General features: G+C 64.7%; 50 protein-coding genes and 1 pseudogene (2 of these 51 running past the window's edge). 17 read left to right on the plus strand and 34 right to left on the minus strand.

Annotation, left to right across the window (positions count from 1 at the left end):
• The 4 genes from DSM43276_RS21755 to DSM43276_RS21770 form a co-directional block, all read right to left on the minus strand.
• Positions 1–1,639: the 5' portion of a phosphoenolpyruvate carboxykinase (GTP) gene (locus DSM43276_RS21755; protein ID WP_078328584.1), read on the minus strand. It extends 182 nt beyond the left edge of the window; the window shows 1,639 of its 1,821 coding nt (coding positions 1–1,639); the start codon lies at positions 1,637–1,639; its stop codon lies beyond the left edge, outside the window.
• 209 nt (positions 1,640–1,848) lie between these two features.
• Positions 1,849–2,196 (minus strand): DUF6802 family protein, encoded by a 348-nt coding sequence (locus DSM43276_RS21760; protein ID WP_078328392.1) that lies wholly within the window; start codon positions 2,194–2,196, stop codon positions 1,849–1,851.
• Complete coding sequence (locus tag DSM43276_RS21765; protein WP_078328393.1) at positions 2,193–3,638, minus strand: hypothetical protein; 1,446 nt, start codon at positions 3,636–3,638, stop codon at positions 2,193–2,195. Before DSM43276_RS21765 ends, DSM43276_RS21760 begins: the two co-directional genes overlap by 4 nt.
• Complete coding sequence (locus DSM43276_RS21770; protein ID WP_136629146.1) at positions 3,635–4,720, minus strand: P-loop NTPase family protein; 1,086 nt, start codon at positions 4,718–4,720, stop codon at positions 3,635–3,637. Before DSM43276_RS21770 ends, DSM43276_RS21765 begins: the two co-directional genes overlap by 4 nt.
• A 142-nt stretch (positions 4,721–4,862) precedes the next feature.
• Here DSM43276_RS21770 and trmB point away from each other — a divergent pair, with 142 nt between their 5' ends.
• From trmB to mmpL3, 3 genes are read left to right on the plus strand one after another with little or no spacing between them, the layout of a single operon-like run.
• Complete coding sequence (gene trmB, locus DSM43276_RS21775) at positions 4,863–5,678, plus strand: tRNA (guanosine(46)-N7)-methyltransferase TrmB (RefSeq protein ID WP_234802967.1); 816 nt, start codon at positions 4,863–4,865, stop codon at positions 5,676–5,678.
• A gap of 2 nt (positions 5,679–5,680) precedes the next feature.
• Positions 5,681–6,358 carry an NYN domain-containing protein gene (locus tag DSM43276_RS21780; protein WP_412458636.1) on the plus strand — a complete coding sequence of 226 codons (678 nt, stop codon included), beginning with the start codon at positions 5,681–5,683 and terminating at the stop codon, positions 6,356–6,358.
• Between the two features lie 37 nt (positions 6,359–6,395).
• On the plus strand, positions 6,396–9,407 hold the full coding sequence (mmpL3, locus tag DSM43276_RS21785) for a trehalose monomycolate exporter MmpL3 (RefSeq protein ID WP_078328394.1): 3,012 nt from the start codon (positions 6,396–6,398) through the stop codon (positions 9,405–9,407).
• A 26-nt stretch (positions 9,408–9,433) separates the two neighbouring features.
• On the opposite strand, the gene DSM43276_RS21790 is transcribed toward mmpL3, so the two are convergent.
• From DSM43276_RS21790 to DSM43276_RS21855, 14 genes are all read right to left on the minus strand, one after another.
• Positions 9,434–11,323, minus strand: coding sequence for a DUF2339 domain-containing protein (locus DSM43276_RS21790; RefSeq protein ID WP_078328395.1), 1,890 nt, complete (start codon positions 11,321–11,323; stop codon positions 9,434–9,436).
• Positions 11,324–11,374: 51 nt separating this feature from the next.
• Complete coding sequence (locus tag DSM43276_RS21795; protein WP_078328396.1) at positions 11,375–12,031, minus strand: TetR/AcrR family transcriptional regulator; 657 nt, start codon at positions 12,029–12,031, stop codon at positions 11,375–11,377.
• Between the two features lie 26 nt (positions 12,032–12,057).
• Entirely contained in the window at positions 12,058–13,308 is a 1,251-nt protein-coding gene (locus DSM43276_RS21800) for an MlaD family protein (RefSeq protein ID WP_078328397.1), read from the minus strand.
• The gene (locus DSM43276_RS21805) at positions 13,305–14,507 is read right to left on the minus strand and encodes an MlaD family protein (protein WP_109555929.1); all 1,203 of its coding nucleotides are present in this window, start codon (positions 14,505–14,507) and stop codon (positions 13,305–13,307) included. Before DSM43276_RS21805 ends, DSM43276_RS21800 begins: the two co-directional genes overlap by 4 nt.
• A complete protein-coding gene (locus DSM43276_RS21810) occupies positions 14,507–15,634 on the minus strand; it encodes an MCE family protein (RefSeq protein ID WP_078328398.1) in 1,128 nt (375 codons plus the stop codon). The genes DSM43276_RS21805 and DSM43276_RS21810 overlap by 1 nt, the downstream gene beginning before the upstream one ends.
• Positions 15,631–16,677, minus strand: coding sequence for an MlaD family protein (locus DSM43276_RS21815; protein ID WP_078328399.1), 1,047 nt, complete (start codon positions 16,675–16,677; stop codon positions 15,631–15,633). The genes DSM43276_RS21810 and DSM43276_RS21815 overlap by 4 nt, the downstream gene beginning before the upstream one ends.
• Positions 16,670–17,728: an MlaD family protein gene (locus tag DSM43276_RS21820; protein WP_078328400.1), complete on the minus strand. Its 1,059-nt coding sequence runs from the start codon at positions 17,726–17,728 to the stop codon at positions 16,670–16,672. The genes DSM43276_RS21815 and DSM43276_RS21820 overlap by 8 nt, the downstream gene beginning before the upstream one ends.
• Positions 17,725–19,224 (minus strand): MlaD family protein, encoded by a 1,500-nt coding sequence (locus DSM43276_RS21825; RefSeq protein ID WP_078328401.1) that lies wholly within the window; start codon positions 19,222–19,224, stop codon positions 17,725–17,727. The genes DSM43276_RS21820 and DSM43276_RS21825 overlap by 4 nt, the downstream gene beginning before the upstream one ends.
• Complete coding sequence (locus tag DSM43276_RS21830; protein ID WP_078328402.1) at positions 19,225–20,082, minus strand: MlaE family ABC transporter permease; 858 nt, start codon at positions 20,080–20,082, stop codon at positions 19,225–19,227.
• A gap of 1 nt (position 20,083) precedes the next feature.
• Positions 20,084–20,941 (minus strand): MlaE family ABC transporter permease, encoded by an 858-nt coding sequence (locus DSM43276_RS21835; protein ID WP_078328403.1) that lies wholly within the window; start codon positions 20,939–20,941, stop codon positions 20,084–20,086.
• A 468-nt stretch (positions 20,942–21,409) separates the two neighbouring features.
• Entirely contained in the window at positions 21,410–22,042 is a 633-nt protein-coding gene (locus DSM43276_RS21840; protein WP_078328590.1) for a LuxR C-terminal-related transcriptional regulator, read from the minus strand.
• A 41-nt stretch (positions 22,043–22,083) separates the two neighbouring features.
• Positions 22,084–23,259, minus strand: coding sequence for a MacS family sensor histidine kinase (macS, locus tag DSM43276_RS21845; RefSeq protein ID WP_078328404.1), 1,176 nt, complete (start codon positions 23,257–23,259; stop codon positions 22,084–22,086).
• Between the two features lie 9 nt (positions 23,260–23,268).
• Positions 23,269–24,468, minus strand: coding sequence for an AI-2E family transporter (locus DSM43276_RS21850; RefSeq protein WP_078328405.1), 1,200 nt, complete (start codon positions 24,466–24,468; stop codon positions 23,269–23,271).
• Between the two features lie 54 nt (positions 24,469–24,522).
• Positions 24,523–25,401, minus strand: a complete 879-nt coding sequence (locus DSM43276_RS21855) for an alpha/beta fold hydrolase (RefSeq protein WP_078325893.1) — start codon at positions 25,399–25,401, stop codon at positions 24,523–24,525.
• A 142-nt stretch (positions 25,402–25,543) separates the two neighbouring features.
• On the opposite strand from DSM43276_RS21855, the gene DSM43276_RS21860 reads away from it, so the two are divergent.
• The 5 genes from DSM43276_RS21860 (at position 25,544) to DSM43276_RS23960 (ending at position 29,545) form a co-directional block, all read left to right on the plus strand.
• Positions 25,544–27,067, plus strand: a complete 1,524-nt coding sequence (locus tag DSM43276_RS21860; RefSeq protein WP_078328406.1) for an adenylate/guanylate cyclase domain-containing protein — start codon at positions 25,544–25,546, stop codon at positions 27,065–27,067.
• A gap of 72 nt (positions 27,068–27,139) precedes the next feature.
• On the plus strand, positions 27,140–28,315 hold the full coding sequence (locus tag DSM43276_RS21865) for a lysylphosphatidylglycerol synthase transmembrane domain-containing protein (protein WP_078328592.1): 1,176 nt from the start codon (positions 27,140–27,142) through the stop codon (positions 28,313–28,315).
• Positions 28,316–28,358: 43 nt separating this feature from the next.
• Entirely contained in the window at positions 28,359–28,910 is a 552-nt protein-coding gene (locus DSM43276_RS21870; RefSeq protein ID WP_078328407.1) for a YceI family protein, read from the plus strand.
• A gap of 30 nt (positions 28,911–28,940) precedes the next feature.
• Positions 28,941–29,342 (plus strand): DUF3054 domain-containing protein, encoded by a 402-nt coding sequence (locus DSM43276_RS21875; protein ID WP_078328408.1) that lies wholly within the window; start codon positions 28,941–28,943, stop codon positions 29,340–29,342.
• A 77-nt stretch (positions 29,343–29,419) separates the two neighbouring features.
• Positions 29,420–29,545 carry a hypothetical protein gene (locus tag DSM43276_RS23960; protein WP_267899784.1) on the plus strand — a complete coding sequence of 42 codons (126 nt, stop codon included), beginning with the start codon at positions 29,420–29,422 and terminating at the stop codon, positions 29,543–29,545.
• Positions 29,546–29,628: 83 nt separating this feature from the next.
• On the opposite strand, the gene DSM43276_RS21880 is transcribed toward DSM43276_RS23960, so the two are convergent.
• Entirely contained in the window at positions 29,629–30,375 is a 747-nt protein-coding gene (locus DSM43276_RS21880; protein WP_078328409.1) for a hemophore-related protein, read from the minus strand.
• A 353-nt stretch (positions 30,376–30,728) separates the two neighbouring features.
• Between DSM43276_RS21880 and DSM43276_RS21885 the strand changes: the two are divergent.
• Positions 30,729–32,594, plus strand: a pseudogene (locus tag DSM43276_RS21885) (MMPL family transporter); the annotation flags it as partial.
• A 79-nt stretch (positions 32,595–32,673) separates the two neighbouring features.
• Here DSM43276_RS21885 and DSM43276_RS21890 read toward each other — a convergent pair.
• From DSM43276_RS21890 to DSM43276_RS21905, 4 genes are all read right to left on the minus strand, one after another.
• Complete coding sequence (locus DSM43276_RS21890) at positions 32,674–33,684, minus strand: L,D-transpeptidase (protein WP_078328416.1); 1,011 nt, start codon at positions 33,682–33,684, stop codon at positions 32,674–32,676.
• A 226-nt stretch (positions 33,685–33,910) separates the two neighbouring features.
• On the minus strand, positions 33,911–35,071 hold the full coding sequence (locus tag DSM43276_RS21895; RefSeq protein ID WP_078325881.1) for an acyl-CoA dehydrogenase family protein: 1,161 nt from the start codon (positions 35,069–35,071) through the stop codon (positions 33,911–33,913).
• The gene (locus tag DSM43276_RS21900) at positions 35,068–37,029 is read right to left on the minus strand and encodes an acetyl/propionyl/methylcrotonyl-CoA carboxylase subunit alpha (protein WP_078328597.1); all 1,962 of its coding nucleotides are present in this window, start codon (positions 37,027–37,029) and stop codon (positions 35,068–35,070) included. Before DSM43276_RS21900 ends, DSM43276_RS21895 begins: the two co-directional genes overlap by 4 nt.
• A 4-nt stretch (positions 37,030–37,033) precedes the next feature.
• Positions 37,034–38,611 carry a carboxyl transferase domain-containing protein gene (locus DSM43276_RS21905; protein WP_078328417.1) on the minus strand — a complete coding sequence of 526 codons (1,578 nt, stop codon included), beginning with the start codon at positions 38,609–38,611 and terminating at the stop codon, positions 37,034–37,036.
• A 103-nt stretch (positions 38,612–38,714) separates the two neighbouring features.
• On the opposite strand from DSM43276_RS21905, the gene DSM43276_RS21910 reads away from it, so the two are divergent.
• Positions 38,715–39,317, plus strand: coding sequence for an SACE_7040 family transcriptional regulator (locus tag DSM43276_RS21910; protein WP_078328418.1), 603 nt, complete (start codon positions 38,715–38,717; stop codon positions 39,315–39,317).
• Here the strand turns inward: DSM43276_RS21910 and ricR are convergent.
• The 3 genes from ricR to DSM43276_RS21925 all read right to left on the minus strand — a co-directional run bounded on the left by ricR (position 39,314) and on the right by DSM43276_RS21925 (position 41,711).
• Positions 39,314–39,616: a copper-sensing transcriptional repressor RicR gene (ricR, locus tag DSM43276_RS21915; RefSeq protein ID WP_078293068.1), complete on the minus strand. Its 303-nt coding sequence runs from the start codon at positions 39,614–39,616 to the stop codon at positions 39,314–39,316. The two genes, DSM43276_RS21910 and ricR, sit on opposite strands and share 4 nt — an antisense overlap.
• Positions 39,617–39,621: 5 nt before the next feature.
• Complete coding sequence (locus tag DSM43276_RS21920) at positions 39,622–40,254, minus strand: DUF305 domain-containing protein (RefSeq protein ID WP_078325878.1); 633 nt, start codon at positions 40,252–40,254, stop codon at positions 39,622–39,624.
• A 74-nt stretch (positions 40,255–40,328) separates the two neighbouring features.
• Positions 40,329–41,711 (minus strand): WS/DGAT/MGAT family O-acyltransferase, encoded by a 1,383-nt coding sequence (locus tag DSM43276_RS21925; protein ID WP_078328419.1) that lies wholly within the window; start codon positions 41,709–41,711, stop codon positions 40,329–40,331.
• Between the two features lie 109 nt (positions 41,712–41,820).
• Here DSM43276_RS21925 and ilvD point away from each other — a divergent pair, with 109 nt between their 5' ends.
• Positions 41,821–43,524 (plus strand): dihydroxy-acid dehydratase, encoded by a 1,704-nt coding sequence (ilvD, locus tag DSM43276_RS21930; RefSeq protein ID WP_078328420.1) that lies wholly within the window; start codon positions 41,821–41,823, stop codon positions 43,522–43,524.
• Here the strand turns inward: ilvD and DSM43276_RS21935 are convergent.
• Positions 43,521–44,333, minus strand: coding sequence for an SDR family NAD(P)-dependent oxidoreductase (locus tag DSM43276_RS21935; RefSeq protein WP_078328421.1), 813 nt, complete (start codon positions 44,331–44,333; stop codon positions 43,521–43,523). The two genes, ilvD and DSM43276_RS21935, sit on opposite strands and share 4 nt — an antisense overlap.
• A gap of 50 nt (positions 44,334–44,383) precedes the next feature.
• Positions 44,384–45,109, minus strand: a complete 726-nt coding sequence (locus DSM43276_RS21940) for a TetR/AcrR family transcriptional regulator (RefSeq protein WP_109555932.1) — start codon at positions 45,107–45,109, stop codon at positions 44,384–44,386.
• A gap of 86 nt (positions 45,110–45,195) precedes the next feature.
• Here DSM43276_RS21940 and DSM43276_RS21945 point away from each other — a divergent pair, with 86 nt between their 5' ends.
• The gene (locus DSM43276_RS21945) at positions 45,196–46,914 is read left to right on the plus strand and encodes an aldehyde dehydrogenase family protein (protein WP_078328423.1); all 1,719 of its coding nucleotides are present in this window, start codon (positions 45,196–45,198) and stop codon (positions 46,912–46,914) included.
• A gap of 4 nt (positions 46,915–46,918) precedes the next feature.
• Here DSM43276_RS21945 and DSM43276_RS21950 read toward each other — a convergent pair whose 3' ends face one another.
• Entirely contained in the window at positions 46,919–47,365 is a 447-nt protein-coding gene (locus DSM43276_RS21950) for a hypothetical protein (RefSeq protein ID WP_078328424.1), read from the minus strand.
• 101 nt (positions 47,366–47,466) lie between these two features.
• Here DSM43276_RS21950 and DSM43276_RS21955 point away from each other — a divergent pair, with 101 nt between their 5' ends.
• The gene (locus tag DSM43276_RS21955; protein WP_078328425.1) at positions 47,467–48,111 is read left to right on the plus strand and encodes an O-methyltransferase; all 645 of its coding nucleotides are present in this window, start codon (positions 47,467–47,469) and stop codon (positions 48,109–48,111) included.
• Here DSM43276_RS21955 and DSM43276_RS21960 read toward each other — a convergent pair.
• Positions 48,108–48,647, minus strand: a complete 540-nt coding sequence (locus DSM43276_RS21960) for a TIGR04338 family metallohydrolase (protein WP_078328426.1) — start codon at positions 48,645–48,647, stop codon at positions 48,108–48,110. The genes DSM43276_RS21955 and DSM43276_RS21960 overlap by 4 nt on opposite strands.
• Complete coding sequence (locus DSM43276_RS21965; protein ID WP_078326114.1) at positions 48,644–49,396, minus strand: DUF2786 domain-containing protein; 753 nt, start codon at positions 49,394–49,396, stop codon at positions 48,644–48,646. The genes DSM43276_RS21960 and DSM43276_RS21965 overlap by 4 nt, the downstream gene beginning before the upstream one ends.
• Before the next feature lie 137 nt (positions 49,397–49,533).
• Here DSM43276_RS21965 and DSM43276_RS21970 point away from each other — a divergent pair, with 137 nt between their 5' ends.
• Positions 49,534–50,793, plus strand: coding sequence for an oxygenase MpaB family protein (locus tag DSM43276_RS21970; protein ID WP_234802963.1), 1,260 nt, complete (start codon positions 49,534–49,536; stop codon positions 50,791–50,793).
• A gap of 15 nt (positions 50,794–50,808) precedes the next feature.
• Here the strand turns inward: DSM43276_RS21970 and DSM43276_RS21975 are convergent, their stop codons facing one another.
• Positions 50,809–51,630 (minus strand): alpha/beta hydrolase, encoded by an 822-nt coding sequence (locus tag DSM43276_RS21975; RefSeq protein ID WP_078328601.1) that lies wholly within the window; start codon positions 51,628–51,630, stop codon positions 50,809–50,811.
• Positions 51,631–51,746: 116 nt separating this feature from the next.
• On the opposite strand from DSM43276_RS21975, the gene DSM43276_RS21980 reads away from it, so the two are divergent.
• Together DSM43276_RS21980 and DSM43276_RS21985 are read left to right on the plus strand one after the other, a co-directional pair.
• Positions 51,747–53,432, plus strand: a complete 1,686-nt coding sequence (locus tag DSM43276_RS21980) for a DUF3556 domain-containing protein (protein WP_078328427.1) — start codon at positions 51,747–51,749, stop codon at positions 53,430–53,432.
• Positions 53,433–53,472: 40 nt separating this feature from the next.
• Positions 53,473–54,447, plus strand: a complete 975-nt coding sequence (locus DSM43276_RS21985) for a sigma-70 family RNA polymerase sigma factor (RefSeq protein ID WP_078328428.1) — start codon at positions 53,473–53,475, stop codon at positions 54,445–54,447.
• Positions 54,448–54,503: 56 nt separating this feature from the next.
• Here DSM43276_RS21985 and DSM43276_RS21990 read toward each other — a convergent pair whose 3' ends face one another.
• Both DSM43276_RS21990 and DSM43276_RS21995 read right to left on the minus strand, forming a co-directional pair.
• Positions 54,504–55,988, minus strand: a complete 1,485-nt coding sequence (locus DSM43276_RS21990; RefSeq protein WP_078328429.1) for a M1 family metallopeptidase — start codon at positions 55,986–55,988, stop codon at positions 54,504–54,506.
• 74 nt (positions 55,989–56,062) lie between these two features.
• Complete coding sequence (locus tag DSM43276_RS21995; RefSeq protein WP_078328430.1) at positions 56,063–56,464, minus strand: VOC family protein; 402 nt, start codon at positions 56,462–56,464, stop codon at positions 56,063–56,065.
• A 133-nt stretch (positions 56,465–56,597) separates the two neighbouring features.
• Here DSM43276_RS21995 and DSM43276_RS22000 point away from each other — a divergent pair, with 133 nt between their 5' ends.
• Positions 56,598–57,671: the 5' portion of an acyl-CoA synthetase gene (locus DSM43276_RS22000; RefSeq protein ID WP_078328604.1), read on the plus strand. It continues 483 nt past the right edge of the window; only the first 1,074 of its 1,557 coding nucleotides appear in the window; its start codon is at positions 56,598–56,600; the stop codon falls past the right edge of the window.

A 57,671-nucleotide genomic window follows, 5' to 3' on the forward strand; every position in this document is an offset into this window, starting at 1 on the left:
CGACGCCCGGGACAGTGCCGATCGCGGTTGTACGACCGCTGCCCTGACCCTCCACCCGCTCGATGATCCACTTGAGCACGCGGCTGTTCTCGCCGAATCCTGGCCACAGGAACCGGCCGTCGCCGCCGCGACGGAACCAGTTGACGAAGAACACCTTGGGCAGCTTGGACTCGTCGGCCTGCTTGCCGACGTTGATCCAGTGGTTCAGGTAGTCGCCCACGTGGTAACCCATGAACGGCAGCATCGCCATCGGGTCGCGGCGCACGGTGCCCACCTTGCCCTCGGCGGCCGCCGTCTGCTCCGAACCCAGTGTGCCGCCAATGAACACACCGTGCTGCCAGTCACGGGCCTCGGTAACCAGCGGCACAGTCGTCTTGCGACGGCCACCGAACAGGATCGCCGAGATCGGGACACCCTGCGGGTCATCCCATTCGGGGGCGAGGGTTGGGCACTGCGACATCGGGGTGCAGTAGCGCGAATTCGGGTGCGCCGCTTTGGTCTCGGTCTCCCGCAGGATCCAGTCCTGACCCTTCCAGTCGATCAGGTGCTCCGGCTCGCCCTCCAGACCTTCCCACCACACATCGTTGTCGTCGGTACGAGCGACGTTGGTGAAGACGGTGTTGCCGGCCTCGATGGTCTTCATGGCGTTGGGGTTCGAGCTCCAGTTGGTGCCCGGCGCCACACCGAAGAAGCCGAACTCCGGGTTGACGGCGTACAGGCGGCCGTCCTTGCCGAAGCGCATCCAGGCGATGTCATCACCCAAAGTCTCTGCGCGCCATCCGGGAATGGTCGGCTGGATCATCGCGAGGTTTGTCTTACCGCAGGCCGACGGGAACGCCGCAGCCACGTAGTAGGCCTTGTTCTCCGGCGAGATGAGCTTGAGGATCAGCATGTGCTCGGCGAGCCAGCCCTCGTCGTGGGCCATCGCCGAAGCGATGCGCAGCGAGTAGCACTTCTTACCCAGCAACGCGTTGCCGCCGTAACCCGAACCGTAGGACCAGATTTCACGAGATTCGGGGAAGTGAGTAATGTACTTGGTGTCATTGCAGGGCCACGGCACATCTTCCTGGCCGGGCTCCAGGGGCGCACCGATCGAGTGCAGCGCCTTCACGAAGAATCCGTCATCGCCCAGCTTCTCCAGGGCGGCGGCACCCATGCGGGTCATCACGCGCATCGAGGCGACGACGTACTCCGAGTCAGTGAGCTCCACACCCAGCTTGGGGTCGTCAGCACCGAGCGGGCCCATGCAGAACGGCACCACCCACATGGTGCGTCCGCGCATGCTGCCACGGAAGAGCTCGGTCATGGTCGTGCGCATCTCGGCGGGGTCCACCCAGTTGTTGGTGGGACCGGCGTCCTCTTCACGCTCCGAGCAGATGTATGTCCGCGATTCCACCCGGGCGACGTCCGACGGGTCCGACAGAGCCAGGAATGAGTTCGGGTGCTTCTCGGAGTTGAGGCGCTGGAAGGTGCCCGCGTCCACCAGCTGCTGAGAAACTCGCTCGAATTCCTCATCGGAGCCGTCAGCGAACACGACTCGATCAGGTTGTGTCAGCTCAGCGACCTCGCGAACCCACGCGAGCAATCCCGCGTGTTTCGTCGGAGCGTTGTCAAGACCGGGAATGGTCGCTGCTGTCATCGAGAGCATCTCCTCGTTGATGCCGGGTGGGGTACGCAGTTGCCGCACCGGCGCTGGTCGGAAGCTAGATACAAACCTAGATATATGAGGTTAGCGCTGGTCCTGTTCAGCGTGAAACGGGGCCACTGACAGTCCGTCATAGGCCCCGTAGCAGCGGTCGAGGTCCCCACTCATCACATCAGGCCGACCACCGCCCGGACGGCGAAAGATCACTTACCGCCGACGCGGCCGTGCTCGATGAGCTCCCAGTGCGCGCCCGCACCCCGGGCCCAGGTCTCGTAGGTGCCGTCCGCCCCGAACGTAGTCACCTTGTCAGCGACGCCGTCCTCGTCGATATCGGAAACTATGGAGAGCCCATCAGGTTCATGAAGCGCAACGGTGTCGCCAATACCGTCGTGGTCGGTGTCGATGAGGTCCGTGCCCAGGTCCACCAGTCCGCCGTCGGTGGGCAGGTACATGTGGTGATCGACATGCAGGTCGGGGCTCAGGGCGTGCCCGGGTTCGGGCACTCCTTCTCCAGGCCCTCCAGGAAGCCCCTGGTCAAAACCTTCGATCATGAGAACTTATTGTCGCCGCTTCTGCCGATCGCGTCCAGCCGCTCGGTGACTTTCGTTAGCGCCTTGTGTACCAAGGGCAGGTCGCGGTTACGCAACGCCGTTGCCCGCGCGGTGTTCATGGCGGCCTCACGCAGCTCGGAGTCAATTTGCCCCACCCGGGCGGCCAACTTGTCGTTCTCGCGTTCGTCGATCTCGACCAGATCGGCATGGAGCCTGGTCTCCACCTCCAGCACCCGCGCGGCAACCCACTGCTCCAGGTACGCGCGCAGCTCTCCCATGGTGTCTCCCAACCACCGGTCCAACACCGTCCGGTCGTGCAAGAGCCCCCGCACCGCCACCAGCCACACTGCGATGCAGGCCCCGGCCACCAAACCCACCGCTAATCCCGCCGGCGCCATGCCCGGGCGCGCATATGCCACCAAGCGGGACACCGTCAACGCCGCACCCAGACCGAAGAACACCCCGAACAGCGCCATCATCCGGGTTTCCAGACGACGTGATCGCACCGAAGGATCGGACGCTTCAGGTGGCACTGGGCGATTCGCGCTGGGGCGCGGCGCCGCCCAGCGTTGCGTCACCTCGGCGGACACCTCGGCAAGGTGCTCTTCGGTGCCCTGCTCGACTTCGGCCACCACCTCGGCCACTCGGCGCCGCACCCGCTCACCGAAGCCGGCCACATCCCGGCGCTTCAGTTCGGCGATGTCCTCGCGCAGTTCACCCCCCACCGAACCGACCCGCTTGCGCGCGAAGTACAGCAGCGTCATGCGGGCCTGCGCGATGCGGTTGCGCAACGCCAAGGTCCGCTCGGACTTGCCCGAACGCGTGCGTCGCACTACTGCCTGCCGCTGATTGCGCAGCTCGTCGGCGCGCGCGCCTTCCCCCGCCTCCGGCGGCATGTTCAGCATTCCCTGCAGACGAGTTACCCAGGCACGCAGCCTGTTTCGCTCATCCAGGGCCGGTTCATCGCGAACCTTGCGCACCGCTTGCACCAGTTCATCGAGCCCCGGTGCGGCACCGCGCGTCGAGACCCCCAGCCAGGTGACACCGCTGAACCGGGAGTCATGCTGGGCCAGGATCTCCCGATTCCGGTTCATCACGTCACGCCAGGACAGGTGCACGTCGATCTTGGAGACCACCGCGACGAGGGCATCGGTATTGGCGGCCGCCAGCTGTATCAGGCCACAGTCCGACGGGGTCAACGGTGCGGTCCCGCTACATACGAAAACCACCGCCGCCGGCGCCTGCCCGTGCCGCAGGTCTTCCGGTTCGACGATGCGCACCCCCGAGGCGCGTGACGTCAGCTCGGCGGCCAGGGTGCTCGCGCCGGCCAGCCAACTGCCGGTCACCATCACGACGTCCTGCAGGTTCACCCCGAGCGGACCGAGCGCGGGGTCCACCGCCAGCACCAGCTCGTCGACCCGTTTATCTGTGGAGGTCGTCACGCCCGGCCTCCGGCCAGTCGCCACATCCGCAGCGATCCACGCGCGATATCCGTGCCCATCGAGGCGTAGGTGGCATTCACCGGGCCCGCCGCGAACCGCTGCCAGCGCTCGGCGCGGTAGCGATGATCCTCGGGATGATCGCTCAACTCCACGGGGATACCCGCCGCCGTGGCGGCGTCCACCGCACACCGCATCGCAGCCATCACCACATCGTCACTGGTCAGAAAGGCATCGATCTGCACCGGCAGGACACCTGTCACGCCAATCCTGCGGAGTTCGGCGAGCACAGTGCGCATCCGGCGGTACCAACCCTGGGCGATCGCGGCGCGAATGGCACTCACCACCGCATCCACACCCGATAGGTCGCACAACAGCGAGGCCAGTCCCGGGGCCGCCAACGTGGGAACCTGCCGGAGCGCCCCGATCGCGCACCCCATCGGGTACAGGTCCAGCTCATGCAGTAACCGCTGCCGCATCCGAACCGGCACCTCATGCGTACACGTGACGAACGCATCGACGGAACTGGTGTCCGCGGGGTTCTCGACCATCAGCTTGAGCGCCTCGACCATGCCCTCGTCGATATCGGCCAAGGGGACGTGCGCCGACAACGGCAATGTCGGCACTCGCGTCTCGATGCGGTACTGGGCGCAACGCTCCACGGCTGCGGTCCAGGGACCGCGGGCGGCGCCGGGATCGGTCAGATCCGCCTTGTTCAGAATCAGCACCTTGGGTGCGTTGGAGGCCTCCACAACCGCACGGTCCTCGGGTTTGAGTGCCTCTGCGAACACCACCACCTGGACATCCATGGCGTCGGCGTCCGCGGAGTCAGCAGGATCCTCGCCGGGGATGGGCACCTCGATGAGCGCGTGCCCCGGTCCGTCCTCGGCCGGCAGGGTGCGCCCCAACGCACCGATCACGCTGGTGACACCCACACCGGCACGGCCCCGGACGGTGACCCGCAGTGGATCCCCGGCTCGTACCGCCAGATCGTGAATGCGCTGGCCGCCGTGTACCTGGCGTACCTCAGGACGCGCCGCGAACCGGTCGAGCGTTCCCCGGAAGACCTCAAACCCCCGCGTCATCCCTTTTCCAGTCCCAATCTCATCGCTCGTACGGAAATGCTCACATTGTCACCTGATCCAGTGGAGGGTTCCACCCTGGTAGGCAACTGTTGAGTATCAAGTTGAGTATCAATATGCGCTGGGATTATGGGATCTGCCGCCCATAGGTGACCATGGGAAGATGCGTTGTGACGGCCAGGAGCGGGGCTGTGTCGCATCTGAAACAGCCACCGACGAGCTCCCAGGGATCGTCAGTGCCGATTCCACGGCCCATGCGGACGGGCCGAACCACCACCCGCGCCGCGTGTCCAGCTTCCGTTCACGCGGGTCGTCGCTGTCCGACGGCCAGCAGAAGGCCTGGGACAAGTCGTGGCTGACCTACGGCCGAGTCGCCCGGGAGACCGACGGCACCTGCCCACCGCTGAATCCTGCGGCATGGTTCGGACGCACCGCCCCCTTGATCCTCGAAATAGGCTGCGGTACAGGGACATCCACTGCCGCCATGGCGCTGGAAGAACCCCAGTTCAACGTGCTGGCGGTGGAGGTCTACCGCAAGGGCCTCGCCCAGCTCCTGTCGGCGATCGATCGCGAAGGTATCGACAACATCCGGCTGATCCGCGGGGATGCACTGGACGTGCTGGAGCACCTGTTGCCGTCGGGAACGCTGACCGCAGCACGGGTGTTCTTCCCCGATCCGTGGCCGAAGACCCGCCACCACAAGCGCCGGCTACTGCAACCGGGCACCGTGGCGCTGCTCTCGGACCGGCTCCGCCCGGGCGGCACCCTGCATGTGGCCACCGACCATGCGAATTACGCCGAACATATCGCCGAGGTCGGGGACAACGAATCCACCCTGCGGCGCCTTGAACTCGATGATCCCCGCATTCCGGTCTCCGTGAGCCGGCCCACCACTAAGTTCGAGGGGAAAGCGCACACGGTCGGCAGTGCGATCAACGACTTCGTCTGGGAGCGACTGTGAGCCTGGCCGAGGACCTGGAACGCCCCGATACGGTGGATGAATCGGATCACCGACGTCGGGTGTTGCGGGTACTGCTGGTGTGGGACGCACCAAACCTCGATATGGGCCTGGGCGCCATCATCGGCGGCCGCCCCTCCGCGGAGAACCGGCCGCGGTTCGACGCCCTGGGGCGTTGGCTGCTCGAACGCACTGCCGCGTACTCGGCGGATCATCCCCATTGCCTCGTCGAAGCCGAGGCAACCGTGTTTACCAACATCGCGCCGGGGAATGCCGAAGTGGTGCGCCCATGGGTCGAGGCGCTGCGCAACGTTGGGTTTGCGGTATTTGCCAAACCCAAGATCGACGAAGACAGCGACGTCGACGTCGACATGCTTGCTCATATCGAGCTGCGGTCCGAGGAAGGCCTGGCCGGGGTGCTCGTGGCCTCGGCGGATGGTCAGGCTTTCCGCGAACCGATGGAGAAAATCGCCGGTGACGGGGTGCCCGTCAGTGTGCTGGGATTTCGCGAACATGCGAGTTGGGCGCTAACCTCGGATACTCTGGAGTTCGTCGATCTCGAGGACATACCCGGAGTTTTCCCCCGAGCCTTGCCGCGGGTGGGTCTCGATTCGCTCCCCGACGAAGGCGCCTGGTTGCAGCCATTCCGACCCTTGTCGGCATTGCTTACGTCCAGGACATGAAAACTCAGCGCGTGAGAGACGCTAGTTAGGAGATTCTGTGTTCGCCTGGTGGGGCCGAATGGTGTACCGATATCGGTTCATCGTCGTCGCCGCGTTCGTCACGATCTGCCTGGGTTCCGGGCTGTTCGGGATAACGCTCGGCGACCACGTGACGCAGAGCGGTTTCTTCGCCGACAACAGCGAGTCCGTGAAGGCCTCCGTGATGGCCGACGACGCGCTGGGACGTGACCGAACCACCCACGTCGTCGCCGTCATCGCGGCCCCGGAGGGCAAGACCGTCGATGATCCTGACTTCCAGAAGAAGGTCACCGACCACTTCAACCAGCTTCAGAAGGACAACCCCAACGAGGTCTACGGCTGGGCCGGCTGGTTACGCGCCCCCACCAGCACAGACCCCACCGTCAAACGGATGGTGACCGACGACCGTAAGCACACCTTCGTCTCTGTCAGCCTCAACGGCGACGATGACGACACCATCCTCAACAACTACAAGGCCCTGTCGAATCCGGACAAGGACGACGACCCCGCGAAGAACAAGTTCCTACTCAACGGTGTCGATATCCAGCTGGCCGGCCTGCAGCCGGTCGCCAGCGAGCTGACCGGAACCATCGGCAAGGACCAGCAGCGCATGGAGGTCCTGTCGCTGCCTGTCATGGCCGTCGTGTTGTTCTTCGTCTTCGGTGGTGTGATCGCCGCCGGCCTACCCCTGATGGTGGGTGGTCTGACCATCGCCGGCGCACTCGGAATCATGCGTTTGATCACGCTGTTCGCGCCGGTGCACTTCTTCGCTCAGCCGGTGGTCACACTCATCGGCCTGGGCATCGCCATCGACTACTCGCTATTCATCGTCAGCCGTTTCCGCGAGGAAATCGCCGAGGGTTACGACACCGAAACTGCGGTCCGGCGCACCGTCATCACCTCGGGGCGCACCGTCATGTTCTCGGCGACCCTGATCGCGGCCGCCTTGATGCCGATGCTCATCGTGCCGCAGCAGTTCCTGAGGTCGCTGACGTACGCCGGTATCGCCTCGGTGCTGCTCGCCGCGATTCTGGCGGTCACCGTGCTGCCCGCGTGTCTGGGTGTTCTCGGGCGGCATGTCGACGCCCTGAGCATCAAGCGGTTCAGCCGCACCAAGTCACGCGAGGAGCTGGAGAACGGCTTCTGGGGACGCACCGTCGTCTTCGTGATGCAGCGACCGTTGATGTTCGCCGTGCCGATCGTCATCGTGATGCTGCTGCTGATCATCCCGCTGGGCAATCTCAAACTCGGCGGATTCAGTGAAAAGTACCTGCCACCAACGAATTCCGTTCGCATGGCACAAGAGGACTTCGACACACTCTTCCCCGGCTTCCGTACCGAGACCATCACCATCGTCACCAAGGGCGCGACCGACACGCAGCTCAATCAGATCCGGGCCGATGCGATGAAGGTTCCGGGGTTTGTCGAGCCCGGCGGGGACAAGACCCAGATGTGGCAGCGCCGTCAGTCGGTCAAGACCGATGGCGACGCCAGCGTCAAAGTCATCCAGAACGCCTTGATCAATCGCGACACCGCCGGGGCCAAGGTCAAAGAGCTGCGAGCGATGTCCGTCCCCAAGGGCGTCACGATGTATGTCGGCGGTACTCCCGCACTCGAGCAGGACTCGATCGACACCGTGTTCGACAAACTTCCGCTGGTGATCGTGATTCTGATCAGCGTCACCACCATCCTGATGTTCCTGGCGTTCGGCTCGCTGGTACTGCCCATCAAGGCGGCCGTCATGAGCGCCCTCGGCCTGGGCTCCACCATGGGCATCCTGACCTGGATATTCGTTGACGGCCACTTCTCCACATGGCTGAACTTCACCCCGACCCCGCTCACAGCGCCGGTCATCGTGCTGATCATCGTCGTCATCTACGGCCTGTCCAGCGACTACGAAGTGTTCTTGATGTCCCGCATGATCGAGGCGCGACATCAAGGGCTATCGACCACCGAGGCCGTACGCGTGGGTACCGCCAACACCGGGCGCATCATCACCGCAGCCGCGTTGATTCTGATCGTGGTGGCCGGCGGCTTCGCTTTCTCCGATCTGGTGATGATGAAATACCTGGCCTTCGGTCTCATCGCCGCACTGATCCTCGACGCCACCGTGGTCCGCATGCTGCTCATCCCGGCGGTCATGAAGCTGCTCGGCGACGACTGCTGGTGGGCACCGGCCTGGATGAAGCGTGTCCAGGTCAAACTCGGCCTCGGTGAAGTCACCCTCCCCGACGAGCGCAAGCGCCCGACCGGCCGCGAACAGGCCATCGCGGCGGCGACCTCTCCGGTCGGGTCCAACGCACGCACCACCAAGCTGGCGATCGCCTCCGAGCGCACCCGGTTGCCCTCGACACCCCCAGCGCGCCAACACGATCCGTCGGCGCCGGCCCGGCCCACGCCGACTCCTCCCGCTCCCCCGACCACACCGGTCAGCCTGGCGGGTAACACCGGAGGCGACGCGCCCGCGACGACGCGGATGTCGGTGCCCGGTAAGAACGTTGCTCCCACCGATGCGCCCACCACGCGCGTACCCGGTGGAAACCCCGCCGGCCCGGATGCTCCAACCACCCGCAGCAGCGTCGCCGGCACGCACCGCCCGGACCGCCGCAATGCCGATAGAGAGATCGAGTCGTGGCTCGGCGAGCTGCGCGGTCCCAAGCAGCCCGGCTCCGGACCGGCCGCCGAGTCGGGGGATGCGACCACCGCGATACCCATCTCCAAGCCTCCTCAGTCCACGCCACAACCGCCGCAGCCGAACCGTGCCAACAGCACTCCGGCTGAGGACGCGACGACGGCGATGCCGATCGCCACACCGGATGCCACGCGGCAGGGTCCACCCCGGGCTCCGCGTCCCCCGCAGCCCACTCCCCCCGCCGCTGATGCGACGGAGGCGTTACCGGCATCCGGACAGAGTCGTGATCAGAAGCGCACGCCAGAGCAACAGCAGGAAGCGGACGAGGCCACTCGCCGTAGCCGTGGCGGAAGTGTCAGCGCCCAGGATCTGCTGCGCCGTGAGGGACGCCGCATCTAGCGACGCCCCTGCCGCCGGCAGCTGGGTTACTTGACGGGCAACTCGGTGACGGATTGCTCGCCGCGCGTTGCGTATTCACGGGCGTACACCGTGCCGCCGGCGAGTAGCAGCAGGCCGGTGACGATGAACGCGCCGATTCGGGCGATGCCGTCGAGGGTGGCCAGGTCGAAGAGGAAGAGTTTCGCGACGGCCATCGCCGCTAGCACGAATCCCGTTCGGGTAACCCAGCTCTGGCCACGGTAACGCCGTAGGCCGGCGAGTAGCAGCGTCACGGAGACCGCCATCCAGGACACCGTCGCCAGTCCGTGACCCAGCAGGAATCCGTCGTTATCGCCGAGCAGCGCGGTACCGGAGAGCACAATCGCCGCCGTCCCCGCGTACAGCATCGACACCCCGGCCAGGACACCGCGCACCGGAGCGGACTGCGGGCTCGCCCAGCCAACCCGATGCATGGCCGCCATCACCATAGCGACCGCGGCGGCGCTCAGCACGCTCGCGACGATCAGCAGCGGACCGGCCGCATATACGGCGCTGGTCGAGTCGATGAGCAGTTTCGGGGGCACATACGCGACGTATGCCATGCCGCCCAGCGCGCCGAAGACCTGCCCGAGCACCAACGAAATACGTTCCCGTAGTTGGTATCCGACGGCGGAGAAAGTCAGCGCCAGCGCCAACAGCGCCACCGCGAGCAAGGCCCCCCTGGTGCCCTCCACCGAGGCCTGCAGCAAGGCCAGCCCTGCCACCGCGGCCATGGCGATGCGCGCGTGCGCCGGAAGACCACCCACCAGCAGCAGCACCGTCCCCATCACCGCGGCGATCCCGACGGGTACCAGCACGCCCAGCGGCCACACGGGGAAGAACAGGGCGCTGTAGAGACCAGGCACGCAGGCCATGGCAATCATCACCGATGCGGTGAGGTCGCCCTGGCCGGCATGGTCGCCGGTCAGCAGCCATAGCGACCCCACCAGGGTGACCAGCAGCGTCAGCACCGCCATGATGAGCAAGGCGTACGGCTGTCCCTCACCCGCGGTGGCGCGAATCGCCGCCAGCACCGTCAGGCTGACGCCCACAGTCCGGAAAGCGTGCAGCACAGGCCAGTTTCGGCCGATTTGAGCAGGCAGGCTCGCGATCAACAACACCAGCGCGAAGGCCGCAAGTTCGACGGTAAACCCATCGGTGAGGAACGGGGCCAGCAGCGTGATCGCGCCGACCACACCCGCCGCGAAAGGCTGAGAATTCCACTGCCGCGCCAGCACCAAGCCGGCGCCGGCAATGGCCAGCCCGAGGGCCAGTCCTGCCACCACCGGAATCTTGTCGTAGATCACCGTAAGAGCCAGCACATCGAAGAATGCGGCCGCGAATCCTGTTGCCGCAGTGGCAATACCGCCGATCCGGCCACCGGGCCTGGATTGCACCCGGACGCCCAGGCCAACCAGACCTGCGGCAAGGACGGCACCGGAGGCCAGGCGCGGTACCGGACCGAAGTACCCACTCTTGGCGGCCAGCACCAGAAGCATGACCACGCCGGCGAGTGTCACCACCGCACCTGCGAAGGCCATCGCCTTGCTGGCGAATCCTTCATGCGTCCAGAATGGCTCGTTTCGGGGAGGTATTGCGCCGGGGGCATTTGGCGCCTGAGCCAGCACCGGCATCCGGGTGGGCGGTACGGGGGCTGCCGCAGGCACGGGCACAGCCAGCGGCGGCGCACCCTGAGAACGTCGGTAGTCGTCCCAATACTGCTGCGCCTTAAGATATTCGGCCTGGGTCCATTCGACCATCCGGCCCCGCAGCGCATCGAGCTCGCCGCGCAGCGCACGCTCACGCCCGTCGAGTTGGTCCAGCGTCGCGGTCATCTGCTGCAACTGTGGGTCTGTCATGCCTCTCAGCGTGGCGTCTAAGGGATCCGAGGTGAACACGTAGACCTACCGCCGCACGTAGGGGTTTCTCACGGCACTAGGTAGGCCTACTCACCACTGCCCGTCCACACTGTCTGGCGCTTCGGACGCGACATGTCCTAGATACGCGGCGTACAGGGTTCGGGAGGCAAAGGATTCCTGCTCGCCCCACGGTAGATGTGGCCGCGTCACCAGCAATGAGGCCACCCCATGCGTGGTCGCCCATAACTGCAGGGCCGATTCCAGGGTATTGCCGGGCGGGAACCGCTCTTCGTCGACGAGTTCCTGCACGACACCTCGTAGGTGCAGAAATGCCGAGCTGCTGAGTATTTCGTCCGATTCGCTACCGATCCGTGGCGGGCCCGCAGTCGCAAGCCGGTACATCAGCGGGTTCTGCGCCGCGAACCGCACGTAGGCCAGGCCGAGTGCGCGCAGCCGCCCGAGCGCCGTGGAGATGTTGGACGTCGCCCGCTGCAGCGCCTCACCGAGCTGTTCGAAGTATCGTGAGCACAGCGCGTCCGCCAACTCGTCGGTGCTCGAGAAGTGCCGATAGAAGGACGGTGCCGTGATGCCCAGTGCACGCGTCAATTCACGGGCCGAAGGGGTGCGGGCCTCGCCGGACCTGAGAACGAGATCCATCGCGGTGTCGATGATCTGCTGCCGCAGCAGCCAACCCTGTCCCTTGGGCAGGCGCTGCCGTGGTGCGGTTGCGTTGTTCTCGTCACTCATGTGTCACTCCAACCGCATATCCCGGATCAGCGCGGGGGTTCTATCGGCAGTGTCGGCCCACCCTGTGGAGTAGGGACGGTGAACCTCCCCTTGGGAGTGGGATCGGTCCTCTTCCCCAGATCGGCGCCCGCCGGTGGGCCGGCAGTGTCGTCACCCGCGGGACGCGGCGCATTCTTCGCGCCACGAATCAACACCGCCGGATCATCGCTGACGCAATGGGTGTACAGGGGCGGCTCGGGGAAATCGGCCGTGGATGGCGGTACGCGCGGGGTGCCGTAGTCACAGGCGTATCGCGGATACAGGTCGGCGGTTGCCCACACACCGTTGTCGCGCATGGTGTCGGCAATCGCCCCGAATGTCGATCCGCGGTAATCGGGGAAGAACGCGTTGATGGCCGGTGTACGCACGTAGAGCATCTGCGAGGCAGAGGCCAGGCTGGCGAGCAGGGTGACCATGGTGTCGGAGTTGTCGGCGAACAAGCCGTCGACCGCACCCAGCGTCTTCGGGGTCTGATCCACCAGGGTGCGGTAGCCGTTCTGCATCGTGTTGACCCCCCGCAGGGTGCGACCCAGCGCATCGGAGGTGGCCTTGATGCCCGTGTTCTTGTCGGCCGCGAGGGTCAGCACCACCCGGCTGGTCTTGAGCAGGCTGGTGGTCTCCGGCAGCACCGAGTCCAAGGTGCTGAGGAGGAAGGTGCCGCCGTCGATGATGTCGGTGAGCTTGCGTGGTCCCTCCTTGCTCAGGCTCAGCTCCTTCTTGATCAGCTCGAGCTTCTTGGGGTCCACCTGCGCCAACAACCCGTCAGCATCGGCGAGTAGCTTCGCCAGCGTCATCGGAACCTGCACGCCCTCGGCAATCACACTGCCGTCCTTGAGGAATGGGCCTTGTTGGCCCGGTAGACCCTCGAAGTTGAGGTACTGCTCACCGGCGGCGGAGAGCCCGGTCACCCGAACCTTCACCGCAGCGGGGATGACGTACTTCGACTGGATTTCGGCGGTAGCCTCGACCCCCTGCTGAGTGATCTCCAGTGACCGCACCGTGCCGATCTTCACCCCCCGCAGCGCCACATCCTGACGGGGCAACAATCCCCCCGACTCCGGCAGTTTCACCGTGACCCGATAGGTGGATGCAAAGGGATTGGCCCGCAATGCACCTGCGAACAAATAGACCACCGCCACAATTAACGTCAACGCCAGCGCCAGCCCCGACAGCACTGCCTTCTGGCGATGACCGGTACGCACAGCACCGACCAGAACATTCGCCGCCGCATTGATCATCGCCCGGCCCCCGGGGCGGGTGCGGCCGGCGGGACGGTCTCGATGACACCGGGTTCGGTAGGGCTCGGACGCACCGGAACGTCCTGGCCATACGCGCCCTTACCCACGACGCGCTCCTGCAGTCGCCACAGCGTGTACTTGAGGGATCCCGCCAGCTGCGCCCAGTTGTAGCGCTTGGGCCCATGTATACCGATATCAGCGAGGGATCCCACGTCGGGTATCGAACCAAGAACCAGCTGATCGAGGCTCGCGCGCAGCGACAGTGAGTTTCCCGCAGTTGCCTTGATGGCAGTGGGCAGAATCCGGTTGAACGCGGCGAGACTCGTATCGGGATCCAGTGCCACGTCGTTCCACGCCTTAGAGACGGTGTTCGCATCGGCGATGATGCTGCGACCGCTGGTATCGGTACCTGCGATCGACGGGAACTTCTGCAGCTGACGTGTCGTATCCCCCACCGTCAGCAGGAGTTCGGTCAATTGCGCGGTGTTGGCGGCCAGGGTTTCGGTCGCCGGCCCCGCCGCCGTCACGATATCGGTGACGGTCTGATTCTTCACATCGATCCGGTCGGCCAATTGTGCCGTCTGCGTGAGGGCCTCAGAGATCTGCGCCGAGCGTGAATTCAGTGTGCCCAGTATCCGATTGGAGTCCGTGATCAAGTCGCCGAACGCCTGGCCCTGATCGCCGGTTGCCTTGCCGAAACCGTTGACAATATTGGTGAGGTTGCGCACCGCGCCGCCATTGGAGGCCAGCGCGGCCGAGCTTAGCACCGACTCCACCGTCGCGGCGGCGGTCGTCAACTCCAGGCCAATGGTGTCACCGTCCCCGAGCACGGGGCCGTCCGAGGGTGCCCCGACAGGCGGCCGAATCGAGACAAAAACATCACCTAGCGGTGTGGCCGAACGTAATTCGGCGGTGCTGCCCTTGGGCAGACGCACCCCGTCCAGGATGCGCAACGTCGTGATCGCGGTGTAGTTACTCACGTGCATCTCGTCCACCTGCCCCACATCGGCGCCGGCCAGTTTCACCTTGGCACTGTCGGGCAGATTCAGAACATTCAAGAACAGAGCGGTGAGGTGGTAGCCGCCGCTGCCGATGCCGGGAGCGGGTAACGGCAGGTCGCCCAGCCCATTGGTGGAGCATCCGCTGAGGATGGTGGCAGTCAGCAAGGCCGCCGATGTCAGTAACCCGGTACGCGCCACTACTTCTGCCCCATCGCCGCGAGTCCGTCCAGCACGTAGGTCAGCCCGAAGTCCGGCCCATAATCCTGCAGGGTTCCTGTGCCACAACCTAATTGGCGCAGACCCATCATGTTGCAGATTTCCTTGTCCATCTGGCTTTCGAACAGCAACCGATCCGTCATGAACCGGACACGCAGCCGCTTGTTGTCCTGGTCGACGACGTTGTACATGTTGTCCCAAGCCAGCGGTTGGACGTCGATCCACTCGGAGATCTCACGCTTGTTGTCGACCACGGCCTTCAGGGCGGTGTTGGCGTTGAGAATCGTTTGTTTGAGGTGACCGCGATTGGCCTCGACGACGTCGCCGGCTTGCCTGACCAGATCGTTGAACTTGCGCCCGGTATTCCCGGTACCCAACGACTCATCATCGAGAATCTGGCTCAGTTGACGGACGGTGGAGGCAAATTCACGCAGCCTGCCGTCATTGGCGGCCGCCGCGTCGAACAGGGAGCTCACATTCTTGATAATGGTGGTCATCTGCTCGCGAGTAGTCACGCCGCCCTCAGAGCTCAGCCGCAGCGCCCTGGATAGCTCGCCGAGCCCGGACTTAATCTTCTCGCCGTTACCATTGGCGACTCCGGCGGCAGAGTTGATGATGTCGGCCACGGGGCCCTTCCCCTTGCCATCTCCCTTGAGGGACAGCGAAAGCCGATCCAGCATGCCTAGCACCCGATCAAATTCCACCGGGGTCTTGGTGTGGTTCAACCCAATGGTGTCACCGTCGTTCAACGCCGGGCCGCCGCGGTAAGGCGGAGATAGCTCGACTTGGCGGTCGGTCAGGATCGACGTCGACAAGGTGACGGCCTGCACGTCGGCGGGCACTTTCACGTTCTTGTCCACGGTGAACTGCACGTCGACATAGCCCGACTGCGGAGTGATCTTGGTAATCTTCCCCACCGGCATACCAAGAACTGCAACCACATTGGACTCGTATAGACCGGAGGCACTGTCAAACTGAGCGGTCAGTGTGATGTGGTCCAACGTCGACTTCACGTAATACGCACCCACGCCGAGGACGGCCACGGCCAGCACAACCACTGTGCCGATCACGGATATCAGCCGACTTCTTCCATCGCCTTTGGCGCTCATTTGCAGTCCTTGAAGTACGGGATCATTCCGAATTGCTTGGCCCGCCCACTGATCGCACACATCCACGAGTCGACCAGCAGACCGTTCGTTAGGTTGATATCGATGGCGTTACCGGTGCCCGTCGAGTTGGCGATGCCGCGTATCAAGACCGGTGCAATCGGGTAGAGGCTGCGCAGCAGATCGTCGTGTTTACCCAGCATGTCCGAGAGCTCGTGCGCCGTCTTGAGCATCTCGTCGAGCTGCGGCCGGTCCTTGATGACAACCTTGCTGAGCTGCTCGACCAGGTTGGTGAATGCCTGCAGCATCGCGTGGAAAGTGTTGCGGCGCGAGACGATCTCACCGAGAAGGTCTTGTCCCTGGTTGACCAGCACGCCGATACCGGACTGCTGGCGGCGCAGCGTGTTGGTGACCTTTTCGGTGCTCTTGAGCAGGGTGCCGAGTTGGTCACGCCGCTCGGCGATCACCGAGGACAACGTCTGGATGTTCGCCATCGCCTGCGGAACAATGTCGGGCAGGCCCTGTAGCTGCTTGCCGAGCACGCTGAGCGACCGCGCGACGTTGTCGAAATCGACCTGGTCGAAGGTGTCGGTCGCCCCGACCAGCGCGGCCTGCAGGTCGTAGGGGACCTCGGTATGCGCGAGGTCAATTGTCTTGCCGGGCAGTATTCCTGTGCCCCTGGGCCGCAGGTCCAGATACCGGGAACCCAGGATGGTCGTCACCCGGATCGAGGCCTTGGTGTCCTTACCGAGCCTGATGTCGTCGCGGACGCTGAGCCCAGCCTCGACGTGATCGCCGACCAGCTTCATGCTCGTGATGTTCCCAACGGGGATACCCGCCACGGCAATCGGCTGGCCCGTGCGTAGCGACGCCGCCTGTGTGAACTCGGCGGTGTAGCTCGTATAGCCCAGACCCACCGCCTTGACCAGCAGCATGCCGCCGACGAGGGCCCCGATCACCGCGATGGCGATGAAGCCCAGCCAGGTCTTGTTATAGGTCTCGACCGGCCGATTCTTGATCCTCTGCCATCTGGATTGATCAGCCATTGGCCATGTTCCTGCATCGCGGGGTGTACTGGGCCACGTTTCCGGGTGTCGCCGCGTTGACGATGATCGGTATCACGTCGTTCAGGCCGGGGAAGAAGCCGGTGAGGTTCAGATCGCACATGTAGACGTTGATGAACGCTCCCTCGGAGTAGAAGCGCGACAGCCCTTTCAGCACAATCGGCAGGTTGTCCCCCAGGAACGCGTACTGCGGCTCGATACTCACCACGTGCTTGCCGAACCCCGGCTGGCGAGTGATGAGCTCGTCGAGCGACGGATAGACCTCCTCGGTGATCTTCGACAGACGTCGTGTGGTCTGGGCCAGCGACCCCACCGAGGACACCAATTCGGGGCGCCTGCGATCCAAGTCCGACACCATCTGCCGTGTCTGGGTGAGCATGGTGTCCAGCCCGTCGTTCTGCTGCGCGAGGTTGCCCGTCACGGCATTCAAGCTGGTAATCACGTTGCCCAACGCTTGATCGCGGCCGGCGAATGTCTTTGTCAACACCGAGGTTTGATTCACCAGGGTGACAATCGAGGCGTTGTCCCCTTGCAGGGACGCAATGACGCCCTTGGTCAGGTTATCGGCCTGCTCCGGAGACAGCGTGCTGAACAATGGCTCGTAGCCGTTGAGTAATGTCGTCACATCGAACGACGGGTCGGTGCGCTCCACCGGAATCGTCGCGCCCGCCGACAGAACATTGGTGTCACTGGATTTACCAAGCGACAGACCAAGATAACGCTGTCCGACGATATTCTGGTACGTCACCGATGCGACCGTGTTGCCGTACAACTTCTGGTCATTCTGGACCACAAAGTCCACTCGGGCCTGCTCGTTATCCACCAACTCGATCCTCTCGACCCGGCCCACCCGCACCCCGGCCATTCGCACGTCGTCACCATCGCGCAGGCCATAGACGTCGGTGAACACCGCCGAATACGCTGTGGTGCTGCCCGATACATCACGACGAAGCGTGGCGTACACCAACCAGCCCAGTGCCATGGCCACGGTCATGAAGACCACCAAGGCGATCAACGGTCCACGGAACTTCACCGCGGCACCTCCTTAGCGAACGACACCGCGCTGCCCCGAGCCACCGGCCCGAGAAGCAGTTGCGTAGCGGGAGTTGCGGGGCCACCGGCGATGACACCGAGGAGATCCCGTTCACGGTGGCTGCCAACGGGCCCGACGTTTCCGCCAAACGAGGCCGGCGCCGCGGGCGGCGGTTCTGCGTCACCGGGATCGGAGGTACCGGGCACGCGGGGCACCGGGGCGGGCTGCCACCACGGTAGCGACGGGTTGGGGTCGGCCAGGTTCGGGCCGCCCGGAGGGGCCACAATCGGCGGCGCCACTGCGACAAGGTTTCCGTTGGGGCCCACCACCGTTCCAGTCGGCGGCGCCACATCCGCAGGTGGCTTGTAGTTCTGCGGGAGCAGTGTCTCGGGAAGATCGGGACGCACCACCTGTTCGGGGGCGGTGAAGCAGCTTGGCCCCTTCACCTCCCCGTAACGCGGACAGTCGGCTCGGGTGTAGGTGTAACTGGGCGCCAGTGTCACGGCAATCGGCATGTTGGGGATATCCCGGTCTGCCATCCACATGTACTCAAACCAGTTACGGGACAGCTTGTTCATGTTGCGGAAAATCGGAACAAACTTGTCGGAATTCTTGGCGAAAACACCGATCGGCGGAGTGAGCCCGGTGGTGATGCCAATGAGCTGATCGGTGTGGTTGTCAAAGGCCTGCTTGGTGGTGCCCACGGTAGTCAGCCCAGCGTGAACCAGGCTCGTCAGTTGTTCGCGCTTCTCGGCAAGGGTCTGCATCGGCTGCACGGCCTGGTGCAGTGCATCCAGCAACTCGGGGGCAGTCTGTTGGAGACCTTCGGTGGCATCGAGAAGAGCCGATACCGTTGAGGGACCTGGGTCGGTGGCCACGATCGCGTTGAGCTCGGCGATGAGCCGGTTCAGCTGAGCGCCGCCGTTGAGCAGTTTGACCCTGCGGCTGTCGGTGGCCGCCCCCACTGCCGCCAAGATGCCCACCGAATTGTCCTCGCGGCCACGGCCGGTCGCATTGAGAACATCGCGCAACTTGCTGACCGTGGTCTGGAACAGCACCGTGGGCAGCTCCTGGTCCTCGGCGATGTGGGCGCCGCCGCGAATGGGGACACCGGGCCCCCGGTCGACCAGCTGCACCGAGGACACGGCGAACACATTGCTCGGCACCACGCGGGCGGTCGCGGTCACGGGGATTGATTTCGCGTACTGCGGTTTGAGGTTGATGTGCACGAAGTTCGGTTTGTTGCCCGTCGCCGGTGTCACGTCCTCGACCTCGCCGACGAGCACGCCCCGGTACTTCACATCCGACTTCTGCGGCAGGCCGTCACCGACATTCGTCAGATCGGCGACGACACGCACGTAATCATCAAGCTTGCCTGCGGATTTCAACAGCATGGCCCCGGTGAAGGCGACGATCGCCGCAAGGGTGACGACGGACGCCACCAGAAGCTGGTTGTCGGACGGGCCGCGCCCATCTACCTCGAAGGAATTCGGCATCTAACCACCCAGCCTGGCGCCGGCGTCGACGCTCCACAGCGCCATCGTCAGCAGCATGTTCACCATCACCACTACGGTGATGGCGGCGCGCATGGCATGTCCGGCAGCAATTCCCACGCCCTCGGGGCCGCCGCTGGCGTAGAAGCCGTAATAGCACTGGACCGTCGAGGCGATCCACACGAAGACCACTGTCTTGATGATCGAGTACACGATGTCGATACCGCTGACCCCAATGCCGAAGTAGTGCAGGTAGGACCCCACCGAGCCGCCACTGAGGATGCCCACCATGACTTGACAGGACAGGTAGCTGATCGCCAGGCAGGCCAGATACAGCGGGATCACCGCGATGATCGCCGCCATCAGCCGGGTGGTCACCAAGAATGGGATCGGCCTAATAGCAACCGAATCCATGGCGTCGATCTCCTCGGCGATCCGCATTGACCCCAGTTGCGCGGTGAATCGGCAGCCCGCCTGCATCGCGAATGCCAGGGAGGCCATGATCGGCGCCAGCTCTCGAGTGCTGGCCAACGAGCTGATGATGCCGGTGGCGGGCCCGAGTCCGAGAAGGTCCAGGAAGTTGTACGACTCGATGGCGACAAGAGCTCCGGCGGTGACCCCCAGCACCAAGGCCACTCCAGCAGTTCCACCACCTACCACCAATGAGCCATTGCCCCAGGCGATATCGGACAGGTGCCGCAGAAATTCCTTGGGGTACTGCCGCAGCACCACTGGAATACCGGCAAGCGCACGGAAGAAGAAGGCCACCATATGACCGAACCGCGTCAGTGGCCGGCGAATTCTGTTGTACGCACGTATGAATGGCCGGCGTCCTGGCGCCAGATAACTGGAGACGGTCACGTCACAGCCCCGTCCGCGGGAACATCATGATGTACAGCTGGCTGATGGCGACATTGACGACCATCAACAACAAGATCGATTCGACCACCGCGGCGTTCACGGAGTTCGCGACACCGATGGGACCACCCTTGGTGGACAAGCCCTTCTGACACGACACGACTGCCACGATGGCCCCGTAGATGATCGCCTTCAAGACTGCCAACACCATGTCGCCGGGCGTGGCGAAGGAGGCGAAGGTCGACACGAAACTTCCGGGTGCACCGCCCTGCCAGTAGACGTTGAACAGGTAGGCGCCAAGAAATCCGACGAAGCACACCACACACGTCAGCGCCACGGCGATCATGATGGCCGCCGCGAATCGGGGCACCACGAGTCGCCGGATCACCGAGACGCCCATGACCTCCATGGCGTCGGTCTCCTCGCGCATGGTGCGCGAGCCGAGGTCGGCGGTGATCGCCGAGCCCACCGCCGACGCCATCAACACCGCGGCCACCAACGATGCGGCCTGCCGGATGATCGCGATACCGCTGGCCGCTCCGGCCAACGAGGTGGCACCCACTTGGCCTGCCAACAAAGCGAATTGGATCGACAGCGTGACACCGATGGGCAGCGTCACCAGGATGACCGGCACCACGGCCGTCGAGGCCTGAAAGGCGCCCTGCCGGACAAACTCCTGCCACTGGAACTGGCCGGCGAACAGGTCGATGAAGAACCACTGAATGGTGCGGACGCCGAGCATGAACTGCTCACCGACCGTGCTGAGGGATTCGAGCGGGTGGCGCTTGACGTAGCCGGTGGCCCAGTCCTGGATCGCCGCGACACCGTCTTCGGTCGCGACCTTTCCATCAACTGCGGTCATGACGTAACCGGATACAGCGCACAACGCATTCCAGACTCCTCATTGATTCCGGTATTCGCTGGCGCGCCGTGGGCTGCGATGCCAGTGAGCGTTGACGATAAATGATCAATCGTTAATTGAATAGTCGGTCATATCCTAAATCACACCGATCGGTATACTGTGCCCTGGATCACAGTTCTGCGTCATGCATATCCGGATGCGCCCTGGAAGGCCGGAAGTAGTGGATCGAATTACATTGGTGAAAAACATTTTTCGCATAACGTGACAATCTGAGCGCCCGCTCGCGAATCCGGTCGATGAGCGGATCACCCGTGGCTGACCGCTGGCGGTGCGCAATGTTGGTCATTGCTTTTTGAGCCATAAGCGCGGGTCCAAGAGCCGCACTGATCGCCAGCGCTGATCTATCGATGTTTGCTGAGAGGATGCGTCACCGGCGTTTCCGGCGAGGGGACAGAGAGCCGGAAGGCCCTATTCGTCCAAGCCGTGTTCGATGGCGTACCGCGTCAGTTCCACCCGGTTACCCAGCTGGAGCTTGCGCAGCGTGGACTGCACATGGTTCTCGACGGTGCGGTGGCTCAGCGAGAGCCGCGTGGCGATCTGCTTGGCGCTCAATCCCTTGGCCACCAGCCGCAGTACCTCGGTTTCCCGTTCGGAGAGCCGAGGCGTGTCGTCGGTGTCCGCCGCCGGAGCACTGGACATACGCCGAAACTCCCCGAGCACCAGCCCGGCCAGACCCGGCGTGAACACGGCCTGCCCCTTGGCTGTTGCCTTCACCGCGTCGATCAGCTCGGCGGCGGACGCACTCTTGACCAGGTACCCCGTGGCTCCGGCCTTCACCGCTTCCAGCACATCCTGGCGTTCGGCGGAGGCGGACAACACCAAGATGTGGCTACCCGGGGACACCGCCAGCACCGCTGCGGTGGCTTGTGCACCATCGCCGTCGGTCAACTGCATATCCATCAGCACCACAGCGGGTTTCACCGTCGCGGCGATCCGGCCGGACGAAGCGACACCGTCGGCAGTGGCCACGACGCGCAGCCCCGCCGCCTGCAGGTCGCGGGCAACCCCATCGCGCCACATCGGATGGTCATCGACCACCATCACCGAAATCTGCTCGTTGTCAGTGCTTTCCGGACTGTCGGTCACACCCCCACCTCCTGAGACTTGGGCACCGTAATCTCCCATTCGGTGCCCGCGCCCGGCGCTGTCTCCAGCAGGACGGCCCCGCCGAGGTCGGCCACCCGCCCCAGAATCGACCGGGACACACCCATCCGCCCCTCACGCTCGGCCTGATCCAGCCTGCCGTCGGCGATGCCACTGCCGTCATCGCGCACCGTCACGACCACCGAGTCCTCCAGATCTTCGATGAGCACGTAGGCGTGCGCCTCCTTCCCGGCGTGCAATGCCACGTTGGACAGTGCGCTGCGCACCACGGCGGCCAGCTCACTGGCCATGTGCTGACCGATGAGCACCGGTGAGCCCGGCGCGGACACCGAGACGGCGGTACTGGCCTGTGTGCGCAGGAGCGGGCGCAGGTCGACCAATTCGTCATCGGCGAGCATCGTCTGGGTAGCACCCGAAATCAGCTCCCGCAGTGCCACTTCCTGTTCACCGGCGATGGCGGCCAGTTCTGCGGTCGGGCCACCGATCTCGGTGCCCCGCCGCTTCACGTACGACAACACCTGAAGCACCCCATCATGCACTTGGCGCGCGAGTCGTTCACGTTCGATCGCCGCCGCGGCCGCACGTTCCGCGCGCCGCAGTTCATGGAAGGTGCGTTTCGCGGTGGTCGATGCGGCGCCGATCGCGAGTCCTACCACCACCAACGCCGGCATCGTGGCGTCGAGCCACAGCGCGCTGACGGGTAGCCCGCGCGCCGCGATACTGATCGCGGCGAGGACGAATCCGGATATGACACCGGCGAGCTGCCCGCGCAACAAGCCCATGGAGACCACGGCGTTGGCCACCCACAGCGTGGTCGGCAGCGTCTGATGACCGCTGTACCACTGCACATCAACGACCAGCCGCCCGGCGAGCATCAGCGCGATCACGATCACCTGATCGCATAACACCACCTGCCAACGCCGGAACCAGTTGCGCGACAGAGCAACTGCCGCAAACCCGGTCCATATCGCCATGCCGGCATACAGTGCCCAGCTCAACGCTTGCCGATCGTAGTGGGTGTAGGACGCCAACTGTGAGGCCAGCAGCGCGTATCCAAAACTCGCCAATCGGAACACCTGCGCGGCACGCCACAGCGATGCCGTCGGATCGTTACCGCTCACCCAGCGTGGGACGGTTCCGTTTCCGGATGCCATGTGAATTCGTCAGTCCTTGGGTGGGGCCGGGCCCAATTCCGGCACTCCGTTGCCCGGACCGGCACCGACCGCCGGGGGGCCATTGGCCGGCACCATCTCCGGGTCGAAGATCTCGGCTTCCTCTTCTCCCTCAACCAGGTACGGATCGTCGGAATCCGCCGGCTCGATGAGGGCGCGGATGGCGGTATTGAGCACCGCGACCGTCGGCACCGCCAACAGCGCGCCGATGATTCCGCCCAGCACGCCGCCGGCGGCGATGGACAGCACCACGGCCAGCGCGTGGATCTGCACCGCATGGCCCATGATGAGCGGTTGCAGCACATGGCCCTCCACCTGCATCACCACAATGACGATGACCAAGATCATCGCGGCAGTGAAGGCTCCCTTGGTGATGAGCGCGATGAACACCGCCACAAACCCGGAGATCGCCGCACCGATAATGGGGATAAACGCTCCCAGGAACACCAGCGAGGCCAGGGGAAGCGCCAGCGGCACACTGAAAGCCGCGAGGCCCACCCCGATACCGATGGCGTCGACCAGTGCCACAGCCACGGTGGCACGCACGTAGCCGATCAGCGAACCGAAGCCCAGGGCACCGGCGCGACGCACACGTGGCCGCACCGACGTCGGGAAGATCCGGGTGACGAACTCCCAGATCTCCTTTCCGCTGTACAGGAAGAAGATGATGGTGAACAACGTCAGGACGGCGCCGGTGAGGATCTCGGTGACCGTGGTGGCCGTGGCCAGCGCCCCGCTGGTGACCCTGCCCTGGTTGTCCTTGATGGTATTGACCAGCGCGTCGCCGGCCTTACTGATCTGCTCCTCGCTGATGTGGAACCGGCTGTGAATCGCCCAGTTTTTGAGTGACTCAATGCTGTTGGTCAGCTGAGCCGAGAGGTCTGGCAGACCCTTGATGAACTGGTCCACCACGAAGGTCAGGATCCCGCCGACCGCGGCGGTACCGGTCAGCAGAACCACGACAACCGCCAACGAGCGCGGAACCTTATGCCGCTGAAGGTAATTGACTGTCGGAACCAACAGTGCAGAACCCATCAGGGCGAGCAGCAGCGGGATGGTGATCGTGTTGAGATGCCAGAACAACCACAAGAATGTGATCCCGAAGGCGAGCAACACCAGCAGGCGCCAAGCCCACGCCGCCCCCTTGCGCACATACGGATGAACCGACTCAGCAGCGTCAGTGTGCGTCATGCGCTGAGCCTAACGGCGATGAGCCGCTTGCGCGAAGAGCTTCACAATCGGCAACTATCCCTTCGGCGCGGGCTCGGCCAGCACCTCGGTCAGCCACTTCACGACAAGCTCTGGCTGCTCGTCGACGATGAAGTGACCGCAATTGGGCACCTCCGTGATGTTCAAGTCGTCGGCGTGGTCCGTGAAGCCATCGAGCAGCGACGGATGCACGGCCACATCGTCGAGCCCGAACAGCACCCGTACCGGCATCGCGAGTTTCTGATCGTCATAGGGGCCGCGCGCAAGCTTGGCGAATTCCTTGCCGACCATCGACCGGTAGATCTTGGATCCCGCGACCCGACGGTCGCGATCACGGAAACAGCCGCGGAAGAAGTCCACCGAGTCCTTGGGCATTCCACTGCGGCGGATGAACCACCACAGGGTCGGCGACAGGTGCGATAGCGGCCCGACCACCGGGGCTCCCACCACGAGCTGGTAGGCCAGCTTGTGGGCGTGTCTGGCAACGCGGCCCGGCTCCTGCCATACCGGCGGGATGTTGAGGATGGCCAGCCGCCGGATCCGCGAGGGCGCCTTCAGGGCCACCAGCTGCGCAGTCCAGCCGCCCCAGTCGTGTCCGACCAGGTCGAAGGATTCGAGCCCCAGCGCATCGGCCGCGGCCAGTACATCGGAGGCGAACTGCTCCTTCTCATACCCTGTCGCAGCGACCTCACTCCAGCCCGCGCCACGCAGATCCATGGCGTGCACCCGGTATCCGGCATCGGCGAGGGCGGGAATGACCTTGTGCCACATCCACCAGTTCTCGGGCCAGCCGTGCAAGAGCACCACGGGGCGTCCATCCTGCGGTCCGGCAACGGCAACGTGGATCTTCACGTCCCCAGCCTGTACGTACTGGTGGTCCACTCCTTCGAGGACCGGCATGCTGCGCTGCGTCATGGACCGAACCCTACCGCGCAGTAGGTTCCGTGGCACGACCGCAGCCGCCACATACGCATCCGCAATACCTGCACGAACTGGCATGCTTCGTCATAGCGGATAAAGAAGAGTACAAGTGAAGTAGACCGATCGGAATACCTAGGTGATGGAACGGCTGCGCGAATGGTTTCGGGCCATGCATGTGCTGGGCCCCCGGTGGACCGTGTTCGTAGCGTCGATGGTCGGCATCAACTCCGCGACTCTGCTGCTGCTGTTCTACTTCCTGCGCCACTGGATGCCCTTCAAACAGCCACCCCATGACTGGGTCTTCGAGAACGGCCCGCCCTTGTTCTGGGCGCTCTTCGGCCTCATGGTGGTGACGAGTGTGGGATGGGCCCTGCACATGGAGCATCGCCTCGCCCGCTGGTACTGCCGGGGCGGGCCACCGACGGCCCTGGAGTTGCGCACCGCATTAACCGCGCCCCTGCAACAGTCGCTGGTCCACCTCGGTGGGTGGGCCATTGGTGCGGCCGTCTTCATCGCGATAGGCGCCGCCCACGACTCCAAATGGACCCTGGCCACCATCATCGGCTGCCTGCAATCCGCGACGGGCAGCTTCGGTCTGACCTATCTGCTCGGTGAACGCATCCTGCGACCAATAGCGGCCAAGGCATTGAGCGCCAGTGAGTTCCACGGCCGTTTCGCACCCTCGGTGTTCGTGCGGGTCCGGCTCAGCTGGTGGATCGGCACCCTGGCACCGGCGATCGGGATCATCGCCCTGTGCGGCATGGCCCTCTGGAAGCCCGATGATTTGACCTCGACGCGCGGGCTTGCCCTCACCGTCCTCCTCATTGTCTCGACCACTCTGGTCGCCAGCTATGGGCTCGCGCTGCTTACGGCCGGGCAGCTGGCCGACCCGGTGCGTCAGCTGCGCTCGGCCATCACCGATGTGGCGCAAGGCAACTTCGAGGCGCGCGTCGATGTCTACGACGGCAGCGAGCTGGGTGTCCTACAGGCCGGGTTCAACCGGATGATGCAAGTCGGCGAGGAACGCCGTCAGCTGCGCGAGCTGTTCGGTAAACACGTGGGCGCCGACGTGGCCAGCCAGGCACTTCAGCTGGGCACCAACCTTGGCGGCGAAAACCGTTATGTCGCAGTCTTCTTCGTCGACATGATCGGGTCGACCTCAATGGCCGCCGATCGCGCCCCCGAGGAAGTGCTGACGATTCTCAACGACTTCTTCCGCATCGTGGTGGAGGTCGTCGACAGCCGCGGAGGCTTCGTCAACAAATTCGTCGGCGACGAGGCGCTGTCAGTCTTCGGCGCGCCGCTGCATCGCCCGGATGCCACCACGGCATGCCTGGCCGCCGCGCGTGAGCTACGCGACCGGCTCAACGAGGATTTCCCGCATCCGTTCGAGTTCGCGATCGGGGTGTCGGCGGGCCTTGCCGTCGCCGGGAACGTCGGAGCACCCGAACGCTACGAATACTCGGTGATCGGTGACCCGGTGAACGAGGCATCGCGACTTACCGAGCTGGCGAAACACCGTCCCAGCCGACTCCTCGCATCCACCAATGCGCTGTATTTCGCCGATCCTGATGAGCAAAAACACTGGGATCACGGCGACTCTGTGCTGCTCCGGGGCCGCACCAGGGCGACACACCTAGCGTGGCCTGCGGGAACCTGAAAGAAGTGGCCCGCCCGCGCCGTTACTGTGGTGCCCGTGCCCGATGACCCAGACCGTATCGTCGGCGGCAATATGCCGCCTGAGCGAAGCGGCCCTGGCTCCTGTCCCGACGACCCCGAGGCAGACACCGCGCCACAACCCGTCATCAAGCAGCGGGGAAAGTACTGGTGGTTACGGTGGGCAATTTTCGTTGTATTCGCGATCGTGCTGGCGGTGGAAATCCGGTACATCTCACCGCAGCTGGCAGCGGCCTGGCGCAGCCTGAAGACCGCCAACCTGTGGTGGGTGCTGGCGGCAGTCTTGGCCGCCATGGCGTCGATGCACAGCTTCGCGCAGATCCAACGGACGCTGCTGCGTTCCGCCGGCGTGAAGATACGTCAATGGCGCTCCGAGGCCGCCTTCTACGCCGGGAATGCGTTGAGCACCACCTTGCCCGGCGGCCCGGTGCTGTCGGCCACCTTTATCTATCGACAGCAGCGACTATGGGGTGCAACCCCGGTGGTCGCGTCCTGGCAGTTGGTGATGTCCGGGGTACTGCAGGCGGTGGGGTTGGCGATCCTCGGCCTCGGCGGAGCATTCCTCTTGGGTGCCAAGACCAACCCGTTCTCGCTGATCTTCAGCATCGGTGGATTGTTGGCCATTCTGGTCCTGGCGCAGGCGGTGGCGTCCCGGCCGGAGATGCTCGACGGCATCGGCGTACGGGTCCTGCGCTGGGTCAATGATCTGCGCGCCAAGCCTCCGATGATGGGGGTCGCCCGCTGGCGCGAGATCCTCAAACAGATGGAAGCGGTGACGCTGACCCGCCGTGCCCTCGGCGAGGCGTTCGGATGGTCGCTGTTCAACTGGATCGCCGATGTGGCCTGCCTGGCCTTCGCCGCCTACGCCGTGGGGAGTCGACCTTCCCTGGTCGGCGTCATGGTCGCCTATGCCGCGGCCCGTGCCGCCGGCTCGCTTCCGCTCATGCCCGGTGGACTGCTGGTGGTCGAGGCCTTTCTGGTTCCCGGCCTGGTGTCCTCGGGGATGACGTTGCCCGACGCGATCTCCGCGATGCTCATCTACCGCGTCGTGAGCTGGATCTTCATCTCGGCGATCGGCTGGGTCATCTTCTTCTTCCTCTTCCGCGACGAGAGCCAGATCGACCCCGACGCCACCCCGAACTCAACCAAAGAGCCCGGACCCGACGCCAACGCTCGGTCCGAAGATTCTCCACAAAATTCTTCCGATCCACCGGAACAAAGCGGACCATAGTCCGGTTGGCATGAATGTCTCACCCCAACTTTGAGGAGCATTCATGACCACCACCGCACCCGTTCTCGCCGCCGGAACCTGGACCATCGACCCGGTTCACTCGGATATCACCTTCTCCGTACGCCATCTGGGCGTCTCGAAGGTTCGCGGCTCGTTTACCGACTTCAGCGGTGAAATCACCGTCGCCGAAGACGGCACGCCCTCGGTTTCGGCCACCATCGACGTGGCCTCCGTCAGCACCCGCAACGACCAGCGCGACGGCCACCTGCGCTCGGCCGACTTCTTCGACACCGAGAACCACCCCACCGCCACCTACCGGTCCACCTCGGTCCGTGCCCATCCAGAAGCCGGCGGAAACGACTACATCGTCGACGGCGAACTGACCCTGCACGGTGTCACCGAGCCGGTCTCGCTGAACCTCTCCCTGGAGGGCGTCGGAGCCGGAGCACAGGGTGGCGCTGTCGCCGGTTTTGAGGCCAGTGCTGAGATCAACCGCGGTGACTTCGGCGTCACCGGCGGTGCCGGACTGGTCGGCGAGAAGGTCACGCTGACCTTCAACATCGAGGCCGGTCACCCGGAGGCACCCTCCAACTGATCGCCGCGCGGCACCCGCTACGGTCGGGGAATGCCCAGCGTGCAACAGAATTCGTCACCTCAGGCGCCGGTGATGTCCGTACTGCTCTCACTCGTACTGGATGTCATCGGCGTCTTGGTCTTCTGCACCATCGGCCGCCGCAGCCATGCCGAGGGCATCACACTGGCCGGTGTATGGGAGACGGCATGGCCGTTCCTGTCCGGGGCCGGTATCGGCTGGCTGTTGAGCCGGGGATGGTCGCGCCCGACGTCGGTGACCCGCACCGGGATTGCGGTGTGGGTCTGCACCGTGCTGTTCGGGATGATCCTGCGCCGACTGAGCAACCAGGGTGTGGCGTTCAGCTTTGTCATCGTCGCGTCGGTGGTGACCGCGTTGTTCCTGCTCGGGTGGCGGGGCATCGCGAGCCGGCTGATCAGCACGCCCAATAGCTAGTCAAGAAGTACCGGACCGCCGTCAGGATCTCGTCAACACGCTTGGATACTCGCCCCGAGCCCGCGCAAGCTGGCTGCATGGAAGGTTTCGCCGCCGTGCTGGTGCCCCTCGCCGGTTATGCCGCGGTACTGCTCTCAGTGCGGTACCTCAACCGTCACGACGATGTCGCGCCGGCGGCAGGCTCAGAGGCCCTAACTCGCTAGTCCCACAACGCCGAGTGTGCGGATTCTGGTGAAATCTGGATCGATCTCACCGAAATCCGCACACTCGATATGCGTAGGTGCCGCTAGACGCGCGGGCCGGGCGCGGGACCCGTGCCCACCGGTCCGGCAGGAGCCGGCGCGGTGACGGCGGGGGCTGGGCCGGGCACTGGTCCGGGTCCCTGCGGGAAGGTGGCCGCCGGTGCCTGGTTCTGAATAGCGGACTGCACGGCCGGGTTCTGCACGAGGGCCTGGGCTGCCGGGTTCTGCGCCACCTGCTGGGCGGCCGGGTTCTGTGACAACGCGGTCAGCAGTGCCGGGTTCACACCCATCGCCGCGGGGTTCAATCCGCCACCGTTGACGACCTGTGCCAGATCCAGCGGCAGACCGCACTTGGTGCGCAGGTCATTCAGCGGTGCGGCGATGCCACCGAGTGAACCGGCCACATCGGGCCGCGACACCAGGTAACTCTGCGTCTTGGCGGCGATCTGGTCCTGCGGGGCCGCCTTGATCTCGGTGAAGGCCGCATCGACGTCCGGATGCTGCTCCAGGTAACCCGCCGCGTTCTGGACCACGTTGCCGACGGTCTTGGTCATCTTGCTGGCCTGGCATCCGTCCGGTGTGGGTGTGGCCGGAGTCACCGTTGCCGCAGCGGGTGCGGCGGCGTTTGGGGCGGGTGCCGGCGCGGCGGGAGCCGCTGGAGCCGGGGCGGGAGTCGGGGGGACTGGTTCGGCCGCGGCAATCGGTGCCAAGGCGCTCATCGCGAGCCCGCCAGCGAGAACACCTGCGCTCAGCAAGCCGTAGGCCGTGCGCCGCGAGGTTGTGGCTGACATGACATTCCTCCTACTTGGTTGGGGGATTACAGCCAAGGTATCGAAATTCAGCGCCATTTCGAAACACGGACGCGCGTAGTCACCAGAAGGTTACCGAGTCTTTATCGTCGGCCAGATTCTGAATTTCACGATCCTATTTTTCGTCCACCACAACGTTGCCAGGGAGCCTGAAAGGCACGTCCAGCCACCACTGGTTTTTCGCCAAGGCAGGCTGTTAGTAAACGTGTCATCGCAGGTTGCCGGGATATATGTAGACAGGGGGCACGGTTGGTCGCGTTGCTGTAGCATCACGACCACGCCACAGGAGACTGCGTGCGTCACACCGAACGACAGGACCCCTCGTGCAGTCAGTCATGATGCGCACCAGCGACTACCTTCGCAGGTATCGATGGTTAACGGTCGCTGTCTGGCTGATTCTTATTGTCGCTGCGGTGGGTCTGGTCGCCTGCCGCGGCGAAAAACTCACCGGCGGTGGTTTCGAGGTCGCCGGATCGCAGTCACTGACGGTGCACGACGCGATGGAGACCGGATTCCGCGATCACGGAGCTTCTCCCCTGGCCCTGGTCGCCGCGCCGCGACCCGATGCGACCGTCGCCGATATGACGGCCGCCGTCGATTACCTCAAGCAGGTGGCGGCGCAGATCCCCCAGGTTTCGGTCGAGCCCATTCCCCCGCAGCTCACTCCGCAACCGGACCGCCCGTTCGTCGTCACCCTGCGCATCGGGTTCGACAACACCGGCGCGACCGATATCGCCAAGGACCTTCGCAAGAAGATAGGTGTGCACGGGGGTGAGCCCGGGCAGATCGCTGGCGGTCGCGTGTCCCTGTATGTCATAGGCCAAGGCGCGCTGGGTGCCGCGATGACCGAACAGATCGCCGGCGACATCAAACAGGCCGAGAAGTGGAACATCCCGGTCATCCTCATTGTGCTGATCGCCGCGTTCGGCTCCCTCGCCGCGGCCTCCCTGCCCTTGCTCCTGGGCCTGTGCACGGTGGCGCTGAGCGTTGCGCTCGTGCTCGCGCTGTCCAACATCACCACTATTTCGGTGTTCGCCCTGCCGACGGTGACCATGATCGGCCTCGCCGTCGCGGTGGACTACTCCCTATTCATCCTCATGCGCTACCGCGAGGAACTGAACTCCGGGAAGAACAGACAAGAGGCCATCGCCGGGGCCATGGCCACCTCGGGCCTCACCGTCACGTTCTCCGGCCTGACGGTGATCGCCGCCCTCGCCGGTATCTACCTGATCGGCACCCCCGCGCTGGCGTCGATGGCCTCCGGCGCCATCATCGTCGTCGCCATCGCCGTCCTCACCTCCACCACACTGATGCCCGCACTGCTCGCCATCTTCGGCAAGGCCGCGGCCAAGCAGTCCCGGCTTTTGCGCGTGTCACCGCTGCGTAAGCATTCAATTCCATTCTGGCGCAAGTGGACCCAGGAGGTTATGCGCAGGCCATGGCTCTCCGCGCTGGGCGCCACGATATTCCTGCTCGCGCTCGCCGCGCCGAGCCTGCAGATGCAGGTCTCCAATAGCATGCTGCGCCAATTCGATTCGTCCCATGAGATCCGTCGGGGCATCGACGCTGCGGCCGTCGCCATGGGACCGGGTGCACTCGGACCGGTCCAAATACTGCTCACCTTCGACGGCGAAACCAATGGCACAGCCAACGCCGACAACCCCGCCCACGCACAAGCCCTCGAGACCGCCAGGGAAACGATTGCGCAGGCCCCCAACATCGCGCGGGTCTCGGATCCGGTCTTCTCCACGGGCGGGCATGACGCGCTGATCTCGGCCGTGCTGTCGGTGGACCCCGAAGCGACTGCCGCACGCGAGACCGTGAGCTGGCTCCGCGTGAATGTGCCCGATGCGCTCAAGGATTCGGGGGCCGATATCAATGTCGGCGGGCCGACGGCCTTGCTGTTCGACTACGACAACAGAGTCGAACACTCCCTGTTGGGCGTATTCGCGTTCGTCTGTGTACTCGCATTCGTGATGCTGCTGGCCACGCTGCGCTCACCGGTGCTGGCGCTCAAGGGTGTGGTGATGACGGTGCTCTCGGTAGCCGCCGCCTACGGCAGTCTGGTGATCGTCTTCCAGTGGGGATGGCTGGAATTCCTGGGCTTCCATAAGGCCAATATCGACAGCAGCATCCCACCGTTGGCTCTCGCACTGACCTTCGGTCTCACCATGGATTACGAGATTTTCCTGCTGGCGCGTGCGCATCTGGTCCTGACCTTCCGCGACGAGAAAGCCCCCGGCCATTGGTCGGGGGCTTTCTCGTATTACGTCGGAGAATCTAGAAGCGCTGCCAGTCGTCGTAACCGTCGTAGTCCTTGTACGGACCACCGGGCGAGTTCTTCACGATCACCGGGTCACCGGGGTGCGACTGGTTGAAGTACCAGGTGGCGTTGTCGGTGCTCAGGTTGATGCAGCCGTGGCTGGTGTCCTGCTTACCTTGCGCACCCACCGACCACGGCGCCGCGTGGACAAAGATGCCGGAGTTGGAGATGCGGGTAGCCCAGAACACGTCGAGCTTGTAGCCCTCCGCTGAATTGACCGGCACCCCGTAGGTGGACGAGTCCATCACCATCTTCTGGAACTTCTCGCTGACGTAGTACGTGCCGTTCTTGGTCTCATGCTTCTTGTCGTGCTTACCCATCGACATGGGCATGGTGCGTTCCACGACCCCGTTCCGGGTCACCGTCATCGTGTACGTCGCATCGTCGACCGTCGACACGAAGGCGTCACCGACCTTGAAGCTCCACTTGGTGCCACCCGCATTCACGTTCACATCAGTGTTCGCGGGCCAGAACTGCGTGGGCTTCCAGCGCAGCTGCTGATCGGTGTACCAGTAGAAATATCCCGGCACAGACTTCGACGTGGTGATCTTGACGGCGGCCTCGGCGGCCTTCTTGTCCGTGACCGGCGCGGCGAAGACGATCGTTACCGGCTGGGCCACGCCGACAACGTCACCGTTGTTGGGCGAGTTCTTCAGCAACCCCACCGGCAGCGGCGGCACATCGCCCGTCGGAGGCGCACCCGGAGGCGGTGTGGTCGGCGCCGGAGGCGGCGGAACCTCACCAGGAGGCGGTGCATCGGGCGCAGGCGGCGGTGGCGGCAGTTCCCACGGCAGCGGCGGGGGTGGCGGAAGCTCACCGGGAGGCGGCGGGGGCGCCGGTTCTTGGATGCCCGGATCGCCGGGATCACCCGGTTCTGCGAGGGCAGGAACCACCCCGGCACCCAGCAGTCCCGCGACACAGACACCGCTGACAAGGGCGCGCCGGAACCAACGAGTTAAGACAAGCATGCTCACTCCTGTAGACACGACACATCCAGTGTGTCATAGGGTTCGTCGCCACCAGGCAACACGATGTATCACCTGCCCAAGAAAACGACTCTTGACCAGGTCTTATCGCCGTTGATTAGAAAAGGTCACATTCATAACCCCGTGGGGGTACCTGACGTGACACAACACGCCGGGTGGCTGATGGGGATGCCCAGGTCACCCGCCCAGCTAAGTGCTTCTGAGGAGTTTACCGGCTCAGAGCCCGGGCGATGAGCATCAGCTGCACCTCACTCGTTCCTTCGCCGATCTCCAGGATCTTGCTGTCGCGATACTGGCGGGCGACCGGAGTCTCATTCATGAATCCCGCTCCCCCGAAGATCTGGGTGGCATCACGGGCATTGTCCATGGCCGCTTCACTGGCGATCAGCTTGGCGATCGAGGCCTCGGTCTTGAACGGCTTGCCCGCCAGCAGCAGCGCGGCGGCGTGGTAGTAAGCCAGGCGGGCCGCGTGTGCGCGGGCCTGCATCCGGGCGATCTTGAACGAGACCGACTGGTAGTCGATGATCGCGCTGCCGAAAGCAGGGCGGCTGCGTGCGTAGCGCAGGCTTTCGTCCACGCACCCCTGTGCGGCACCGGCTGCCAGCGCCGCGATGGCGATTCGCCCCTCATCGAGAATGCGCAGAAATCCCGCGTATCCACGGCCACGTTCACCCAGCAGGTTTTCGTGGGGCACCCGCACGTCGTCGAAGCTCAGGGGGTGCGTGTCCGAGGCATGCCAGCCGACCTTGTCGTATCCCGGTTCGACGGTGAATCCCGGTGTGCCAGCGGGTACGTGAATGACGGAGATCTCCGGCGATCCGTCCGCGGAACGTCCGGTCACTGCCGCGACGCCCACCACCGCCGTGATATCCGTCCCGGAGTTGGTGATGAATGCCTTGGAGCCATTGATAATCCAGCTGCCGTTGTCCTCGACCGCCCGGGTGCGAATCGATCCGGGGATGTCGGTGCCACCTCCGGGTTCGGTCAAACCGAAGGCCGCCAACGATTGTCCCGAGGCCAGTTCAGGAAGCCACCGCTGCTTCTGCTCTTCGCTGCCAAATCGGTAGATCGGCATGGCGCCCAGCGATACGGCTGCCTCAAGGGTGACGGCCACACTCTGATCCACCCGCGCCAGTTCCTCCAGCGCCAGGCATAGCGCGAAATAGTCGCCGCCCATGCCGCCGTACTCCTCGGGGAAGGGCAGGCCGAACAGTCCCATCTCACCCATCTGCGCCACTACCGCATAGGGAAAGGTCTTCGTGGCGTCGTGGTGTGCCGCAACCGGTGCCACCACCGAGTTCGCGAATTCTTCAACGGTTTTGCGCAGCGATTCGTACTCGTCGGGCAGCTCCGCGGTGCTGAATGTCATGCTCTTCCCTCCTCGGGGTCGACAGTCGGATGGATGGTGGCCAGGAGTTGGTCGACCGCCACCTGGTCGCCGACAGCCACCGACACGGCGACCGTTCCGGCTACCGGTGCGCGCAAGGTGTGTTCCATCTTCATGGCCTCCACCACCACCACCGGGGCATCGCGTTCGACGACGGCGCCCGTACTCACCGACACCACCCGGACCACCCCGGGCATGGAGCTACGGATCTCTCCGTCCTCGTCCTCACCGTCGTGGTGCCGCAGCCGTGGTTCGGGTGCGATATCGGCGTGCCAGGTCCCGTCCTGGGTGGCGATCCACGCCGCCGCGCCGGTCCGTGCCGCGTCTGCGCGATACAGCTGGCCGGCGAACTCGACGCTCACGTGTCCTGTCATGCAATGAGCCCTGGCCGCCGCCCGATCGCCGTCTCCGATGCAGACATCGGCCACCGGGTCACCCCAGAGCCGGACCAGTTCGGCCGACTCCCCGATCCGTAGCCGGTGCGAACGCGGCGCGTGTTCACCGATACGCCACCCGGACTTGCTATTCCACAGTGTTCCGGGGCCGGATTCGTCGTCCAACAAGGCCGCCGCGGCCACCCACACCCAGGGCGGTGCGACGGGAGGGTGGTATCCGGACGCGATCTTGTCGAGCAGCGCCGTATCGATATCTCCGGAGAGCACCACAGGGTTCGTCACGAGCGCACGCAAGAAGTCGATGTTGGTACCCACGCCGAGTATCCGAGTCTCGGCCAGAGCCTGGTCGGCTTGGGCCAGCGCGGTGTCGCGGTCGGCCGCGTGCACGATGACCTTGGCGAGCATCGGGTCGAACCGGGAACCCACCACCGACCCCGTCGCCAATGCCGTATCCGTCCGTGCGCTGCCCGAAAAGCGCGCCAGTGCAACCGTTCCGCCGGTCGGCAGGAACTCACGGGCTGGGTCCTCGGCATACACCCGCGCCTCGATGGCGTGGCCGGTCAGCGAGATCTGTTCTTGCGTCAACGGGAGCGGTTGTCCGGCCGCGACCAGGATCTGCCACTGCACCAGGTCAATCCCGGTCACCATCTCGGTGACCGGATGTTCGACCTGAAGCCGGGTGTTCATCTCCATGAAGTAGTAGGACTCGGGGGTATCGCCGTCCAGGATGAACTCCACCGTGCCGGCACCGAAATATCCGACGCTGCGGGCGATCTGGCATGCGGTCTGCCCCATCGCGGCACGCAGCTCCGGGGTCAGCAGCGGTGACGGTGCCTCCTCGATCACCTTCTGGTGACGGCGTTGCAGGCTGCATTCACGCTCGCCCAGGTGCACCACATTGCCGTGGGTGTCCCCGAAGACCTGAACCTCGATATGCCGGGGGCGGGCAAGGTAACGCTCGACCAGCAAGGTGTCGTCGCCGAAGATCGCCGTCGCCTCGCGCCGGGACGCGACCAGCGCATCGGGTACCTGGCTCAGATCGTGCACCACCCGCATGCCCTTGCCGCCGCCACCCGCGGAGGGCTTGATGATCAGCGGGGTCCCGATCTTCTCCGCCGTGACGACCAGCTCGGCATCCGAGAGTGCGCCCACGCTGCCCGGCACGACCGGCTCGCCGGCCGCGGCAACCGTGTCCTTGGCCCTGATCTTGTCGCCCATCGCGTCCATGGCCTCGGCAGGCGGTCCGATGAAGACGATGCCCGCCGACTGACATGCGCGGACGAAATCGGCGTTTTCCGAGACGAATCCATACCCAGGGTGAATGGCGTCGGCACCGGTCTGTTTGGCAGCGCTGATAATCGCGTCGATATCGAGATAACCCGAGGAATCCGCGCCAAGGCGCACGGCGGCGTCGCAGGCACCGAGGTGATCGGTGTCTGCGTCGGTGTAGATCGCGATGGAGCGAATTCCCATGGCCCGCAGTGTTGATGCGATGCGGACCGCGATCTCGCCGCGATTGGCAATTAAGACACTGTGTACTGACATCACGTCACATCCTGAAGACGCCGTAGGAAACCGGTTCAAGCGGCGCGTTGGCGCAAATTCCCAGCGCCAATCCGAGCACCGTTCGGGTGTCGGCGGGGTCGATGACCCCGTCGTCCCATAGGCGTGCCGTCGAGTAGTACGGATTGCCCTGTCGTTCATACTGTTCACGGATTGGCGCCTTGAACGCTTCCTGCTCGTCCTCGGTGAACTCCTTGCCCGATGCCGCGCCCTGATCAGCGCGCACCGTGGCAAGTACCGAGGCGGCCTGTTCGCCGCCCATTACCGAGATGCGGGCGTTCGGCCACATCCAGAGGAATCGAGGCGAGTACGCCCGCCCACACATCGAGTAATTGCCGGCCCCGTAGGAGCCACCGATCACCACAGTCAGCTTGGGCACCCGCGCACACGCCACGGCGGTGACCATCTTTGCCCCGTGTTTGGCGATGCCGCCGGCCTCGTAGTCGCGGCCCACCATGAACCCGGAGATGTTCTGCAGGAACACCAGCGGGATACGTCGCTGGTCGCACAGCTCGATGAAATGGGCTGCCTTCATCGCACTTTCGGCGAACAACACGCCGTTGTTCGCGATGATTCCGACCGGATGCCCATGCAGCCGCGCGGTGCCCGTTACCACCGACTTTCCGTACTCCGCCTTGAACTCGGTGAAGGTGCCGCCATCGATCAACCTGACGATCACCTCGTGCACGTCGTACGGAATGCGCGGATCGGTGGGCACCACGTCATACAGCGTGCCCGGATCCCGTTCCGGGGCAATCGTTTCCACAACCGGCCACGGCGCCTCTACCCTGGGCGCCAGCGTGGACACGATGCGGCGAACAATCCGCAGAGCATCCTTGTCGTCAGAGGCCAGGTGGTCGGTCACCCCCGAGGTACGCGAGTGCAGGTCACCGCCGCCGAGCTCCTCGGCGGTCACCACCTCGCCCGTGGCAGCCTTCACCAGCGGCGGACCGCCTAGGAAGATCGTGCCCTGCTTGCGCACGATGACGGCCTCATCACTCATCGCCGGCACATACGCACCGCCTGCGGTGCAACTGCCCAGCACCGCGGCGATTTGCGGAATTCCCTTGGCGCTCATAGTGGCCTGGTTGTAAAAGATCCGGCCGAAGTGCTCGCGGTCCGGGAACACCTCGTCCTGCTTCGGCAGGAAGGCACCACCGGAGTCGACCAAATAGATACAGGGCAGCCGGTTCTGCAGCGCGACTTCCTGTGCGCGCAAATGCTTCTTGACCGTCATTGGGTAATAGGTGCCACCCTTGACCGTCGCGTCATTGGCCGCGATAACGCATTCGCGCCCCGACACACGACCAATACCGGCGATCATGCTCGCCCCGGGAGCGTCGTCGTCGTACATACCGTTGGCCGCCAGCGCCGATAGTTCCAGGAACGGGCTGCCCGGATCGAGCAGCGCCTCGACACGGTCACGCGGCAGGAGCTTGCCCCGGTCCACATGCCGCTGTCGGGACTGTTCGGTGCCGCCGAGCGCCGCGCGTGCGAGCCGCTCGCGCAGCTCGGAGACGAGCCGGGAGTGCTCAGCCCTGTTCTGCTCACCCACCAGAGTCATACCCAGCTCCGAAGTCTTGAAATTTCAGTTAATGAAGATTAACTTGTTTTAAGATAATCTTCATTAACTGATTTGTCTAGACCGAACCGCCCGAGAAGGTTTGATGACCAACCTGATGCCCGAGTCGGCAACTCCGAACAAGCGCGAACGCGCCAAGGCGGATCGCCGGGATCAGCTGCTGACTGCCGCGGCCCGGCTACTGGCCATGCGCGGATACGCACGAGTGCGATTGGAAGATCTCGGCTCGGCCGTCGGGATCAGCGGCCCAGCGATCTACCGGCACTTCCCGAACAAGGAAGCGCTGCTCGTGGACCTGCTCACCGATATCAGCCGCCGACTTCTGGAAGGTGGGACGGCCGTCATGGAAGGGGCGGCAACGGCACCTCAAGCGCTATCGGGTCTCATCGATTTCCACCTCGACTTCGCGCTCAGCGAGAGCGATCTCATCCGGGTACAAGATCGCGACCTCGACTCGCTACCGGAGAGCGCGCGTCGTCAGGTACGCCAATATCAGCGCCGCTACGTTGAAGCCTGGGTACAGCTGCTCTGCCAAGTCGATCCCGACCTCGACGAATCGGACGCTCGGATCAAGGCACACGCCGCCTTTGGTCTGCTGAACTCCACGCCCTACAGCGCCGGTCGATCAGCGCCCGCGCAGACGCGGGCCGTGTTGCGGCAGATGGTGGTCGCCGCGCTGGGTTCCTAGCTGCGTACCAGCCGGGCGATCGCCGCTGAGGCCTCTGCCAGCTTCTCCTCGGCGTCGGCACCGCCGTCGGCAACGGCATTGGAGACGCAATGACCCAGGTGCTCGTCGAGTAGTCCGAGTGCAACCGACCGCAACGCGCTCTGCGCGGCGCTGATCTGAGTCAGCACGTCGATGCAGTACTTGTCCTCATCGATCATCTTGGCGATACCCCGCACCTGGCCCTCGATGCGCAGGAGCCGCTTGGCGTAGTCATCCTTTTTCAGCGAGTAGCCGTGTCCGGTCGAAGTCTTGGTGGTCATGTTCATTATCCCTTGAGAAGGCCTTGCATCGTGTCGATCTCAGGCTGCTGATTATCGATGATCTGTTGCGCCAACTGCTTTGCCGAAGGGTACTGGCCGCCGGAGAGTTCCGCATTCGACATGGCGACGGCGCCCTGGTGGTGAGCGATCATCGATTGCAGCCACAGCTGGTCGAAGACCTCGCCGTTGAGAGTCTTCATCCGGTCCAACACCGGCGTGTCCACCATGCCAGGCATATGCCCCGCGGGGTCATGCCCCTCGGGCATGAGGGGCTGCCCCCAGTTCTTGAGCCACTCGGTGAAGGTGTCGATCTCGGGCTGCTGCGCGGTCTCAATGTTATTCGCCAGCTCCAGTACCGCCGGGTTGGCGGTGCGCCCCTCTGTCAACTTGGACATCTCGACGGCCTGCTGGTGATGCATGATCATCTGCTGAGCGAACGTCACATCGGCGTCGTTGTGATCGGACGCCGGAGCCGTCGCGGGGTTGGTATCGAGCGTCGTCGTCATCCCCGACATTCCGGAATGACCCGAATGGTCGGACTTCGTCTCATCTCCCTTTTTGTCCGAGCTACACGCTGACAGAATCAGCACCGCGGCAGCAGCGCCGGCAAGGATCGCAGTCCGAGTTCGGTTTCGCATGCCACCATGGTAGCTCAGATACCCCCGTAGGGTACAAGGTTCTCACGGGGTATACCCCTCGCGGGTACGGCGCCCTAGGCGACCGACTCCTCCAGCTGCGTCAATGCTTCCTCCAGATGAGTGAGGATGCGCTGCAGATGCGGCACACTCGTGCGGCATCCGGTCAGCCCAAAATGCATCGAAGGCCCACTGCTGGTGCAGGTGATGTTCAATGCCACGCCGTCGATCGGGATGGACACCGGATAACACCCGTCCATCTCGAACCCGTTCCAGAACATGTCGGTACGCGGACCCGGCACGTTAGAAATGATCACGTTGAACGCAGGTGCGGCTCGATCAGCCAGCCCCGGTACCGCGCTGCTGATCACGGGGGCGCCGTTGAGCGCACCGACCAACATCCGCTGCAGCGGCGTCATCTCCGAGAGCACCGACTTGGCGGCCTGCACCGAGTCCCGGATCGCACTGAACCTCTCCAACGGATCGGGCTTGTCCGTCGCCAGGTTGGCCAGCAGCGCGGTGATCGAGTTCCCCGCGTTCTGGTCCCCCTCCGCCCGGATCGACACCGGACACATGGCGATGAGCGGTTTGGCGGGAAGCGCGTTCTGTTCCTCCAGATACGTGCGCAACGCACCCGAACACATGGCCAGCACCACGTCGTTCACAGTGCCGCCCAGCGCTTTGCCAGCCTCCTTGATCCTCGCCATCGACCAGGTTTGCGCCGCGAATCGCCGCGCGCCTCCTATCGAGACATTCAGCATCGTGTGCGGTGCCGACAGCGGCCTGACAAGCTGCGGGTCCGACAGCGCGTGGCGTCCGTACTTCAGCAGACCGGGCGGAATGGACACAACCTGTCTCACCGCGCCGGCCGCGCCCCTGACCAGATCCAACGCCGAGGTGTTCGTGGTGCTCACGATGCTGCTCTTGGCGCGCCGCTTGGCCGGGGCCCACACGGCCTGGCAATCGCGCGCATCGGGATCGTCCGACAGCGAGCGCATCATCATCCGCAGCGCGCCGACACCGTCGATCACCGCGTGGTGCATCTTGGTGTACACGGCCAAGCGTCCGTCTGAAAGCCCTTCCACCACATGCATTTCCCATAATGGGCGGTGCCTGTCCAGCGGGGAGCTGTGCCAGCGGGAGGTGACGGTCAACAGTTCACGCACCCGGGCCGGGCGGGGAAGTGCCGAGCGGCGCACGTGGTACTCCCAGTCGACCTCGTCGTCGATGATCCAGGTGAGGTTGCCCATCACGGCCAGCGGTTGCCCGGGGCGCTTGCGGAAGTCCGACGACACCTCAGTGGTGGACATCAGTTGTTCGTAGAACACCTCGGCGTAGTCCGGACCCACGTCAGCAGGCGGTTTGAACAGTTGAAGACCGCCGACGTGGAACGGATGCTCTCGCGTCTCGCCGATGAGGAACATCGAGTCGCTGACCGGCATAAAGGGCATGGCGGCCATGCTGCCACTTTGCTCGACTTCCGGAGGCGGAATCCGCGGCGATGAGCCGCTGGGGCGAAGAGCGAATCCCCTTTGACCGGCTAAGTAGCCGCCGGGGATACTAAGGCGCATGTCAGCCCACGACGCACCCGATATCAAGCCGCGTAGTCGCGACGTCACCGATGGTCTGGAGAAGACCGCCGCCCGTGGAATGCTGCGCGCGGTAGGCATGGGTGACGACGACTGGGTCAAGCCGCAGATCGGCGTCGGTTCGTCGTGGAACGAGATCACCCCGTGCAACATGTCCCTGCAGCGCCTGGCTCAGTCGGTCAAGGCCGGCGTGCACGCCGCCGGCGGATACCCCCTCGAATTCGGCACCATCTCGGTGTCCGACGGCATCTCGATGGGCCATGAGGGCATGCACTTCTCGCTGGTGTCCCGTGAGGTGATCGCCGACAGCGTCGAGACAGTGATGCAGGCGGAACGGCTCGACGGATCCGTGCTGCTGGCCGGATGCGATAAGTCGATCCCCGGAATGCTCATGGCCGCGGCCCGTTTGGACCTGGCCTCGGTGTTCTTCTACAACGGGTCGATCATGCCCGGCAAAGCCAAGATGACCGACGGCACCGAGAGGGAAGTCACCATCATCGACGCCTTCGAGGCTGTCGGCGCCTGCGCACGCGGGCTGATGTCGCGCGAGGACGTCGACATCATCGAGCGCGCCATTTGTCCGGGCGAGGGCGCGTGCGGCGGCATGTACACCGCCAACACCATGGCGAGTGCCGCCGAGGCCCTCGGAATGTCACTGCCAGGCAGCGCCTCTCCGGTTGCGATCGACAAGCGGCGCGAGGAGTACGCACGCCAGTCCGGCGAGGCCGTGGTGGAGATGCTGCGCCGCGGAATCACCGCGCGCGACATCCTCACCAAGCACGCCTTCGAGAACGCCATCGCCGTGGTGATGGCGTTCGGCGGGTCCACCAACGCGGTGCTACACCTGCTGGCCATCGCCAAGGAGGCCGAGGTCGACCTGACCCTGGCCGACTTCACGCGCATCGGCAACAAGGTGCCCCACCTGGCCGACGTGAAACCCTTTGGACGCCATGTGATGAAGGACGTTGACGAAATCGGCGGGGTGCCGGTGGTGATGCGGGCCCTGCTCGATGCCGGTCTGCTGCACGGAGATTGCCTCACGGTCACCGGCCAGACCATGGCCGAGAACCTCGCGCATATCGCGCCGCCGGATCCGGACGGCAAGGTGCTGCGCGCCATGAACAACCCCATCCACCCGACGGGTGGAATCACCATCCTGCACGGCTCACTGGCGCCGGAGGGAGCCGTGGTGAAGTCGGCCGGCTTCGAGTCGGACGTGTTCGAAGGCACCGCAAGGGTTTTCGAACGGGAGCGGGCGGCCCTCGATGCCCTCGAGGATGGCACTATCACCCACGGCGATGTCGTCGTCATCCGCTACGAGGGCCCCAAGGGCGGCCCCGGTATGCGCGAGATGCTGGCCATCACCGGCGCCATCAAGGGCGCCGGCCTGGGCAAGGACGTGCTGCTGATGACCGATGGTCGTTTCTCCGGCGGTACCACCGGCCTGTGTGTCGGGCACATCGCGCCGGAGGCCGTCGATGGTGGGCCGATCGCGTTCGTCAAAGATGGTGACCGCATTCGGCTCGATGTCTCCAACGGCAAGCTGGACCTGCTTGTCGACGAGGCTGAAATCGAGAAGCGCCGTGAGGGATTCGAGCCGCTGCCGCCGCGGTACAAGACCGGCGTACTGGCCAAATACACCAAGCTGGTGCAGTCGGCCGCCGTCGGCGCCGTCTGCGGCTAGACCTTCCGGCCTCTCTTGAGCGCGGGGTGGCTCCGCGCAACCATGCGCGTGAGCAATCCGCGTGGAAGCAGATGGTTGGCGGCCACACCGATCCGGTTGGCCAGGCCGGGCACGATCACCGTCTTGCCCGCTGCCAATCCGTCGACCGCGGTCCTGGCGACGGTCGCGGCGTCCACCCACATGACCTTGGGCATCGCGGCTTCGGCGTCCTCGTCCGAGATCCCCACCGCCGCGCCGAATCCTGTCTTCACCGGCCCCGGGCACAGCGTGGCGGCGCTGACGCCGGTGCCGCGCAGCTCCTCGTTCAGCGCGTGGGTGTACGACACCACGAATGCCTTCGCGGCCCCATAGGCGGCCTGCCCGGGCAGCGGGCCGAAGCCGCCGACCGAGCCGAGGTTGAGCACCACACCCCTGCCGCGGGCCACCATCTGCGGCACGAAACGTGAACAGAGGTCCACCACCGCGCTGACGTCCACGGTCACGAGATTGAGCTCGGCGGCGGGGTCGGATTCGGCGACGGGCCCGGCCGTGCTCAGCCCGGCGTTGTTCACCAGCACATCAACCACCAGTCCCAGCTCTGCCACCCGGTGCGGCAATTGGGCACGTTCGTGATCGTGGGACAGATCGACGGGCAGCACCCGCGCGGACGGTCCCAGGGTCTCGGCCAGCGCGTGCAGCCGATCACCGCGCCGCGCCACCAACACCACAGGGTAGCCGCGTCGGGAGAATTCGCGCGCCAGCTCTTCGCCGATACCCGATGAGGCTCCAGTGATCAGGACGGCGGCGTCGGTACGCGGTGAAGGAAGCACCCGCTGAGCCTATGACGCCGACACCCCACGGCAGACGGAAATCTTCTCGGCTAAGGGAGGCGTGCGGGATCGCGATAACGCTGCGCGTTCCGTGCGATTTCCCCGGGCTCCGGAAGCGGCTCCTGACTATCGAGGTAGACGCCACCCGCGCGCAGGTTGTCTTCGACGATGAGCCAGATCCGCCGGACCAGACTCTCGATCAACCGCTCTTGGGAGATCTCCCCGGGCTGGTCAAGCCAGTAACTCACCGAGGTCTCAGCCATTCCGACGATGCCCATCGCCAGCAGCTCGGTATCGGTATCGATCCCAAACGCCTCCAGGTAGACAGCGAACACCCGCGAAAGATGCTGTCCCGTCGACATTTTGATATCAGCGATGGCGTCGGGCGTGTCCGATCCCTCCGAGAGCGAGCAGCGCGCCAGGTACCGATACAGGTTGCGGTGCCCGACCAGAAAACGCACATACGCACCGATGCCCGCGTCGATGATCTGTGCCATCGAACCGAGCGGCTGCCATACAGGCTCAAGCTCGGCGATGATCATGTCACTGGCTCGCTGAGCGACGGCACGCTGCAAGTCCGCCGCGTCGCTGAAATGCCGGTAGAGCTTTGTTCGGGTGACCCCGACGTACACCGCGATCTGCTCCGTGGACGTCTGCGGCCCGTGTTCGGCGATGGCGGCGAGGGCAGCCTCGACGAACTCGGCCCGGCGCCGTTCGCGCTGGCCGTTCCACCTGCCAGCTGGGAGTTCTGGGCCGTCGGGCTGCACGAGGCTCACTCTAGCAATGAGGTGGTACGTCACGTACCATGTGACCCACCGAACACATCACCATCCGACTTCGACTAGAGCGCGAGCTGAATTCCATGACCGACGTGCAGATCGAATCCCCCGTCGACCAGGCCCTGCAGGACTTGGCCGAAGGCGAAAAAGCCTGGGCTGAAACCTCTTTGGCAGATCGTTTGCAGCTACTGGCGGATACTCGCCAGCGCGTGATCGACAACGCCCAGCAATGGGTGCACGCCGCGGCTTTCCAGATCAAGAAGCTCGATCCGGATTCCCCGCTGGTCGGCGAGGAGTGGATCTCGGGCCCGTACGCCGTCGCGGGGGCCATTGCCTCCCTGATCGCCAGTCTGGAGCAGCTCCAAGCCGGGCACAGCCCGCTTCGCGACGCCAAGTTCGGTGTTACCCCCGGTGGACGTACGACGGTTTCGGTGTTGCCGCTCAACATCTTTGACAGCTTGCTGCTGTCGGGATTCAGTGCCGAACTATGGCTGCAGCCCGGCGTCGACCAGGCCGAGGCCCTGCGCACCGCGGGCCTGGCGCAACGCGATCCCAGCCACACCCATGGTGTCGGCGCGGTGCTCGGTGCCGGCAACATCACCTCGATCGCGCCCCTGGACACCCTGTATGAACTGTTCGCCAACAACCGCGTGGTGGCGCTGAAGCTCAATCCCATCACCGACCCGCTCTTGCCGGTGTTCACGCAGGTGCTGCAGCCCTTCATCGCGATCGGCGCGGTGCGGATTCTGACCGGTGGAGCCGATGTCGGTACCTACCTGGTGCACCACCAGCTGGTCGATCACGTCCACATGACCGGCAGCTCGGTCACCCACGACGCGATCGTTTTCGGCACCGGCGACGAGGGCGCGCAACGCAAGGCCGCCAACCAGCCGGTCCTGGACAAGGCCATCACCAGCGAGCTCGGCGGCGTTTCGCCAACCATCGTGGTGCCCGGCACGTGGAGCTCTTCCGACATCGAGTTCCAGACCCGCCACATCGCCACCCAGCGGTTGCACAACAACGGCTACAACTGCATCGCCTCGCAGGTTGTGGTGCTCTCCAAGGCATGGCCACAGCGTGACGAGTTCCTTGCCGCGCTGCGCAAGGCCGTCGACGAGGCGCCGCCCCGGCCCGCCTACTACCCCGGTTCGGACGACAGGGTGGCCGGCGCACAACAGTCCTACCCCGACGCCGAGCGCCTCGGCGAGAACGGCGCGCGCGTGCTCGTCGTCGACCCCGAAGATCGCACGGCCCTACTGCGTACCGAGTACTTCGGACCGGTCCTCGGCGTCATCGAACTTGATATCGCCAATGACCCGGACGGAGCCCTCTTCATCCAGGAGGCAGCCCGAGTCGCCAATGACGAATTCGTCGGAACCCTCGGGGTGAACGTCCTCGCGCATCCCGACACCATCAAGGCGCTGGGATCGGATTTCGACACCCTGGTCGAGAACCTGCGGTACGGCACCGTGGCCATCAACGCCTGGACCGGCGTGGGCTATCTGACCCCCTCCGCCACCTGGGGCGCGTTCCCCGGCCACGTCCTGAACGATGTACAGAGCGGGATCGGGGTCGTGCACAACGGTTTCCTCGTCGAGAAGCCGGAACGCACCGTGGTGCGCGGCCCGTTCCGGCCGTTCCCGCGGTCTTTTGCACACGGAGAGTGGGCGCTGTCCCCGAAGCCGCCGTGGTTCGTGAGCAATGCCACCGCGGCGGGCACCGGCGAACTGCTGGTCGACTTCGCCAGCAAGCCCAGCCTGCTGAAGGTGCCGAAGATCTTCATTTCCGCGCTCCGCGGCTGAGGATTTACGACGGCCACCTGCTGGTGGTCGTCGGGGTGAATATCCGCGTGGGACTGACGCGCGGGAACGTGGGCGCAGGAAATCGCCGCGGTGCGGGCGGGCGCGGCGGCATGTACGTGAAAATGTCGATGAAGTACATGATTCCGCCGATAAGAGCGGACAGACCGCACACCAGCAAGATCAAATCCCACGGGTCGAAGGTGGCCGTGCCCGGATCCGCGGCCATGTATCTGTACACCACCCGGACAAACATGATGATCAGCGAGGTTCCCCCGATCACGCCCAGAATCGCGAAACACGTGTGGAAGAAGGCCATGTGTTGGGAGCCGCCCGCGTAGCCGACGGCATTGCCCCAGCGACTGGCCATCAACCCGCCCAGCCCGAGTATGGCCGGGACACTCACCCCGACGACGATCTTCCCGAGCACATCGCGATAGTCGACGAGCGCCATTACCGACTCCTTCGGCCGCGACGACAGCGGGTTAGGTGTTAATACCACGAGGGCTCGCATCCGCGACTCAAAATCCAGGAAACGGGCGTACCCTCACGGAAGTGACTCTCTCCCAATCAGTGTGGACCGACACCGACGACTACCTGGAGCGCACCGTCGCCACCGACGCTGCCGAGCTGGACCACATCCGCCAGGCGCAGCAGGAAGGCGGCCTGCCCGATATCGCGGTATCGGCCGCTCAGGGCAAGTTCCTGTACTTGTTGGCCACGATTGCCAAGGCCAGCCGGGTGCTGGAGATCGGCACGCTCGGCGGGTACAGCACCGCATGGCTCGCCAAGGCGGTCGGCCCTGACGGCGCGGTGGTGACGCTGGAGTTCGAGCCCAAACATGCTTCCGTCGCACAGGCCAGTCTGGAGCGCGCCGGACTCGCCGAACGTGTGGAGGTCCTGGTGGGCCCGGCTCTCGACTCGCTGCCCTCGGTCGAGGGACCGTTCGATCTGGTGTTCATCGATGCCGACAAATCCAACAACCCGGGCTATCTCGATTGGGCGTTGCGGCTCACACGGCCCGGGGCAGTAATCGTGGTGGACAACGTGATTCGCTGGATCTCGGAAGAGGGTCCGAACGCCGAAGGGACTCGCCAGGCGCTGGAGCGGCTGGGTTCTGATCCACGTCTGGATGCCACTGCGCTGCAGACAGTGGGCGTCAAAGGCTGGGACGGGCTGGCGATCGCCGTCGTGCGCTAGCGCACACCCTCGCGGGCGTAGACGGTGCGTAGGACGAACTCCACCTCCGGCCCCATCGCCAGCCCTGCCAGCTCGGGATAGAGCGTTATGAACTGGTGCCCGTGCGCTGGCCCGTCCTGCGAGCACAGGTGGTGCGCCAATTCGTGCAGAATGACCAGTTCCCGCATGGCCCAAGCGCTCCCGTTGCGATCGTCGGGAACGGCGATCGCCGCCCGGTCTCCGTCGCGCTCGTAATGTGCCGCCGTCGCACCGCGACGGGCACGCACCGTCACGGGTCCGGCAGACCATCTACTCGTCACGAGGGCCAGCACGTCATCGACATAACGCTGCACCGATTCGACCGACGCGAAGCGCGCCTCGGGCGGGAGCGTCAGCCGGGTGCCGAAGAAATCGATATCGCGCTGACTGTGACTCGCCGCCCGCTCAAACATGGTGCGCACGAACTCCTCGGCCGCGTACACCTTGGCGCGCTGAGAATCACGCGGATGACGCGCTCGCGCGAAGACATCGGGCTGTGACCGTGGCTGATCGCTCAGTTCTGCTCCAATGCGCCACGGGCACCAGCCAATTCGGAACTACTGCCAAGCCTGGCCCGCCGCCCCGCACGATCACCCGCGCGACGGGCATGCGAGGAGTAACCGGCCTGTGCGCTCACCGCGCGCCACCGGCCGCGCGCCGTCGAGGCGCCCTTATAGAAATCATGCAGCTCGATGTCCTTGTCACGCAGCACCAGTTCGGTTCCCGTGCCGCGCTTCTCGGTCTTCACTGCCTCTGCGCGCGCCTCCTGCCGGGCGTCGGAGAGCCGCTGCCCCACCCGCGTGCCGAACGCCAGCTGGAAGTTCAGGCGGGCTGTGATCGTCGGGGTGGGCCGGTGCGCACCGGAACCGATGTAGGTGTCCGAGGCCCTGACCATCTGGACCACGAGGCTGGCGTAGAGCGCATGGACGGCGTCAATGTCCTCGGCGAAGCCGTAGGCGTACACATACGTCGAGTTGGACGCGACGTCGCACGTGACGTCGTTGGCGCCGGCGATCAACGCGAACAGGTTGACGTAGGTCCGCAGGCCGCGGGTGCCCGCCTCGCCGATGGTGATGGTGCGCTGCGTGGGCCGCGCCTGAGCGTCTCGCTTGGCCGAGTGCGCGCGGGCGACCGCCAGGTCGATCGAGGTCGCGGTGGCCAGTCTCTGTGCCGCCGCCATGAAGGCCTCGGCCTCGTGCGCGTTGTCGGTGCCCTCGGCCTGACGGAGCAGAGCGGCGATCCGCGAGAGCTGCTTGTCCTCTGTCACGAAGGCCAGGTTAGGCGAGCCCGGCGACATATCGCGGTAGCAAGTACCGCCCGCAGTTCTGACAACCATGGTTGTCAAGTCGTTCGGGTTGTGTTTCGATAGCCGCACATGAGACACAGGGCGACAGTGGAGGCCGCGTGACCCTTCAGGAAAATGCCGTACTGCCTGCGGCATACGCGGAGAATCTGACGAACCCGGCACCGGCGCACACGGGAGTGCGGAATGCTCTCCGCCGATGGACGGGGTTCGATCTCACTCCGTCCGACGAGGTGGTGCGCCAGTACGGGGCAGGTCTGTGGATAACCGATCCGGTAGCCGAACGCTTCGTTGAAGAGGTCTACTACGGGGAGATCGGCCCGGAGCGCGGCCGCGCGCTCCTTGACCGCGCTCTCAGCGAGGGAATCGACGCCGTCGAGGACGCGCCCGAATCGATGCGGGCATTGTTCGCGGAGTTCGACACGCTGCCTCTGTGGGCCGATCCGGAACTCATCGAGGCCGGGGCCGCAGTGTGGCGGCGGTGGGGCTATGACATGGGCTCCATTGCCAACGCCGGCACCATGGACACCTACACCGAGGGCTGGTTGGCAACCCCACTCTCGCTGGCGGGCGGGTATGCGGGCCAAGGCGCGATGCATCGCCACCTCGAGACCAGCAGGTGGTGGCTGGAGTGCGCACGGCCCGGTGCCGCCCTGGACCGGTATTCGGTCGCCCGGCAGATCACCATGAAGATCCGCGTCATGCACGTCTCCGTGCGCCGTGGCGTGCGCCAACATCCCGAATGGCGCCGCGAGCAATGGGGCGAGCCCATCAGCCAATCGGAGATGCTGCTGACACTCATTGCCGGCAGCGTGGCACCCGGGCTCGGACTGTGGGCCGTCGGCTATCTCACAACTCGATCGGAAATAGTTGCAGCCCTACACTTTTGCCGCTATCTCGGCTATCTGCTCGGAGTGCGGTGTGATGACATCTACCCCGAGACAGTCGCCGACGCGGTACGGATTCTGTATCACTTCGACGCCACCCGCGCCTATGACGGCGGTGACGCCTCACGCGAACTCGTGGAGTCGTTCGTTCCGTCGTTCACGCCGAGCCCTGGCTCATCACCGGCCAATCGCCTCCGGGGACTGTTCCACCTGCAACTACAGGCGGGTTTCACGAGACTATTCATGCTGCCGTGGAACCGCAGGCTCTATCGGATCCCCACCGGCTGGCTCGGCACCGCGGCACTTGTCGCACGTGCACCGTTTATCGCCGCGATAGAACTCGCCCGTCACGCTGTCCCCGCGGTAGACCGCCGCTGGCAGGACGGAAAGATGCGGCGCTGGGAGCACTGGATCGACTGGCAGTCCGGCGCGCGCACCCATGACTTCCGCGACCTGTCACAGATGCGGCGCTAACGCGGCGTGTCGGCGTCAGGAAAGCCTGGCGTCGATCCAGGACACCGCCTCATCGAGCACGAGTTCCTTGTCGAACTCGTTGAAGATCTCGTGGTAGAGGCCATTCCAGATCTTCAGCGTCGCATCGGGCGCCGATTCAGAGAGCCACACGCTGCCTTCGGGCGCCGTCAATCGGTCGTCTTCGCCGTGCATCGTCAGCACCGGACGCTTCAGACCGGCGGCGCGCTGGCGCATCGCCTTTCCCACGCCCAGCAGTGCCCGGCCGATCCCCGCAGGCACCCGGCCGTGATGGACCAACGGGTCCGCGTTGTACGCGGCGATAATCGCGGGGTCATGCGAGATCGCGTTGACATCGAGCTTCTGCACCGGCAGCCCGGGCATCAGCCGTCCCACCACCGGGGCCACCAGTGTCAGCACATACGGCAATCCCACCTGCGCGGCGATCGCGGGCCCCGAGAGCACCATCAGGTCATAGCGGTCCTGGTGGTCCACTCCGTAGGCGAAGACAATCCCACCGCCCATGCTGTGTCCCAGCACGATGCGCTTCAGGTCGGGGTACTCGCGTGCCGCGATGTCGACCAGGGTGCCGAAGTCATCGGTGTACTCCGAGATGTCCCTGAGGTACACGCGCTTGCCACCGGAACGGCCATGGCCGCGGTGATCCAGGGCGTACACCAGGTACCCGGCGTCGTTGAACCGCTGCGCGACATGGTCGTACCGACGCGCATGCTCGCCGAAACCGTGCGAGAGCACGACGACGGCGCGAGGCGTTCCCGCCGGCGTCCAGGTGTCGTAGACGATCCGCACGTTATCGGCGCCGTCGAAGGCGCGCTGCACCCGAGATCCACTCACCCCGGAAACTCTACGGAACTGTCGAACCGGCCAACATCCGCCAATCCCCTAATCGCTCCGCTCTTGCCCGCCGGACCTAGAACACGTTCTAGTGTGAGCGCATGGGATTCCTCAAGCCCACACTGCCCGTCGTCGATATCGCCGAATGGAGCAAGGGCACCCGCGCCGAGAAGATACGTCCGATGGCCCGGCACTGGGCCGAGGTGGGCTTCGGCACACCGGTCGCCTTGCACCTCTTCTACGTACTGAAGATCGGGCTGTACATCCTGGGCGGGTGGCTGTCCGCCATGGCGACCACCAACGGTATTGACGAATGGGCGGATTTCTCCGCGCCCATCGTCTTCCAGAAAGTGGTGCTCTACACCATGCTGTTCGAGGTCATCGGCCTCGGCTGCGGTTTCGGGCCACTTAACAACAGGTTCTTCCCCCCGCTGGGGTCAATCTTGTACTGGTTGCGCCCCAACACTATTCGCTTGCCCCCCTGGCCCCGCGTCCCACTCACCAAGGGCTCCGCACGCACCCCGATCGATATCGCTCTCTACGCGGCGCTCCTGGTGATCCTGCTGGTCGCACTGTTCTCGCAGCCCGCCGCGACGGGGCTGCTACCCATCTGGCAGGTGGCCACCATCCTCGGGCTGCTGGCCATCAGCGGCCTGCGTGACAAGGTGATCTTCCTGGCCGCCCGTGGCGAGGTGTACGGCGCCCTCACCGTCACGTTCCTCTTATCCGGGGCCGACATGATCGTCGCCGCCAAGCTCATCTTCGTCGTCATCTGGATGGGGGCAGCGACGTCAAAGCTCAACCACCACTTCCCCTTTGTCATCTCGACCATGATGTCCAACAACCCGCTCATCCGCGCCAAGCGGCTCAAGCGGGCGTTCTTCGAGAAGTTCCCCGATGACCTGCGCCCCGGACGGCTCTCCCGCTTTGTCGCGCACGTGAGCACCGCCATTGAGATGCTGGTGCCGATCGCGTTGTTCTTCAGCCATGGCGGCTGGGTCACCACCATCGCGGCCATCGTCATGGTGTGTTTCCACCTGGGCATCCTGACCGCCATTCCCATGGGTGTACCGCTGGAATGGAATGTGTTCATGATCTTCGGTGTGCTGTCGCTGTTCGTCGCGCACGCGAACATCGGCCTCAAAGACATCGAGCACCCCGTGCCCGTGCTGCTCCTGTTCGCCGTCAGCGCCGGTGTGGTTGTCGCAGGAAACCTATTGCCCCACAAGATTTCCTTCCTGCCGGGCATGCGGTACTACGCGGGAAACTGGGACACCACGCTGTGGTGCATCAAACCATCCGCCAGCGCGAAAATCGACAAGGGCATCGTCGCGATCGCCAGCATGCCGCAAGCGCAGATGGAGCGCTTCTACGGCACCGAACAGGCTCCCCTGCTCATGTACATCGGCTATGCGTTCCGCGCGATGAACACTCACGGTCGGGCCATGTTCACGCTCGCGCACCGCGCCATGGCGGGACAGAACGAGGACGAGTACGTCATCACCGACGGCGAACGGATCTGCAGCACCGCCATCGGCTGGAATTTCGGCGACGGGCACATGCACAACGAGCAGCTGATCGCCGCGATGCAGGAACGCTGCCAGTTCGAACCCGGCGAGGTGCGCATCGTGCTGCTCGACGCCCAGCCCATCCATCGGCAGACCCAGCAATACCGCCTCGTGGACGCTGCCACTGGCGAGTTCGAAACCGGCTACGTCCGAGTGGCCGATATGGTCAGCCGCCAGCCCTGGGACGACGAGCTGCCCGTGCACGTCAACACCCGCTAACCACCTGACAGGTGTCGGTGGACGGGACTATCCTCGCGCCGTGACGGCACAAGCCATCGAGGATGAATTTCTTTCGCACACCGAACAATATCGGCGTGAGATTCTGGCCCATTGCTACCGGATGACGGGGTCCATCCACGATGCCGAAGACCTGGTGCAGGAGACCTACCTGCGCGGATGGAAGGCGTACGACCGGTTCGAGGGCAAGTCGTCGGTGCGCACCTGGCTGTATCGGATCGCCACCAACACCTGTCTGACGGCCCTGGAGGGCAAGCAGCGCCGGCCACTGCCGACCGGGCTGGGAGCCCCCAGCGCCGACCCGCTCGACGAGTTGGACGAACGCGCCGAGATCCCGTGGCTGGAGCCGCTGCCTGACGACGCCACCGACCCGGCCAGCATCGTGGGATCACGGGAGTCGGTGCGCCTGGCTTTTGTCGCCGCCTTGCAACACCTGCCCGCCAAGCAACGTGCGGTGCTGGTGCTGCGCGAGGTACTGCAGTGGAAGGCCCAGGAGGTCGCCGAGGCCATCGGCTCCACCACCGCCGCCGTGAACAGCCTGCTGCAGCGTGCCCGAGCGCAGCTGCAGGAGGTCTCGCCGCAAGAGGACAACCTGCTGGAGCCCGAGGACCCGATGCTGCGGGAGCAGCTCCGCCAGTACATCAACGCTTTCGAGCGCTACGACGTTGATGCCATCGCGAAAATGTTTACCACCGAGGCAATTTGGGAGATGCCTCCGTTCACCGGTTGGTATCAGGGCGGGCAGAGCATCGCCACACTCATCAAGGAGCAGTGCCCGGCCGAGCATGCCGGCGATATGCGCCTCATCGAAACGTCCGCCAATGGTCAGCCGGCGATCGGCCTCTACATGCGCGAGGGGGACGGGGTGCACCGCCCGTTCCAGATGCACGTCCTGGACGTCACCCAAGACGGCGTGGCCCATGTGGTGTGCTTCTTCGATATCTCACTGTTCGAGAAGTTCGGTCTGCCAAGCGAACTCACCGACCTCGAAACCTAGGTTGTGGCGGATTCGTCTCGCATTTTCGCGCCACAACCTCGGTCTCGACGCACGGACTACCGCGGCGCGAGACTCCCCGGGAACAGATACTGGTCCGAGGGCCTGGTCACGCTGTGGAACCAGGCGGTGAAGAATCCGGACAAGTCCTTACCGGCAACCCTCTGCACATACGCCTCGAACTGCGGCCAGGTGGCGTTACCCCACCGATGCGCTGAGGGCCACGATCGCAGGATCTCCAGGAATGCCTTGTCCCCGATAGTGCGTCGCAGCGCGTGCAGCGCCAGCGGACCCTTGCCGTACACACCCAGCGGATTGAAGACCTCGTCGGCGCTGCATTCGGCGTCACCCGGGCACATGTCGTAGAGCAGGTTCCCCCAGACCTTGTCCTCATCCCAGATCTTCTCCGCCGTCTTGCGGTAATGCTCGTCGATGGACTTGCCTTCCTTTTCCTCCGACCACATCCACGGCAGATAGGAGGCGAAGCACTCGTTGAGGCAGATATCGCGCCACTGCTCGACCGACACCAGATCGCCGTACCACTCGTGCGTGTTTTCGTGCACGATCGTCGACAGGCGGCCTGGCTCTTCGGTGTCGCGGCTGAAGGTGTAGTAGGGACGCGTCTGAGTTTCCAAGGCGCTAAAGGCGATGTCCTCGCGGATCGGATCGGCGAAGATGCCTCCGGCCGCCACGTGCGGGTACTTCCCGAGCTTGGATTCCAGGAATGTGAGTATCTCCGGCAGGCGTGCCTCGGAATCCCCCGAACCGGCGTCGGGCGCAAAAGCACTCACCACGGGGGTGCCGCTGGGCAGCGTGGACCGGAACACCGAGAAGTGATCCACGGCAAACGGAACGAGATACATGGCAACGGGATTCGGCTCATTCCAGGTGGTGGTGGTCCAGCCGCCCGACTCGGTGGCCTTGCCTTCCCGGCCGCCTGCCACGGCGGTCCATGAGGACGGAACGGTCGCCGTGAGCTTGAACGGGGCCTTGTTCACCGGGGTGTTGTTCGACGGGTACCAGTTCTCGGCTCCGTCGGGCTCGCCGCCCTTGGCGTACCCGCCGCTGGTGCTGCGAACCCAGCCGGGCAGCGCGCCAAGATCACGTTCCTGCGCCTCCTGCTGCTCATTGAACGCGTAGGTGATCGTGGTGGTGAATGAGCTTCCGGCACGAATGCCCTTTTGCGGGGTGACGGTCATTTCGTGCTCGCCGCTGAATTCGGTGGCGGCCGGTCGGCCGTCCACGGACGCCGTCACCGTGCCCAGATCCGAGTAGTCCAGATTGAAGCTGGACAGGTTCTGGGTAGCAGCGGCCCGGATCACCATCGTGCCGTTCACATCGGTGCTCTCGGGGTCGAACCGCAGCGTCAGGTCGTACCGGGTGACGCGATAGCCGCCGTTTCCATCCTGCGGGAAGTAGCTGTCGATGCCGTTGGGCGATCCGGGCGTGAAGGTATCGGTCGCGTATGCGGGCACCGCGGCGACGCCGCCACCAACCACGAGCACCGCGACAGCGGCAGGGATCCCGAGAATCCTGTGTGTCATGTGAGCCTTACGTAGAGCGGGCCCCTGTGACCCTCACGAGCGACTCTACGTAAGGCGGCACCGATCGTGCGTAGCTACTGCAGGTGAGCCGGATCCATCCAGCTGACCTCCCACACGTGTCCGTCCAGGTCGCGGAACGAGCGTCCGTACATGAAGCCAAGCTCCTGTGCCGGCATCCAATCCACCCCGCCCGCGGCCAGCGCCGCCTCGGTCAGCTCGTCCACCCCTTCCCGACTGTCAGCCGAAACACAGAGCAGCACTTCGCGATTCTTTGACGTGTCGGCGATGTCGTCGGCGATGAAACCGCGAAACCGTTCCTCCTCCAGCATCATCACCCAGGTCTGCTCGTTGATCGCCATACAGACGGTCTTCTCGTCACAAAACTGGTCGTTGAAGGAGAAGCCCAGGTGGTCGAAGAACTTGCGGCTTGCCGCGGCGTCGGCGACGGGAATATTGACGAACAACATGCGGGACATCGGGGCTCCTCGGTGCATGACGGCGGCATCTCCACCGTTCATCTGTATCGACAACCCGGCGCCCGAAAACTCATCGGCCCACCGCATCGATGAATCCCACACCCGAGACCGTTCCGGACGGCAGGATTGGGGTATGCAATTCACCCAGTGGCTGCACCGTGCCCTGCAGCAGGACCCGAACCGCCCCATCACGATCTACCAGGGCCGGGAACGCACCGTGGAGCAGTTCGCCGACCGTGTCGCCCGGCTGGCCGGGGCACTTCGAGCCCTCGGCGTCCGGCCGGGCGACCGGGTGGGCATGCTCTCGCTGAACTCCGACCGCTACGTCGAATACCTCACCGCGGCGCCGTGGTTGGGTGCTGCGCTGAACGCCGTCAACATCCGCTGGAGCCTTGCCGAGATCGGCTACTCCCTGCGTGAATCCGGCACCCGTGTGCTGTTCGTGGACGACGCATTCAAGGCCGCCGCCGCACCGCTGCGTGCTGCCTGTGCATGCCTGGACACCGTCATCTACTGCGGCGACGGTCCCACACCCGAGGACATGATCGGGTACGAGGACCTCCTCGCCGCGCACGAGCCCGTCGCGGACACCCGCACCGGTGGCGCCAGCCTGCTAGGCGTCTTCTACACGGGAGGAACCACCGGAAATCCCAAGGGCGTCATGCTGTCTCATGACAATGTGCTGACCTCGGCGATGGGGTCGCTATCCACCGGAAACTTCCTCACCCGTGACGGCCGACTGCTGCACTCGGCGCCGATGTTCCACATGGCCGACTTCAGTGCCGTCCTCGCGGGGAACCTCTCGGGTTCCACGCACGTAATCGTCCCGTCGTTCACTCCACAGGGGGTGCTGGACGCCATCGTTGAGCACGATGTCCAGGACATGCTGTTGGTGCCCACCATGATCCAGATGCTGGTCGATCATCCAGCGGCCGCACAGCTCGACCTCAGTGGTATCCGCGGAATCGTCTACGGCGCCTCGGTCATCTCCGAGGCAGTGCTGCAACGCGCCAAACACGTGTTCCCCAACGCGCGATTCACCCAGGCCTACGGCATGACCGAGGTGTCCCCCGTCGCGACGCTGCTGCTTCCCGACGATCATGACGACCCCGCGCTGCTGCGCTCGGCGGGACGCGCGGCCCCCCATTGCGAGGTGATGATCGTCGACTCCAGCGGAGACACCGACACCGAAGTCCCACGCGGCGAA

Source organism: Mycobacteroides salmoniphilum (assembly GCF_004924335.1).
In the GTDB taxonomy this organism is placed as follows: domain Bacteria; phylum Actinomycetota; class Actinomycetes; order Mycobacteriales; family Mycobacteriaceae; genus Mycobacterium; species Mycobacterium salmoniphilum.

Excerpts from the sequence above, each read along its gene's own strand:
- DSM43276_RS21760 (WP_078328392.1), bottom strand. The coding sequence starts at position 2,196 with ATGATCGAAGGTTTTGACCAGGGGCTTCCTGGAGGGCCTGGAGAAGGA.
- DSM43276_RS21770 (WP_136629146.1), bottom strand. The coding sequence starts at position 4,720 with ATGACGCGGGGGTTTGAGGTCTTCCGGGGAACGCTCGACCGGTTCGCG.
- DSM43276_RS21795 (WP_078328396.1), bottom strand. The coding sequence starts at position 12,031 with ATGAGTGACGAGAACAACGCAACCGCACCACGGCAGCGCCTGCCCAAG.
- DSM43276_RS21800 (WP_078328397.1), bottom strand. The coding sequence starts at position 13,308 with ATGATCAATGCGGCGGCGAATGTTCTGGTCGGTGCTGTGCGTACCGGT.
- DSM43276_RS21810 (WP_078328398.1), bottom strand. The coding sequence starts at position 15,634 with ATGAGCGCCAAAGGCGATGGAAGAAGTCGGCTGATATCCGTGATCGGC.
- DSM43276_RS21815 (WP_078328399.1), bottom strand. The coding sequence starts at position 16,677 with ATGGCTGATCAATCCAGATGGCAGAGGATCAAGAATCGGCCGGTCGAG.
- DSM43276_RS21825 (WP_078328401.1), bottom strand. The coding sequence starts at position 19,224 with ATGCCGAATTCCTTCGAGGTAGATGGGCGCGGCCCGTCCGACAACCAG.
- DSM43276_RS21835 (WP_078328403.1), bottom strand. The coding sequence starts at position 20,941 with ATGACCGCAGTTGATGGAAAGGTCGCGACCGAAGACGGTGTCGCGGCG.
- DSM43276_RS21840 (WP_078328590.1), bottom strand. The coding sequence starts at position 22,042 with ATGGTGGTCGATGACCATCCGATGTGGCGCGATGGGGTTGCCCGCGAC.
- macS (WP_078328404.1), bottom strand. The coding sequence starts at position 23,259 with ATGGCATCCGGAAACGGAACCGTCCCACGCTGGGTGAGCGGTAACGAT.
- DSM43276_RS21850 (WP_078328405.1), bottom strand. The coding sequence starts at position 24,468 with ATGACGCACACTGACGCTGCTGAGTCGGTTCATCCGTATGTGCGCAAG.
- DSM43276_RS21855 (WP_078325893.1), bottom strand. The coding sequence starts at position 25,401 with ATGACGCAGCGCAGCATGCCGGTCCTCGAAGGAGTGGACCACCAGTAC.
- DSM43276_RS21865 (WP_078328592.1), top strand. The coding sequence starts at position 27,140 with ATGCCGCCTGAGCGAAGCGGCCCTGGCTCCTGTCCCGACGACCCCGAG.
- DSM43276_RS21870 (WP_078328407.1), top strand. The coding sequence starts at position 28,359 with ATGACCACCACCGCACCCGTTCTCGCCGCCGGAACCTGGACCATCGAC.
- DSM43276_RS21875 (WP_078328408.1), top strand. The coding sequence starts at position 28,941 with ATGCCCAGCGTGCAACAGAATTCGTCACCTCAGGCGCCGGTGATGTCC.
- DSM43276_RS23960 (WP_267899784.1), top strand. The coding sequence starts at position 29,420 with ATGGAAGGTTTCGCCGCCGTGCTGGTGCCCCTCGCCGGTTATGCCGCG.
- DSM43276_RS21880 (WP_078328409.1), bottom strand. The coding sequence starts at position 30,375 with ATGTCAGCCACAACCTCGCGGCGCACGGCCTACGGCTTGCTGAGCGCA.
- DSM43276_RS21890 (WP_078328416.1), bottom strand. The coding sequence starts at position 33,684 with ATGCTTGTCTTAACTCGTTGGTTCCGGCGCGCCCTTGTCAGCGGTGTC.
- DSM43276_RS21895 (WP_078325881.1), bottom strand. The coding sequence starts at position 35,071 with ATGACATTCAGCACCGCGGAGCTGCCCGACGAGTACGAATCGCTGCGC.
- DSM43276_RS21900 (WP_078328597.1), bottom strand. The coding sequence starts at position 37,029 with ATGTCAGTACACAGTGTCTTAATTGCCAATCGCGGCGAGATCGCGGTC.
- DSM43276_RS21905 (WP_078328417.1), bottom strand. The coding sequence starts at position 38,611 with ATGACTCTGGTGGGTGAGCAGAACAGGGCTGAGCACTCCCGGCTCGTC.
- DSM43276_RS21910 (WP_078328418.1), top strand. The coding sequence starts at position 38,715 with ATGACCAACCTGATGCCCGAGTCGGCAACTCCGAACAAGCGCGAACGC.
- ricR (WP_078293068.1), bottom strand. The coding sequence starts at position 39,616 with ATGACCACCAAGACTTCGACCGGACACGGCTACTCGCTGAAAAAGGAT.
- DSM43276_RS21920 (WP_078325878.1), bottom strand. The coding sequence starts at position 40,254 with ATGCGAAACCGAACTCGGACTGCGATCCTTGCCGGCGCTGCTGCCGCG.
- DSM43276_RS21925 (WP_078328419.1), bottom strand. The coding sequence starts at position 41,711 with ATGGCCGCCATGCCCTTTATGCCGGTCAGCGACTCGATGTTCCTCATC.
- ilvD (WP_078328420.1), top strand. The coding sequence starts at position 41,821 with ATGTCAGCCCACGACGCACCCGATATCAAGCCGCGTAGTCGCGACGTC.
- DSM43276_RS21945 (WP_078328423.1), top strand. The coding sequence starts at position 45,196 with ATGACCGACGTGCAGATCGAATCCCCCGTCGACCAGGCCCTGCAGGAC.
- DSM43276_RS21950 (WP_078328424.1), bottom strand. The coding sequence starts at position 47,365 with ATGGCGCTCGTCGACTATCGCGATGTGCTCGGGAAGATCGTCGTCGGG.
- DSM43276_RS21980 (WP_078328427.1), top strand. The coding sequence starts at position 51,747 with ATGGGATTCCTCAAGCCCACACTGCCCGTCGTCGATATCGCCGAATGG.
- DSM43276_RS21990 (WP_078328429.1), bottom strand. The coding sequence starts at position 55,988 with ATGACACACAGGATTCTCGGGATCCCTGCCGCTGTCGCGGTGCTCGTG.
- DSM43276_RS21995 (WP_078328430.1), bottom strand. The coding sequence starts at position 56,464 with ATGTCCCGCATGTTGTTCGTCAATATTCCCGTCGCCGACGCCGCGGCA.